General features: G+C 44.2%; 34 protein-coding genes and 1 pseudogene (1 of these 35 running past the window's edge). 17 read left to right on the top strand and 18 right to left on the bottom strand.

Annotated elements, in window-relative coordinates; translation table 11 throughout:
• Positions 1-224 precede the first annotated feature (224 nt).
• The 5 genes from LZG73_RS21920 to LZG73_RS21900 form a co-directional block, all read right to left on the bottom strand.
• Positions 225-581 (bottom strand): T9SS type A sorting domain-containing protein, encoded by a 357-nt coding sequence (locus LZG73_RS21920; RefSeq protein ID WP_233854542.1) that lies wholly within the window; start codon positions 579-581, stop codon positions 225-227.
• Positions 578-5,140, bottom strand: coding sequence for a M4 family metallopeptidase (locus LZG73_RS21915; protein ID WP_233854541.1), 4,563 nt, complete (start codon positions 5,138-5,140; stop codon positions 578-580). Before LZG73_RS21915 ends, LZG73_RS21920 begins: the two co-directional genes overlap by 4 nt.
• Before the next feature lie 151 nt (positions 5,141-5,291).
• Positions 5,292-6,158 carry a mechanosensitive ion channel family protein gene (locus LZG73_RS21910; protein ID WP_233854540.1) on the bottom strand — a complete coding sequence of 289 codons (867 nt, stop codon included), beginning with the start codon at positions 6,156-6,158 and terminating at the stop codon, positions 5,292-5,294.
• 108 nt (positions 6,159-6,266) lie between these two features.
• Positions 6,267-7,145: an SHOCT domain-containing protein gene (locus LZG73_RS21905; RefSeq protein WP_233854539.1), complete on the bottom strand. Its 879-nt coding sequence runs from the start codon at positions 7,143-7,145 to the stop codon at positions 6,267-6,269.
• Positions 7,146-7,211: 66 nt separating this feature from the next.
• Positions 7,212-7,376 (bottom strand): hypothetical protein, encoded by a 165-nt coding sequence (locus LZG73_RS21900; RefSeq protein ID WP_233854537.1) that lies wholly within the window; start codon positions 7,374-7,376, stop codon positions 7,212-7,214.
• A 32-nt stretch (positions 7,377-7,408) separates the two neighbouring features.
• On the opposite strand from LZG73_RS21900, the gene LZG73_RS21895 reads away from it, so the two are divergent.
• Both LZG73_RS21895 and LZG73_RS21890 read left to right on the top strand, forming a co-directional pair.
• Positions 7,409-8,326 carry a hypothetical protein gene (locus LZG73_RS21895; RefSeq protein ID WP_233854535.1) on the top strand — a complete coding sequence of 306 codons (918 nt, stop codon included), beginning with the start codon at positions 7,409-7,411 and terminating at the stop codon, positions 8,324-8,326.
• A 170-nt stretch (positions 8,327-8,496) separates the two neighbouring features.
• Positions 8,497-9,351 carry a hypothetical protein gene (locus tag LZG73_RS21890; RefSeq protein ID WP_233854533.1) on the top strand — a complete coding sequence of 285 codons (855 nt, stop codon included), beginning with the start codon at positions 8,497-8,499 and terminating at the stop codon, positions 9,349-9,351.
• Positions 9,352-9,462: 111 nt separating this feature from the next.
• Here the strand turns inward: LZG73_RS21890 and LZG73_RS21885 are convergent, their stop codons facing one another.
• The 6 genes and pseudogenes from LZG73_RS21885 to LZG73_RS21860 all read right to left on the bottom strand — a co-directional run bounded on the left by LZG73_RS21885 (position 9,463) and on the right by LZG73_RS21860 (position 16,349).
• On the bottom strand, positions 9,463-10,827 hold the full coding sequence (locus LZG73_RS21885) for a TolC family protein (RefSeq protein ID WP_233854531.1): 1,365 nt from the start codon (positions 10,825-10,827) through the stop codon (positions 9,463-9,465).
• A gap of 32 nt (positions 10,828-10,859) precedes the next feature.
• Complete coding sequence (locus tag LZG73_RS21880) at positions 10,860-13,985, bottom strand: efflux RND transporter permease subunit (RefSeq protein ID WP_233854529.1); 3,126 nt, start codon at positions 13,983-13,985, stop codon at positions 10,860-10,862.
• An 11-nt stretch (positions 13,986-13,996) separates the two neighbouring features.
• Entirely contained in the window at positions 13,997-15,079 is a 1,083-nt protein-coding gene (locus LZG73_RS21875) for an efflux RND transporter periplasmic adaptor subunit (protein ID WP_233854527.1), read from the bottom strand.
• Between the two features lie 174 nt (positions 15,080-15,253).
• A complete protein-coding gene (locus LZG73_RS21870) occupies positions 15,254-15,529 on the bottom strand; it encodes a helix-turn-helix transcriptional regulator (RefSeq protein ID WP_233854525.1) in 276 nt (91 codons plus the stop codon).
• 130 nt (positions 15,530-15,659) lie between these two features.
• Complete coding sequence (locus tag LZG73_RS21865; protein ID WP_233854523.1) at positions 15,660-16,046, bottom strand: helix-turn-helix domain-containing protein; 387 nt, start codon at positions 16,044-16,046, stop codon at positions 15,660-15,662.
• A gap of 9 nt (positions 16,047-16,055) precedes the next feature.
• Positions 16,056-16,349 (bottom strand): annotated as a pseudogene (locus LZG73_RS21860) (type II toxin-antitoxin system HigB family toxin).
• A 181-nt stretch (positions 16,350-16,530) separates the two neighbouring features.
• On the opposite strand from LZG73_RS21860, the gene LZG73_RS21855 reads away from it, so the two are divergent.
• From LZG73_RS21855 to LZG73_RS21845, 3 genes are all read left to right on the top strand, one after another.
• Positions 16,531-16,797: a filamentous hemagglutinin gene (locus tag LZG73_RS21855; RefSeq protein ID WP_233854521.1), complete on the top strand. Its 267-nt coding sequence runs from the start codon at positions 16,531-16,533 to the stop codon at positions 16,795-16,797.
• A gap of 188 nt (positions 16,798-16,985) precedes the next feature.
• On the top strand, positions 16,986-18,719 hold the full coding sequence (locus LZG73_RS21850; RefSeq protein ID WP_233854519.1) for an alpha-amylase family glycosyl hydrolase: 1,734 nt from the start codon (positions 16,986-16,988) through the stop codon (positions 18,717-18,719).
• A gap of 176 nt (positions 18,720-18,895) precedes the next feature.
• Positions 18,896-23,056 carry a carbohydrate-binding protein gene (locus LZG73_RS21845; RefSeq protein WP_233854517.1) on the top strand — a complete coding sequence of 1,387 codons (4,161 nt, stop codon included), beginning with the start codon at positions 18,896-18,898 and terminating at the stop codon, positions 23,054-23,056.
• Positions 23,057-23,116: 60 nt separating this feature from the next.
• Here the strand turns inward: LZG73_RS21845 and LZG73_RS21840 are convergent, their stop codons facing one another.
• Positions 23,117-24,130 carry a GlxA family transcriptional regulator gene (locus tag LZG73_RS21840; RefSeq protein ID WP_233854515.1) on the bottom strand — a complete coding sequence of 338 codons (1,014 nt, stop codon included), beginning with the start codon at positions 24,128-24,130 and terminating at the stop codon, positions 23,117-23,119.
• A 215-nt stretch (positions 24,131-24,345) separates the two neighbouring features.
• Here LZG73_RS21840 and LZG73_RS21835 point away from each other — a divergent pair, with 215 nt between their 5' ends.
• Positions 24,346-24,843, top strand: coding sequence for a DUF1579 domain-containing protein (locus tag LZG73_RS21835; protein WP_233854512.1), 498 nt, complete (start codon positions 24,346-24,348; stop codon positions 24,841-24,843).
• 277 nt (positions 24,844-25,120) lie between these two features.
• Positions 25,121-26,290 carry a M23 family metallopeptidase gene (locus tag LZG73_RS21830; protein WP_233854510.1) on the top strand — a complete coding sequence of 390 codons (1,170 nt, stop codon included), beginning with the start codon at positions 25,121-25,123 and terminating at the stop codon, positions 26,288-26,290.
• A 98-nt stretch (positions 26,291-26,388) separates the two neighbouring features.
• Here the strand turns inward: LZG73_RS21830 and LZG73_RS21825 are convergent, their stop codons facing one another.
• On the bottom strand, positions 26,389-27,294 hold the full coding sequence (locus LZG73_RS21825; RefSeq protein ID WP_233854508.1) for a hypothetical protein: 906 nt from the start codon (positions 27,292-27,294) through the stop codon (positions 26,389-26,391).
• Positions 27,295-27,314: 20 nt separating this feature from the next.
• Complete coding sequence (locus LZG73_RS21820; RefSeq protein ID WP_233854507.1) at positions 27,315-27,719, bottom strand: hypothetical protein; 405 nt, start codon at positions 27,717-27,719, stop codon at positions 27,315-27,317.
• Positions 27,720-27,915: 196 nt separating this feature from the next.
• Between LZG73_RS21820 and LZG73_RS21815 the strand changes: the two genes are divergently transcribed.
• Positions 27,916-29,844, top strand: coding sequence for a sensor histidine kinase (locus tag LZG73_RS21815; RefSeq protein ID WP_233854506.1), 1,929 nt, complete (start codon positions 27,916-27,918; stop codon positions 29,842-29,844).
• Between the two features lie 22 nt (positions 29,845-29,866).
• On the top strand, positions 29,867-30,484 hold the full coding sequence (locus tag LZG73_RS21810) for a response regulator transcription factor (RefSeq protein WP_233854505.1): 618 nt from the start codon (positions 29,867-29,869) through the stop codon (positions 30,482-30,484).
• A 13-nt stretch (positions 30,485-30,497) separates the two neighbouring features.
• On the opposite strand, the gene LZG73_RS21805 is transcribed toward LZG73_RS21810, so the two are convergent.
• Genes LZG73_RS21805 through LZG73_RS21795 form a run of 3 tightly spaced genes read right to left on the bottom strand, consistent with a single transcriptional unit; the run spans position 30,498 to position 32,466 of the window.
• Positions 30,498-30,761, bottom strand: a complete 264-nt coding sequence (locus LZG73_RS21805) for a Txe/YoeB family addiction module toxin (protein WP_233854504.1) — start codon at positions 30,759-30,761, stop codon at positions 30,498-30,500.
• Entirely contained in the window at positions 30,752-30,967 is a 216-nt protein-coding gene (locus tag LZG73_RS21800; protein WP_233854503.1) for a hypothetical protein, read from the bottom strand. The genes LZG73_RS21805 and LZG73_RS21800 overlap by 10 nt, the downstream gene beginning before the upstream one ends.
• A 50-nt stretch (positions 30,968-31,017) precedes the next feature.
• Positions 31,018-32,466 (bottom strand): arylsulfatase, encoded by a 1,449-nt coding sequence (locus LZG73_RS21795; RefSeq protein WP_233854502.1) that lies wholly within the window; start codon positions 32,464-32,466, stop codon positions 31,018-31,020.
• A gap of 401 nt (positions 32,467-32,867) precedes the next feature.
• Between LZG73_RS21795 and LZG73_RS21790 the strand changes: the two genes are divergently transcribed.
• From LZG73_RS21790 to LZG73_RS21755, 8 genes are all read left to right on the top strand, one after another.
• The gene (locus tag LZG73_RS21790) at positions 32,868-33,926 is read left to right on the top strand and encodes a substrate-binding domain-containing protein (RefSeq protein ID WP_233854501.1); all 1,059 of its coding nucleotides are present in this window, start codon (positions 32,868-32,870) and stop codon (positions 33,924-33,926) included.
• 167 nt (positions 33,927-34,093) lie between these two features.
• On the top strand, positions 34,094-35,101 hold the full coding sequence (locus LZG73_RS21785; RefSeq protein ID WP_233854499.1) for a Gfo/Idh/MocA family protein: 1,008 nt from the start codon (positions 34,094-34,096) through the stop codon (positions 35,099-35,101).
• A gap of 45 nt (positions 35,102-35,146) precedes the next feature.
• Positions 35,147-36,499, top strand: a complete 1,353-nt coding sequence (locus LZG73_RS21780; RefSeq protein ID WP_233854497.1) for a Gfo/Idh/MocA family protein — start codon at positions 35,147-35,149, stop codon at positions 36,497-36,499.
• A 235-nt stretch (positions 36,500-36,734) separates the two neighbouring features.
• A complete protein-coding gene (locus LZG73_RS21775; protein WP_233854495.1) occupies positions 36,735-38,057 on the top strand; it encodes a sugar MFS transporter in 1,323 nt (440 codons plus the stop codon).
• Between the two features lie 26 nt (positions 38,058-38,083).
• Positions 38,084-39,265, top strand: a complete 1,182-nt coding sequence (nagA, locus tag LZG73_RS21770; RefSeq protein ID WP_233854493.1) for an N-acetylglucosamine-6-phosphate deacetylase — start codon at positions 38,084-38,086, stop codon at positions 39,263-39,265.
• Positions 39,266-39,277: 12 nt separating this feature from the next.
• Positions 39,278-40,054, top strand: coding sequence for a glucosamine-6-phosphate deaminase (locus LZG73_RS21765; protein ID WP_233854491.1), 777 nt, complete (start codon positions 39,278-39,280; stop codon positions 40,052-40,054).
• Between the two features lie 45 nt (positions 40,055-40,099).
• Entirely contained in the window at positions 40,100-41,479 is a 1,380-nt protein-coding gene (locus LZG73_RS21760) for a putative oxidoreductase C-terminal domain-containing protein (RefSeq protein ID WP_233854489.1), read from the top strand.
• Between the two features lie 133 nt (positions 41,480-41,612).
• Positions 41,613-41,903, top strand: a complete 291-nt coding sequence (locus LZG73_RS21755; protein WP_233854488.1) for a HigA family addiction module antitoxin — start codon at positions 41,613-41,615, stop codon at positions 41,901-41,903.
• 7 nt (positions 41,904-41,910) lie between these two features.
• On the opposite strand, the gene LZG73_RS21750 is transcribed toward LZG73_RS21755, so the two are convergent.
• Positions 41,911-42,208: the end of a 2'-5' RNA ligase family protein gene (locus LZG73_RS21750; protein WP_233854487.1), read on the bottom strand. 302 nt of this gene lie beyond the right edge of the window; the window shows 298 of its 600 coding nt (coding positions 303-600); its start codon lies beyond the right edge, outside the window; the stop codon is at positions 41,911-41,913.

Here is a 42,208-nt window from a genome sequence, read left to right as displayed (position 1 = left end):
AAAAAAGAAAACCGCTACAAGAATAACCTTGCAACGGCTTTGTGAGTATTAATTAAACTAATCTAAAATCTGTATCGCTATCTTAGGACTAGTCACTTACTCAGGATAGACTTTCCAAGTTTTGGAAACTTGGGAAGTCTTTTTTATGACTGCAATGGGAGTGAACCAATGTTGGCAAGGAGCCGAGCATTTATCGGCTCCCTCTATCACTAGTAATCAAACTGCTACCGTTGCACGATCAGCTTCTGGGAATAAGATTCTTTTCCCTTCGTAAACCGAACGATATATATTCCATTTGGGAGTTTGGAAATATCCAGTGTTTCATCCGTCCGGTGTTGCAGCTTCAAACAACTTAATCCTGTTTGATCCACCACCTCTAAATTGAAGCCAACCAATGGTTTTGTTGATTTAAATCTTACCGTTGAAGCCGCAGGATTAGGATAAATGGTGACTGCGTTAGTCGTTGTCTTCACTGGATAAATGGTTAATCCATATTTACTTTTGATGATTTTATCCTGAGCCTCTGCTTGAAATGCAAAAAGACTAAATAATAGGATTGCGCCTGATATGATCTTCTTCATGGTTTCGGCTTTTTGGTTGAAAAGATGTATTCAAAATCAAAATCAATGCTGCATCCCACCCATCTGCCGCCGAACACGCCTGATTGTGGTATCAAATCTAAAAGTGGCATCTTCTTGCCCTGAACGGCTGGCAAAGCATCATATAAAAGCAGAGCAAAATCACACGTTGGGCTTGCGGCATAACTGTCGTCTTTCCCATTGAGGTCTGTAATTTCAAGATGAAAGTGGTACAGAGCTGTGTCCTCTGGCAAATCTCCATTAACTTTCGTCTGTAAAATATCTTCTGGAATAAATACTACCCCCAGTCCATTCACGGCGCAATTCCACTCTCTGGAATAGCCTTTGTCACTTGTCACAGTAACTTTGTAGGAATAAGAATACGTATCCGCAAATTCCCCGTCCTTGACATCGACTGTGAAGCCCAATTGAGGATAAAAAACATCCCCTGAGCCTTGGTCCGGGTCATTCGGATCGTTTGGATCCCCAGGCTCCGCTTCATCTTCATCAGGATCATACTCTTTAATTTCTTTCCCATTCTTCTTTTCATCCGGCGCATTACCCGTCCGGAAATGGGCGAAAGTATAGGTTTCCGGAAAGTGTGTTGCTGTCGGCGTTTTGGTCATCGCTGGAGCATCCCAGGTGTAATCTGTGTTTACTTCCAAATTGGTGATTGTTATGCTGTTACCAAAAACTTCTTTTTCGAACACAATCACATTATCCTTCCATAATCTAAAAAGGTGTCCAGCCGGAGCCCACTGTTCGTACCAGGAGAATTCTGCCTTATGGTTATCCACAGTTTGCGCACCGTCAGAAGGGTATTTAAGATTTGTCTTAGCTGGTCGTATCCAGTAAAATGACAAGGGAGAATATGGACCAACAATCCACTCCCCTTTTTCGTCTTTCGCTTTTGCTCTTACCTTCCACCGAAAACCTCCCTTTATTTTTGAAGGAACATTACCAACATCTCTTAGAACACTTAATTCGGAAGTAGAGCCATTAGGATCGTCTTTAATAGGATCTTCTACAAAGTCAACAGAATAGTCGTATTCTTCTGCCCCTGCAATTGGCGACCATGCAAAAACTTCCTTGGGTGTCGATACTCCATAATTGAAGACGGCATCATTAATGGGCGAAAGCAATGCAGGAGCAGGAATTAAGGAATAGTCAACCACGAAAGTGGAAAAGTATTTTTTTCCAAACTCTTTTTCAGTAATGAATGGTGGTGTGGCCTCCTTGTATGGCTCGAACGCCCATGTATATACTTTGCCATCCGAGATGTCGGGTAGTTTTAAATTTTCATGGTCGTACAGCACTTGCGGCAGTTCCCTGTCGTTTTTCTTATCCTGGATGTGGTAGCGGTAACCACTTGCGCCGGGCGCTTCGTCAGCAGAAAGTAAAATGTCTTGACCAAACGGAGGGACATGTTCACCATTAGCGGGAGCAGGTGGAACCAGCAATGGCGATTCAGGCAGGTCAGTCTGGAATGACATTAGATCAGTCCATGTGCCGAAAATGTCAGTTTCAGTCAGTCCGGTTTGCACAAATTTCTTCAGCCCCTTGTCCCAGGTAACGCCCTCTTCTGATCCAAGCTTATGAGTTGCAGTGATTTGCCAGCTATAATCGCGTTCCTTAGCCAGTGCAAGCTCTTTGGCTTCTGCCTCATCACTGGTCGCTTCAACAGGAACATCCTGCACAGGCACTTTGCCTGTTAAATCCGTTACCCTCAGAACATAACCGGCCGCGCCAGGTGTCGCCTCCCACTCAAAGACGCTTTTCCAGGCGGTGAGCTTATCATGTTCCAGCGGAGCGATTGGTTTAGTAGTAATTGGAGCAACTGTTACTTGTAAGATGGGGCTCCAATTGTTTACCATCATTTCAAGGGCACGACATTCCAGATTCCCGCCCAATGAGCTCGCACAACCCGGCCCGCCAGCGGCATAAAGCCTGCTTCGAACATAAAAGGTCCCTTCTTCTAAAAAGAATTTGGCTGTGTTTGTGCGCTTACCCGGGTCTTTTTCATCGATGTAAGGAAGCAGAACCTCGGTTGTATGCTGAAAGGCGCGGTAAACCGGTGACACCAGATCATTGAATGCTACATCTTTGGAAACTTCGAACAGGCGATATGCAATTTTGTCGGGGAAGTATTCTTCGGAACGGAATTGTGCATTAAATGGATCCACAATTTTAACTTCGTTACCATCAGCATCAACGGCCCATAATTTAGGTTGGGGAAGAAATTCTTTGCCAATCACACAGGTAAGTGCGTCATTACATTTCTTCCATGTTCCTGATGTTTCTTTATAACCGTGAAATAAAATTGAAGATTGAATGGCGGCTACCACATCGTCGAAAGTTGGGTTTGAGGGAAGGAAATATTGGAAAGCAGCAAACATGATCTTTTCCGGAACACCATCTTCAAGACCGGTAAAAAAGCGAGTTTGCCCATTTTCATTAGTAAAGCCAGTAAGCGGGGTTCCCTTGGAGATCAAATAATAAAATTGTGTCCAGACTCCTGCCATTTCATCTGGATTCGCAACGTCCCAACCCTTTCCATTATAAAAATTTAATTGCCCTTTTGATTTTGGGTTAAAGAAACTGCGTAAGTAATTGCCGTCTCCGAAAAGATCTGACCCGATAGTCCATAGTGCTTCATCACCTTTGGATAATCGATATTCATTGCTGATCTCTAAGCCGAAAATATCCATTAAAGCTTTGCGAATAGCTATTGATTCTTTTGATTCGGGCAGTTGAACACTTTTCACCGTGTTATAAATCCCGGCGAAGTAATTTCCTGCAATCTGATCCAAGGTCATTTTAGCGGGATCTGAATCAGATTTGATTTGAGCAAGATATGCTCCTGGGATAAAATTAGGACTCGGAGAGCCTATAAGGTGTTCAATAAATTTACTGGTGCCCTTAAGCCCTATAAAATTAAACTTTTTAGCAAAATGGTCCACGCTTGCTCTAATACCATGATTGAGACTGACAATTGATTTAGACAGCGATACATTATTATCAATAGTATAAATACCATCGTTATCTAGATCAATTGCATAATAGGGAGCATCGGGACTTATTGGGTTAAAAACTTCCGTAAGTATTAAAACATCAACATCCTGACAATCCGCAATCCAATGAACTTGTTTACCCTGGGGGTCATTGTCAAGACTTGCAACTTGTACGCTAATTGGAACCAGGCCATTCCAACCTTGCGCAAGCGTATTTGGCCCTACAACGCAATCTGCATTATCGAAACCCCATCCGTCACCAATCCCGGCTGCCTTAAAGGCATTTTGAATTTGTTGGTAAACGTGCGAACCATCCGCATATCCCATTTCCTCTGCCATCTCAAGCATTGCGACGCGAACATCAGGGAATGTTGACGACCATGAAAGTTTTTCTGTAAAAGTCCGGAAAAAGAGTTTTAGCGACAGTTCATAAGTTGCCGCTGGATTATTAGGAATAAGTGGTAATACGATGAAAGTCCCTTTCGCCGGGTTTTGATCAATGTAACCTGTTTCACCAACATTCATGCGAAAAAATATCTTATTAAGAACCATCCCATTAGCGTGGGGGTCATAACCAACGTCACCTGGTTTTTTCCAAAACAGGCCCTTATAGCATTCAGGCATTGACCAAAGATGCGGTGAGTTTGTAAAATTCCTCTCGCTGTCCAGTCCTTGCTCTTGTATAATAAAGCTCCAATCCGGATTTGCAAAACCTGCACTCGGGTCATTCAGTACTGCAGAATAATTCTTTAAGGCGCCCCCAATAACGTCTGCAAATCCTTCCCCCAAAGAATAACTTTCTTCATTACCCTGACCGTTGCCCCATGCCCAAAGCCAAATAAGGTGCGTGGATTCATGTCCTATTACGTCCCTGCTTAACTGCGGATTAGTAAGCCCTTGTCCAACATTGTATGCTACAATTGGTGGGCTAACCTGCACCACCGCCGAGGGATAAGAAGTGGAAACTATGTTTGTAACAGTCTGTAGGCCGTCTTTGTCAGCCCCTTTCCATCCAAACAAATTATATGTCATTCGGTGGAACTCCTGCGTATGCGCTAGCACACTAATTCCGAACAGACTCGGATGAGGATGTGTAAAATTGCCGGATAGTGTATTTAAATGCGGCATTGTGTTAAATGGCCCGTTTTGACCTGGTGCACTCACTGGCGACGCGAACGGATAAAGTACCTTATCAATGCCATTGTCGGGATTTATTCCTTCGCCAACAACCTCCACATTGCCATACAATCCCAGTGCCTCGTTTTTGAAAGAACACAATGCTACTGAGGTAGAGGCCGGATCGTTTGGATCTCTGAGATATTTGGTTGCATACAGCGGGACAGATTTGTGATAATTCGTCTTCCCGGCAGGTATCAGATAATGTGAGGGTGCGTACATCGTTCCTATCGGCCCCAGCTTTTCATTTGGAAGATAGTAAGGCTGTGCGTAGCCGATGGAATGAAGTAAAACCATGACCAGCATTGAAAGAAACTTATGCAGCAAGGCGGGACGACCGCATTTTTTGCGAACGATAATGTAGAAATGGGGCATAGAAACGGGCTAAATGATTGAAAAACTGACTTACGCTATTGCTTTGCGTTCAAAAACAAAGGATAGAATAAGCCAGTTAGTATGACGAATCAATTGAGCCTGCGGTCTACATGAGCTATTCTAAGGAAAGACACATGTCTTACAGTTATCGCTAATCTTTTGATAGCGGCGGCAACAGCTCCAACGGCCTAGCCGGCGTTGGAAAAGCGATATTATGTTCATCAAAAACCTTCTTGATCGCCTTCATTGCCACACTTTTGGCTGGGCCTGGGGCGATTTTGGTTTGATCGATCCAAAATAACACTTCGAAATCGATGCTTTTTTCGCTGAACCGGATGAAGTTTAGTTCAAACTGTTTCTTTTGGTCTAAAAAAGGAAGGGATTTTATGACGGAAAGCACGAGGTCTTCCACGAGGAAGAGATCGTCTTTATAACCAATGCTGCATTCGAGCTGCACTCTCCTATCCCCTGAATGCGTGAAGTTTACGATTGGTTTTTGAAATATATCTTTGCTCGGCAGCTCTACCAGCTGACCCGCAAAATTGTCCAGCTTCACCGACCGTAATCCTATCGAAAGCACTTTGCCCGTAAAACCATTGGTTTCAATGACATCACCTACTTTGATAGGCCTTTGAATGGCAATGAAAGCGCCTGATATAAAGTTGGTTGTAAGATCCTGGAAAGCGAAACCAAGCGCCAATGCAAGCACGCCGGCTCCGGCTAGCAATGATGTAACCGTTTTATCCAATCCTAAAACACCTAGTGCGAAAAACAAGCCAGTTGTAACAATCGCAATGCGCGTTAATGCAGAAATTAGACTTACCAACGCGATATTTTGCGATGCCCTGCCAAGGACTTTTTCCATAAACCGACTTCCGTAACGCGCCAAAAAACGGAAAACAACAAGAATTAGAATGGCAATGATCAGATTTGGAACAAAGCGAATGCTTTCATCAAACCACTTATCGAGTTTGACGGCAATAGGACTTGCTATCTTTGAAATTTGTGCGAATATCATGTCGGGCATTTTGACGCAAATAAAGTTAAATATGCCCTAATTCATACGCAAAAGGCCGGAGAATTCCATTTCTCCGGCCTTTTTTGCCTAACTAAAAACCAATAAAAATTACAATCTGGATAATAATTCCTGCTTTTTAGCTTTAAATTCCTCCTCAGTAATTTGTCCTTTTTCAAACAATACATTGACTTTTTCAATGGTTGCGATAATGATGTCTTGCGGGCTGCGATCAGTCGGGCTGCGGTCAGTCGGGCTGTAATGAGTTCCGGTGTGATCATTACTGCTGTCGTCCTCTGCCAAGCCATGATCGGAAGAGCTTTTATAAGATGCGCCATGACCCAAATCCGCATTGGAAGTCACGTCATAGGCAATTTCCGGTGTTGGCTGCGTTTGTGCACTCGGCTCGGATACTAATTCGAGGCTTCCCAAATCAACGGGGCCATCCTGGCTTGTGAACTTATATGAACTTCCAGAACCCTGCTGCTGCGACACGCCCGTTATTTTATGGTGCTTAGTGTCATAAATTGCCCTTTTGCCGTTTTCGTCAATGATTAGTCGGCTTACGCGGCCAAAATAAGCGTAACGAAAATTGTTCTGCGAACCACTCGACGTTGGGTTTCCAAAAGCCGATGGCCACGAGCTGCTCACATTGCCATTGCTGGTTGAGAGTTTGCTTTCCGAATGCCGCTCAGACGACTCATCGCCCAATTCTTCATACAAAACCTGGCGGGTGACAAGCTCGGACAATTCATTGCAAAGGTTATTAACCTTGGTTTTAAGTGAATTATTAAACATATCGCCAACCATTGTCATTCCACCTTTCATCCACTGCCCTGAACCGCCAAGCTCGGCGATATCGAATTGCGCCATTGTGCCACGGCCATTTAAAACAGCCTTCAAAAGTGATTCAACCGTTTCTGTTCTAACATTATATTTTGCAGCAATGTCTTGAACATGTTGTCTGCCTTTGCTTGTCAATGCTTTCATATTTCTTGTCTTTTTTCGTCTGTGCCACAAAAATGGTGCCATTATGCCGACAATGGTGGGCACAGATTACATCTCGCTAGCAATGGTGCTGTTTACAATTGAAAAACATTCCATTTCAACTGACCAATAAGTGATCCGCAATGTGTACGTCCACGCCGAAGGATCATTGAGATTTACCACTTGCACATTAGATTCCTGCTGTTTGCTTACGTGAGGATAAGTTTGATCCACTTAAATTTTTTTTTAACAAAAACACAAACAGCATGAAATTACTTCACAATGCCCCTGCAATTACAAAGGCAATTGTCCTTGCCGCAATGATGAGCGCTTGTCAAAATGAAAAAGACGCAATTGTATCTCCTGACCATTCTTTAGAACAGGTAACAGATTCAAATGCTAAAACAGCTGTTAAATATCTCATTAAAGACGGTGGAACGAAACTCACCTATTCCGGAGTTAGAAATCAATTGGTAAAGGAATTAGACGGCTTCGGATATCTCAAAGAGTACACTTACAGCGGTAACCAAATTATTTGTGACCTGAAAAAGAATGGGGTTACGATAAACAAAAATTTCATTACCTATACGCTAAATGCAAAAGGGCAATGTGTACAAAGTGTGCATACCGCTACAGATAAAGTTATCGCTGGAACATATATTTATGTATACAATGAATTGAACCAGCTTACCTTAGTTTACCACAAAACGCTTCCTAAGCTTCGCCAAGTACTCGAATACGAACAAGATGGCGACAACAGCCTTCAAGGTAAGTCACTAAGCAAGATCACATTCTACGATCAATACGATGAAAAGGAAAAAGAGATCATTTTTAAACATGCAAATGGCAAGTTCGTAGTCCAAAGCAATGCTAATGGCAATGTTTACGAAACTGCACTGGAAAGCAATCCTCTGAACCCCGTAGGGATTGCAGAGGCAAATAGCAAATATTTGCCAATATTCGGCAAATTCAGTAGATATGTCCTAAGACAAACCATTCATAAAAACTTTACAGGTCAAATTATCTATCCTTACCCAGTTTTCAATTATAGCTTAACCGCAAAAACTTTGGGGGAAGAAATATCGACATATGATTTTATAACGAAAGATGATTTTGGCCAAGTAGTATCCAAGGTTGAAAGGAAATATTCCACCACTCCGCAAGTGGTTATGGTAGGCTTGTAATATTAATTGCTCCAAATAAAATCAGCCTGGCAGTATTAATTGCAAGGCTGATTTTGTTTTCGCCGGAGACTCAATGAAGCCCACCGCTTAACCATTACATTTTATTCAAAAGCCATTCAGCTATAAGTTTGAATCAGTTAAAATCAATTTAATTACAAAACATGAACAGTATGAAATTTTTTAAGAATGCACTCGCTATTACAAAAGTGATCCTTGCGGCTGGATTGCTTGCATCTTGCCAAAATGAGAAAGATGCGGATATAAGTCCGGTTACAGAGCAAGCTGAGAAACCTAATAATCAAAAAGCAAATGTTGCCTTTTTTTACAAAAGATTGGTAAATGATGGCACGGTCAAGCTGGAATATTCAGGGCCAAATAAGATAATTAGCAAAGAATATCATCCGAGTAAAAGCAAATTTATTGGGTACAACTATACTGTCACTAACCAAATCACAGCCGTAAAGTACAATACTGCTAGTCAAAAGTTGATTGAAACATCAGTTTATAGTTTAAATGCGGAAGGGAAGTGTTCCGAAAGCAAACACTATGATCCCTATATGCCAGACATTGCTGTGGTATTTCGGTACCAATATAACTCAAATGGGCAACTGGAAAAGGTGTATCGCAAAGACAGTCCTAATTTGCGACAGGAGTTTACTTATATCGGAAACAATCTCGAAAAAGTTAAATTCTTCGACAATAAAAACACATTGGTTAAGCAACTAACCTATTACTATTATTACAGCCTGAAAGATAATTCAAAACTCAACCCTACATTTTTAGCTAACGGGCAGGGCAAGTATCTTCCCATTTTTGGGAGTTTCAGCATTAATTTGGTTCAAAAGGTTAACGAAACCACTTTTAAATATGAGCCTTTTAATACTTCAACTATTTATCACGTGTTCAAATACAAGCACTATAAAGATGGAGACTTCAACGATGGAGAAATAAAAACAGTCGAAGAAATAATAGGTGGAACTACAATATTGACAGAAAGAAAATACACAGCACTTGGTATATTATAATTAGCGGCAATTACATTTAAAACAAAGAAGAACCCCAGACAGCATCCGGGGTTCTTCTGCATCACAACCTAAATAAATAATTGGCTGATCTTTATAACGCTGAGTAGAATATTAAAGCTGTTCCTTTACATTTCCTGTGATGCGGTCCAATTCAATTTTTGAGGATAAATAGTCAAAAACGGCTTCCAGATAATTGGACTTGGCGGAGGTTAGCGCAAATTCGGAATCGATTAATTCCAGTCTCGACGCGACCCCTTTTTCGTATCTGTATTTTGTGATGGAATAACTTAGCTCTGCCGTTTCAGAGACGTTTTGCTGGGTTTTGATTCTTTCAGAAGTTTCGACCAAACTCGCTAAAACTTGCTTAACTTCTGTTTTTAATTGTTCTTGGGCGTTGTTGTAAATTACATCGGCTTGTTGTCTTTCGATTTTGCCTAATGCAATGCGGTTTACGTTTTGGTTTCCACTAAAAATTGGGATAGAGAACTGAACGCCTGCAAAGAAAACGGGCGGGTAAGCAGCATTACCGAAACGGAATTGATTGGTTTGCGTCTGAATTTGATATTGACTAATGAAACTCACAACCGGCAAGCGCGAGGATCTGTACAAATCGATTTCCTTGTCGTTGATTTCTTTGTTCAATGTCAAAATTTGTAAATCCGGGCGCTGCTGAACGGACAATTTGTAAGTTCCCTCCTCTCCCGGAATAGCATCGCCAGGGCTCAATTCCAGCGAATCGGAGAGCACGAAGTCTGTGCTGGAAATGTCGCCGAGCAAGTTGCGGAGCTGTTGTTGACTGATTTGCAAAGCATATGTAAGTCTCAAAACATCCGGTTCGAGGTTTTTGACAGATGTGTATGCGCGTAATGTGTCCACACGCAAAGCACGGCCTTGCGCCAACAGCGACCGCGAATCATTCAATGCTTTTTGATTTCTGACAATGCTTTCCTTTTGCAATTTTAACCGCTCATTCAGAACAAGCAGTTGAACGTAATTTTGTTTAACCTGCGCTACAACATCCACTTCACGCTGACGAAATGAAAGCTGGCTTTGTTTTTCGAGTAGTTTCCTCCGCTCAATTTCATGCCTGGCTCCGGAATTATAAATAGGCTGAACCAATGAAATTTGCACAGCACCAATGTCTTCGCCACCAAAACGAGCATAGCCAATTTTCTCAGAATTGCTCGTATTTCCATTCAGTCCGAAGAAGACTGGTTTTTGAAAATAATGCTGAAACTGGCCTGTCAGACTAATGTTGGGCATCAACAAACCGCGTGTAATGGCGGTCTGTTGTTTGGCTTTGTAAATGTTGATCGAATCAATCCGCAAATCGCGGTTATGGCTCTGTGCCAGCTCAATGGCTTTTTGCAGAGACAGCGTTTGTGTCTGCGCAAAGGTTAGCAACGGACTCAGCAGCAATGCAATAGCAAACCGGCTAGTCAACCTTTTATATGGATTAATAATTAAGTTTTTCATGATTGAAATGTGGTGTTAATGTTCCCGATGGATCAATGTGTTTGCAGCAAAGCTTCTTGCTCAATCGCTGTATGGCCATCTTCTTTGCGCTTTTTATGCGGTCTCGACAGATAAGAATAAATCGATGGGATCACATAAAGGGTCAAAACCCCAGCGAAGATCAAGCCCCCCACAACCACGATCCCCAATGACTGCCGACTTCCGGATGCCGTTCCGAGCGATAATGCAATAGGCAATGTTCCGAAGATCATGGCCAATGTTGTCATCAGAATTGGTCGGAACCTGGATACAGCTGCTATTTTCGCCGCCTCGAATGTGGATACACCCGATTCTTTGCTTTGATTGGCAAACTCGACGATCAAGATCCCGTTTTTAGTGATCAAACCGATGAGCATAATGATGCCTATCTGACTGAAAATGTTGACCGTTTGGGCTGTGAACCACAAGCTTAGCAATGCACCGGTCAGTGCCATTGGAACAGTTAACAGGATAATGAACGGATCAACAAGACTTTCAAATTGCGCCGCCAGCACGAGATAAATCAGGATAATGGCGAAGATGAATGCGAAGATCAAGCTTGAACTACTTTCTGAATAATCGCGGCTTTGCCCTGCCAATGCTGTGCTGAATCCTTTTGGAAGTGCTTTTGCCGTAATTTGATCCAGTTCAGAAATGGCTTCTCCCAAACTGACGCCTGCCGCCGGAGTTGCAGAAATGGTTGCACTGTAATTCTGGTTGTAACGATAGATTGCCGGTGGACTAATGCCTTCATTTTGCTTGGTCAGGTTGTCCAACGAAACCATTTCGCCACTTCCCGACTTCAAATACAATGATTTAAGATCATAAGGCGCCGACCTATCTTCCCGGTCCAACTGACCAATCACTTCATATTGGCGGTCATTGTGGATGAAATAGCCGTATCTTCTGCTGCTCAATGCAAGTTGCAATGTCTGCCCAATGGCCTGTGTTGAAATGCCCAATTGTGCTGCCCGCTGGCGGTCAATGCTGATGCTGATTTCGGGGCGATTGATCTTGAAATCGGCGTCCGCAAAAACCAGTTTTTTGTTCGCACTAACATCGCCCATCAACTTCGGCATTACATCGATCAGTTCTTTCAAACCCGGTGCTTGCACCACATACTGAACAGGTTGCGTATTTCCATAACCACCGATTGTAGGCAGCTGAATCGGAATAATAAGCACATTCCGGAACCGCTGCGAAGCCCCAACGAGTTTCATGAAAATCTGCGCTTGCGTCAATCCACTTTTGCGGTCTTTTGGCTCTTTTAGGAAAATCCATTGAAAACCGCCATTGACCGGTTGGGTTAATGTTCCGCCTGCTGCCGCTATGGCCGTATAAGTCCTTTCCATATTCAAATCCGGGATCGAATCACTTACGAAATTCCCTATCTCCTTCATACTCTGCTCCATACTTTCAAACGAAGTGCCCTCGGGAGCCATTACAGCAAGCCCAACCATCGACCTGTCTTCCAGCGGCGCAAGTTCGGATGGCAGTTTCGGTGCAAGCCAAAAAGCAACACCAAATGAAACCAAAAGCAGCACAATGCCCAACCAACGCACTTTCATAAACGCCGATAATGATCGGGCATAAGCATCGTTCATGGCCACAAACCAGGGCTCTGTTTTCTTGTAAAGCCAGTTATGCGACGTGCTTGGTTTAAGCAAGTAAGCACTCATCATGGGTGTCAGCGTAAGCGCGACAAAGGCAGAAACCGTCACGGAACCAGCCACGACAATGGCAAATTCTTTAAATAACCGGCCTGTCAAACCGCCCAAAAACAGGATTGGCAGAAATACGGCGACTAGCGTAATGGTTGTAGAAATTACCGCAAAATAAATCTCATTGGACCCTTCTCTTGCCGCCTGAATGGGCGACATCCCCTCTTCGACTTTACTATATATGTTTTCCAAAACAATAATCGCGTCATCGACGACAAGCCCGATTGCTAAAACCAGCCCCAACAGCGTCAGAACGTTGATTGAGAAGTCAGCAATGTACATGATGAAGAAGGCCGAGACGATGGACACGGGGATCGCCAAAAGTGGGATCAATGTACTTCGCCAGTCCCGCAAGAACACAAATATGATCAGCGAAACCAATGCGAAGGCGAGCAACAATGTCTCTTCAACTTCTGATAATGAGTTTCTTACGGGAACTGTAAAGTCTTTACCAAGGGCGATTTCGTATTCTTTCGGAGCTGTTTTTTTAATTTCTTCAAAACGTTTTTTAAACTCATCCACAATCGCCAGCGAGTTAGCGCCTCGTTGCGGACTTACACCCGTCCCTACGCCATATTCAGCTGTTTTTCCATTGTAAATGATCATTGCCGTCCGCTCGTTCTGCGATGACATTACAGCCTCTCCAATGTCCTTGAAGCGAACAATTGCGCCATTGCTTTCGCGCAGGATCATGTTGTTAAAATCGTCTTCCGTAACCAGCCTTCCCTGGGTTCTGAGCGTAACTTCGGTGTTTTCACCCTCAATCCGCCCGCTTGGTAAATCTACATTTTCGCGTTGCAATGCGGTCTGGATATCGGTTGGCGTCAGGCCATAAGAAGCGAGTTTTACCGGATCCATTCTCAAACGCATTGCGCGTTTTCTTCCTGCATAAGAATCCACCAGCCGCACGCCAGGGATGGATTGAAGGCGTTCTTTAATGTTGATATTGACAAAATCCGTTACATCTTCCAATGTTTTCGTCTTGCTCTGAACGGTTAGGAACACCAGAAAATCGGCGGGACCGGCTTTCTCAACAATGGTTGGTTCAATGTCCGTAGGCAACTGCTGACGCGATTTTGAAACTTTATCCCGAACATCATTCGCAGCTGCTTCCAGATCTGCATTCAATTCAAATTCAACGGTGATAATACTCACCTGCTCACGCGAAGTGGATGATACTGAACGAATTCCGTTTGCTTCGGCAATGGCTTCCTCCAATGGTTTTGTAACCTGAGAGGCAATGATGTCGGCGCTTGCTCCGGGATAAACCGTGGTTACCATGACGATGGGCGAATCTGTAACGGGATATTCCCGCGTTCCCAAAAATGTGTAACCGACGATCCCGAAAAGTATAAGCAGTACGGACATTACCCCGGCCAAAACAGGCCGGGAAATACTTACTTGTGAAATAGCACTCATGACTAATAGATTTATTTAATAGAAACCAATTGAATGGCTGAACCGGGAGTCAACCGCAGCATATTGCTGGTAATCACCGTGTCGCCGGGAGCCAGCCCTTTTGTAACATGCACTGAAAATGCATTGCGCTCACCCACCTCAATGGCTTTAAAACCAGCCTTCCCTGCATTGGCAACATACACGCTGTAACCTTTGGACGATGGGATCAATGCCTGATTCGGGACCAGAATGGCGTTACCGGTGTTGCTTAAACGCAATGTCAACCGCGCACTTTGACCTGGCAATAATTCGCTGCCTTTATTATCTGTCACCGCACGCATTAGAAGCGTTTTTGTTTTTTGGTCTAAACCTGCTTCATGCGCGACAATCCTGCCTTTGTAAACTTTGTCGTTTGACTCCACATTGTAGTCCACCTGATCGCCGGTTTTCAATGTGTTGGCGTGTTTCTCAGGAATGGCGAAGTCGATTTTAAGACGGCTGTTGTCGGTAAGCAATGCAAGCGGGCTGCCGGGCGTAACGAAAGCGCCGGTGTAAACATTCACAATCCCCAGGTTTCCGCTAAATGGCGCGCGGATGCTTGTTTTGGAAATAGTCACTTTCAACTGCTCAATTTTCGCTTGCAGAACTTTGAGATTGGTAAATGCCTGATCATAATCTTGTTGAATGGCTGCTTCTCTGTCAATCAGGTCTTTAAGTCTTCTTTCATTTAAAAGAACCAGTTTTTCCTGTTGTTTCAATTGTTCCAATTCAGCCAGCAGGTCTGCGTCGTCTAACTTGAAAAGCAATGTTCCTGCTGTCACGAATTTCCCTTCTTTCGCATGCACCGCCACGACTTTGCGGCTAAGCTCACTTGTAATGCTCACTTCCTGAAATGCCATCAGCGTTCCGGAAACGATCATTTCTTCGTTTAACGATTCCGAGCGAAGCACCTGACCATCAACCGGAACGCCCGTTGGTTGTGCTGCTGCGGCGGCGGCTGGTTTTTTCGGCTCAGCCTTTTCGGATGTGTATCCTTTGAGATAAACGGATAACAATATCACCCCCGTTATAATGAGGCCTGATATGATTTTTGCAGAATGGATTGTCTTTTCCATATATAGATTGATTTAAATATTTGAATTATTCGATTGACTGGTTTGTAGTTTTCTGTTTTTCGTGGCTGGTCCAGACTTCCCAAGTCTCCAAGACTTGGGAAGTCTCGACGATAGATGTAAACGCGGGTTACTTATTAATATATTGAAATGTATCGATATATTAGGGCAAAAAATTTAAATTTTTAATGTGTTAAGGAATTGAACGTATTCATTAAGAATCCCTTTATTCAATTTGTATTTGACGTTCCTTCCTTCTTTTTCAACAACAATTAGATCCGCGTCGGCAAGTTGTTTGACATGATGCGAAATGGAAGGTTGCGTCAGATCGATAAAATCCGAAATTTCGTGACAATACAAACAATCCTCTTTTTGACGCAACTGCTGCAATATGAGAATACGGCTGGGGTCGCTCAACGCCTTTGAAATCCGCTCCACTTTCCTGACCTCCATGACTTATGATATATAGATAGATTTGAATATATTAATTTAACTGCACAGTGCGTAGACTACAAAGCAAATGAATAAATAATTCCAGGAGCAGTAAATTTTTTTTGGATAGAATCGGACAATGCCCGAAGAACTAAACCCTATCAAGAATAAAGTTGCCGTCGATGCCAAGTTTTTCGTGAATGGCTTTTAGAAAAGGCACGTCAGGTTCTCTTTTCCCATTTAATATCTGTGAGATTTTTGCTGACCCCATCCCAAACATTTCTGCAAGCTTTCCCTGTGTAATATTCATTTCAGTGATCCGCTGCTGCACGACCGACCTTATCGTAACTGTCAATGGCATGATATTGAGCACATTGTCTTCATAAGATTCAGCGAGCAGGGTAAGCTTATGCAACTCCTCAGACTCTATTTCATTCAAAGCATGAAAACCGCCTGCCTCCGTCGCCTTCTGAATAAATCCCTCTATCAGTTTGATAACCTGCTTGTATTGCGTCTCATTTCTTATTTTGTCGATCATGGCATTATTTCAAATAGTGGAACAATTGATTTTATCATAACTAGTGTGTGTGCCGATAAATCGTATGTAAACCGTCCTCTTATCAAAATGGATCATTGCAACCTACCGATAAGAATTCCCTTTTATGTTGAATACAAAGCGATCATTTCCAACTGAGTCGACGCTATTAAAAGTCTTTTTTACATCTGCAAAATTCGCCCAATCACCTCGCCGAGTCTTTTCATACCAATAATTAAGCGGCTCGGCCGCAGCATAGTTCGATTTTATGAATTCTTGCAAGGCTGTTTTTGCAATTATGACCATACTGTAAATTTACGGATTTTTCATAAACTGAAAAATTTTTCAAATATTGAAAAATTCCTCAGGTGTCTTAGGTTACGTTAGCTTCAATATGCAAGGAGCCGAAACCCACTCACACCAACCCGGCACAGTTATTGTAACTCACACATCCACATTGCAGTTACACAACAAACATTTGAATATCATGGATATTTACCAAATTGCCTCCGAATATTGGGAATCGTCGTTTACAGATAATGACCCGTCTGACCCGAGAGAAACGCCTCCTTTTGATCCTCGCCCGGAAGTGCCGTCGCCCGATGTTCCGGAAGAAACGCCTCCATTTGAAAGAGATCCTGAAACTTCGCCGACTTATCCGCAACCTGAACTTCCGCCGGTAGAACCATCTACGCCGGAAATCGATCCTTCGATTCTTCCTGGACAAGAGCCCGGAATTCCTGCATTTATTTAATTTCTGCTGAGCATCGTAAGTGTCATTAGGGCGCCGCAAGTCTGAAAATATTTTTCTTTTTTCTTGGTTAAACAATATTACATTTGAGCACATTAAAGGAATGTGACTCAAAAAGTGTTAGGTTTTGGCATGCTGCTGGCGCAGCAAGTTGACGACAGCTTGCAGGAAACGGCTTAAATTTTTAGATTATGAATAACAATCAGATCGTTACAGCCCTTTTTGACGCCGTACAAAACAATAACTTAGACATTGCAGGCGCCGATAAAAAGTTCTATACCAAACTCGTTTTACACGCTTCTGAAATCCGGGACCTTTACACGCAGCTTTATGCAAATCACCCGGATTATAACGATAATTTCACGAGACTGATCGAAGTCCTGATTGCTTCCCATCAAAACCGGTTACAGGAGCTGCGGGATCGAGATTATCATAAAGACGAAAACTGGTATTTGAGCAATCAGCTTGCTGGAATGAGCCTGTATATTGATCGCTTCTGCGGGAACATTGAGGCTTTGCCAGGAAAATTTCCTTACCTGCGGGACTTGGGCGTGAATGTCTTGCACCTCATGCCAAGCCTGGAAAGTTCCGACGGGAAGATTAACAGTGATGCAACCTCTGATCTCAAAAGCGTTGACTTGCGATTTGAGAACTTGCGGGATCTGGAAGCAGTTCGTGTGGAAATGCACGCAAATGGCATGAATCTCATGCTGGGGCTTGATCTCAACCATGACTTCAATTCAACTAATCCGCAAATTTTTGTAGAAATGCTGGCCAATGCGCTGGTCTATGCCAATCTGGGAGTGGATATTTTGCGCATAAACGCGTCTGCAACACATATCGCAGGACTGGAAAGAAACAGCCAGAATGCCTCCCAAACGCATACGATTTTTCAATTGTTGAAACAATGTGTGCAAGTGACTGCACCAGGAATGGCATTGTTGGGAGAATCCATCACTGAGCCCGGTGAAATTATGAAGTGTTTTGGCGAAGGACGTTATCTGGCAAAAGAGTTCGACTTTGCCTATAACACCACTCAAATGGCGCTTCAATGGGATGCATTGGCATCGGGGCAAGTTTCGGCGATGATGGCTGCACAACCTGTGCTTTCTGAAAAACCATTTGGCACAACCTGGATCACTTACACGCGCAACCACAATGATATCGCTCTGGATTACGACGACCACATGATCCTTGATGCTGGGTTTACGCCCAATGAGCACCGAAAATATCTAAGCGAATATTTTTCTGACTCTTTTTCTATTTCAACGTCCTCAGCAACATCGTTTGCTCCTGATATAGAAACTCCAAATACACACATCAGCGGCACATTGGCATCGCTATGTGGCTTGGAAAAGGCTGTTAATGCTAAAAACGAGCATCAGATTAACATTTCCATTCAGAAAATGCTGTTAATGCAGGCGAACAGCTTCTTTGTTGGTGGACTTCCCGTGTTATTTTATGGAGATGAGGCGGGTTATTTTAATGATTATTCGTTTCAGGATGTGCAGGATAACGGCAATGATGATCGATGGATGAACGGGCCTTTAATTGATTGGGAGAAAAATCGGCTGGTAAATGTGGAAGGCACAGTGGAAAACAGGATTTACGCCGGAACCAAGAAACTGCTGGAAATTCGTGCAAAACTGCCTGTCGTTGCCGACGTTAATAACACGCGCTGGCTACCAAGGCACAACATCCATGTCGCCGGATTTGTCCGTAATGGAAAAGAAAAGGCACTATTTTGCATTTTCAATTACAGCAATGAAAGTGCTTATCTTACCTGGCATTCATTCCGATACAATGGCCTGACTCCGGTAAAACTATACGACCACTGGCGCGAAACTTACTTTGAGACTGGAAACGATGCTGATTTCTTGATATTGGAATCCTACGCATTTTACCTGCTTGAAGTCGTAGATTAAAGCCGATTATGGGCAATGTTACACAGCGGTTTTCACTTAAAACTTTGAGCCGCTGCAAGCATTGCATTCTGTTACAATGAGCGATTTGTCTACATTAGTTACATAGAAATATTTCTACAAATCAATTTGATAACCTTAAACAAATTGTATATTTCCGAAAAATTAAATCCTCGGAAATGAAAAAACTTTTACTCTCCATTTTTTTATTCTCCTCCTTATTAGTTCAGGCACAGTCATATAAGGCGCTGCCTGGAAGAATAGAAGCTGAGGAGTATGCTACAATGAACTCAGTCGCCACAGAACCAACCGGCGACACCGGCGGCGGCTCAAATGTGGGCTGGATCGTAGACGGAAGTTGGATGGATTACAGTGTTAATGTATCCGCTTTGGGGTATTACACATTGCATTTTCGGGTTTCCAATGGATACAGTCCCGAAGCAACACTTTCACTCAGGTCACCCAATGGCAATATTCTTGGGCAACGCATTGTGCCACAGACTGGCGGCTGGCAAAACTACACCACCATTAGCTTCGTAGCGCTGCTTCCGCAAGGCAATCAAACAATCCGGATCTTTGCTGAAAAAGGCGGTTTTAATTTCAATTGGTTTGAAGCGATAGCATCTCGCAATGTTATCGGAAGAGTTGAAGCGGAAGATTTTGACGCCGTGAGCGATGTCCGGACGGAAACCACTTCCGACGTTGATGGAAATTTGAATGTAGGCTATATTGATGATGGTGACTTTCTCGACTATAACATTAAACTGGCTGCTGCCGGCACTTACTCGGCAAATTTCCGGATTGCCAACAGTTATGGCGCTGGCATAATTCAGATAAAAAATGGCAGCGGAGCTTTACTTGGACAGATCAATGTGCCTCAAACCGGAGGCTGGCAAAGTTGGGAAACCATTGGCATACCATTAACATTGCCTGCCGGAAGCCAGCTTATCCGTCTTTCAATCGTGTCCGGTGCGTTCAATCTCAACTGGTTTGAATTCGCTCCGCTAGCCGCTCCAACTATTGGCGTTGCGTTGCCTGCAAAAATCGAAGCTGAAAGCTTTGACGCTTCTCATAGCATTGGAACCGAGGCGACGCCCGATGAAGGCGGAGGCGAAAATATTGGCTGGATCCAGGACGATAGTTGGATGGAATATAAGGTCAATTCGGCCGAGGCAAGCATTTATACTTTTAGTTTTCGCGTCGCAAACGGTTATAGCCCGGAAGCTTCATTTGCTTTGAAAAGAGGGAATGGGACGGAACTGGGACGCATTACAGTTCCACAAACGGGCGGCATGCAGGCTTATAAAACTGTTAACATGCTCGCCGCAGTGCCCGCCGGAAATGAAACATTGAAAATACAATCCTTGAAAACTGGCTGGAATTTCAATTGGTTTGAGGCCAAAGCATCGCGTCCACTTACGGGCAGAATGGAGGCCGAAACATTCGACGTCGCAAGCGATGTAAGAACCGAAGAGACAACTGATGCAAACGGCGGCGCATCGGTCACATACATTGACGACGCCGACTGGCTCGATTACAATGTTAAGCTTGCGACCGCGGGCGTTTACACCATTGGATTCCGTGTTTCTAACAGTTACGGAAATGGAGATATTGAGATAAAAAGTGGCGCTGGCGTTGTGTTGGGGCATGTAAATGTGCCACAAACTGGCGGCTGGAATGATTACAGTACGATTCGCACAACGATAAATCTTCCGGCTGGCAGCCAGATTCTCCGCATTTATGCAAATCGCGGCGCATTTAATCTGAACTGGTTTGAGATTACAACGGGCGTTGTTCAGGATCCATCGACGATTACATTTGCCGAAATCGGTGATAAGGGTTTGCAAGAGGGAACATTTAACCTTGTGGCGAGCAGCAATAATAATGAGTCGCCAATTACTTATTCGTCATCTAACCCTTCCGTAGCAACCGTTTCCAATGCAACCGGCATTTGGAAAGCAACGCTGGTTGGCGCTGGACAAACGACAATAACCGCTTCACAATCAGCAAGTGAGCATTATTTGCAAGCTGAGAATGTAGCCAGAACCTTGACGGTCACAGCCCAATCCAATCCGACAAACCCAATTGCAGGAACCAAAATTGTCCTCGATCCAAAGCGCTGGTATCAACTGACCAATGCTGCCAATGGACTTGACGGACTATTTGATGGCAACCTGGAAACAGACGTGCTTACAGGCTGGGGAAAGGCGATCGACTATTATGACGCCTATTATCCGCTCAGAGATGGTGAACAGATAACCCTGCAAAGCATCAGATTTTTTGATTACACGGGCTCGACCGAGAATCAGCCGCTGCTATTATCTGTTATCGACGACCAATGGAACCGCATTCCGGTTGGGAAATTTACTGGTTCCGTATATAATGGATGGGTAGGACCCTATCCCGACAGAGCCTCCAATAGCAGCTTCGCACTGGACGCTCCGATTTCGAACATTCGTTATCTGGTTTTGACCATTCCCAATTTGCTTCCTACCGAGATTGAATTCTACGGAAGTTACACGCCAGCGCCACCTGCAAACGGGACGGGACGCATAAAGAACATTCGCTTAAATGACATGCTGGGTGTCAATGGTTACGAATGGAACTTCCAGGATGGCGCCCACACAGAGTCGCTCGTCGAAGCGAAAGTTACCGCTGCCAAAAGCTTTTCCGGATTCCGCCATTATATGGATTGGGAAAAACTGGAATCCAGAGAGGGTGTCTTTTCCTATAATCCAACATTAAGCGGCAGCTGGAATTATGATTTGATCTACCAAAGACTCAAACAAGAAAACATTGAAGTGCTGGCCTGTCTGAAAACGTTACCAGGCTGGATGTTAGCATCTTACCCTGAAGGTGAAAGAGATTCCGAGAATGTGCCCGTCCGCTTTGGAAAAGATTTTAAAGATCCGCTTTCCTACATTGAGCAGGCCAAAGTTGCTTTTCAATATGTTGCGCGTTATGGGAGCAATGTGAATGTCAACCCGTCTTTATTGAAAGTGGATACAATTCCAAGATGGTTTGGCGATTATCCAAACACTGTCAAAATTGGCCTGGATTTGGTCAAATACATTGAATGCGATAACGAGCGCGATAAATGGTGGAAAGGCCGTAAAGGTTATCAGACTGCGCGTGAATATGCTGCTAACATTTCCGCTTTTTATGATGGCCACAAAAACACAATGGGACCGGGAGTTGGCGTAAAAAATGCTGATCCAAATATGAAAGTCGTGATTGCGGGAATGGTAACAGGCCCGGATTATCTCAAAGGAATGGTGGACTGGTGCAAGGAATTTAGAGGTTACAGACCCGACGGAAGCGTGAATCTATGCTGGGATGTGGTCAATTTTCACCTTTATACAGACGATGCTTCTTCAAACCAAAGCGGCACATCAACGCGCGGCGTGGCTCCGGAGGTTGGAAATGCATATGTAACGCTTGATAATTTTGTGAAGACCTCAAAGGAAATGTCTCAGGAAATGCCCGTTTGGATCACAGAAGCCGGTTATGACTTAACCCAGACAAGCCCGCTGAAAGCGATTCCTATTGGCAGTAAGTCTCCTATGCAGACACAAGCGGATTGGATCCTGCGCACTTCGTTGTTCTCGGCACGCCACGGAATCGAAAAGATTTTTTATTATCAAATGTATGATGATAACCCTGCATGGGGATGGATGTTCGGTTCGTCGGGCTTACTGAATGATGACTTTTCGCGCAGACCTGTGGCTGACTATTTTGTGCAGACGAAAAAGCTTTTCGGTGATTATGTTTACAAAGAAACCATCAATGCAGACCCTGTTGTAGACCGCTACGAGCTGAATGGCAAGTCGGTTTTCATTCTAACGGTGCCTGATGAAGTGGGCAGAACCGCTGAATATACGGTCAATCTGGGCGGCTCTGGCGTCGCCAACATTTACACGCCAACTGCGGGAAGCAATAATATGGCTTTGCAAGAAAAAAGCATCGTGGATGGAAAAGTAACGGTTACGGTTACAGAAACACCAATTTTCGTCACTGCGGGCAATGCTAATGCCCGAACTGCCGCCGCTGCACCTGCATTAACGCCTAAGGAATTTCCTTTGCACGAGGATGTCAATGTTTTCCCAAATCCTGCAACGGATTTTATCAACATTGAACTGGCCAATGAAAATAGCGCCGACGTGGAATTTAAAGTGTTTGACGCAAGAACGGGCCGACTTTACAAAGACAATCGCGTTCAAAAACCGGGCAACAAAATGTCACACAAGCTTAATCTAGCGAATCTGCCTGTTGGATCTTACATTATTGAAGTGAAGCAGGGAAATGAAAGCACTTTCCGCAAGCTAGCCAAAGTGCATTAATCCAGTTATTATATTAAAAAGTGGCTTAATGTTCCTGATCGGATCGTTAAGCCACTTTTTTTAATTAAGATAATGCGCTGTCCCGCGGTTTGCCATGCGACTTCCATCAAGCCTGGCAATGTTAAATTTGTCTCTATATTCCTTCGGCGTAACACCGGTGCTCTTCTTAAATAACTGCCGAAACGACTTCAAGTCGTTATAACCCGAATTCAGCATCACTTCCAGCACACTTTGATCGGTTTGCGCTAAAAGCTTTTTTGCAGCTTCGATCCGCGTCCGTTGCAAATATTCGATAGGCGTCACGCCAACCGCTTGTTTGAACCTCCGAACCACATTGCGCCTGCTCGCCGGAATGTCCTGAATCAACGTTTCAATGGTGCTTCCTTCCTGATATTCCTTCTCAATTTTCTTTTGCGCCATATTTACCAAACCATCACCATGGTCCAGCGAAGGCGAAAATGTACCAAAATAAGTCTGCTGCTCGCGGTCCATATCAATTGCAAACATCTTCGCCGTTTGAAGCGTCAGCTCTTTTCCGCAATGACGCTGAATCAAATAAAGCATTAAATGAAAACTGCTTGTGGCTCCACCGCTTGTATAAATTCCCCTGTCGTCTGTAACGACGGCGTCACTTTTCAGGATGATTTCCGGGAAATTTGTAGCTAGTGACATGGCGGCATCAATGTGCGTTGTCGCCTCTTTCCCGTTCAACAAGCCAGCAGCCGCAAGGAGAAAAGCACCCGTGCAAAAACTCGCTATTTCCGCACCCCGATCATATTGCTCGATGAGCCATGGAATGCACGGATAATTTTTCGCAATTGATGCTTTGAGATCACCTGCGCCAAAAGCAGGAACAAGGATTAATTGCTGTTGTGAGGCTGTATTTATCGAACCAATTTCGTATGTTCCGTAAAGTTCGGCAGGATTGCTTTCGGGAGAAAAAAGGTTGATATTGAAGAACGGTGCACCATGCTCGCGCTCATAAAACATATTTGCTGATTCAAACACATCCAGAATAGCCGCTACACTTAGCAACCGATGTTTGTTTGTAATTAGAATTCCTAATTGTATCATATATTGGACGATTAATGAGCAAACTGCCTGACAATATAATGTTTTTTTGTCTCAAACGCCCCGGTTATTGCTTTTTAAAACGCATTACCAACTCTTATTTTTGTCTTAAACATAAATAGTATAGTCCTAAATCATCTAAAAATTAACCAGGAGCACAGGAATGGCAGGAACTTGCAATTCGTGTAAATTCGTGCATCCGTGGCAAGCCAACAATCATGAGCAAATCAAAATTTGAAATCTCGCTGGAATCCGGCGTTCACAATCAGCTTAGTGCATTAACAGGAAGCTGGAAAGGAATCACAAAAACATGGTTTGAGCCAGACGTCGTCGCCGATGAATCTCCAATGGAAGGCACCATCCGCCCAATCCTGGGAGGACGGTTCATCATTCACGAATACAAGGGTTCGCTTACTGAAGAACCGTTCGAGGGGATTGCCATTTACGGGTTCGATATCCCAAACAACAACTTTCAAGCCGCCTGGATCGACAGTTTTCACATGGGAACCGGCGTAATGCTGTCCAATGGCACGCCATCTGAAAAAGGTTTTTCGGTGCTCGGCAGTTACGGCGGCCCGGACATTCCCGAACCATGGGGCTGGCGAACGGTCGTCGAGCTGATTGACAACGACAATCTCATCATCACAGCCTACAACATTTCGCCAGAAGGCCAGGAAGACAAAGCAACTGAAACAGTTTACAAGCGGATTGGGTGAGTTATAGTTGAGACAACTCTTTCTTAATAAATGTTTCGAGCTCTTCCTTAGTGAGAAGTTCAACGAGATATTTACTAACAAAAAGAGGCATATCACTGTCCGCAACTGCATATTCAATCAATGCTTTGTTCTGATCGGTAATTGTTCCACGCTTGAAAGATTTTTAGTGAATGAATATTGCCCGATAATGTAGAGATTCGATCCTGTATCCACCCAATCCACTTTCCCAATGGCATGAATTTGTTAACCATCGGAAAAAGGATCAATTTTTAGCGACATGAAATACGGGAGGCGGTTGTGGTTTGTGATGCTTGTTGTGGGAATTATGACCTCTTGTAAGCCCGTGCCGGTTTCACATTGGTTTCCGGTTACGCCGCAGGAACATTACGAACGTGAGCTCTACAAGGCCAAGATGGAGAAAACTGCGGCTGGACAAACGTGGTTTAGAGTTGGTGAAGCTGTTTTGAACGATTCGATATTTTCCATGGCGCCTTACCAGGAGCGCTTTTTTTTGGGTGACTCATTTCCCGCACAGGCCATTCGGCTGCAAGTTCCTGAGGGAAGGAAATTGGTCATTACGCCTTTGCGCGATCCCGAGGACACTGCCGCACATTTTTTCATGGAACTCTATAAAATCAAGGCAAACGGAAAGCCGCAGCGACTGGATTATCTCAGCAGCGAAGGGCAAACGTTGACTTACACCAATGAAAATTCCGACACATTGCTGCTTCGCCTGCAAACCGGCGTGAACGAAAAAACAGCTGTTTCGCTATCCTTAACAACATTACCCGCATTGGGTTTCCCGGTTTCGGGACATGGCATATCTTCCGTAATGAGCTTTTGGGGTGCCGACCGCGACGGCGGAATCCGGTCTCATGAAGGAGTTGATATCCGGGCTAAGCGTGGAACACCGGTCGTTGCAGCACAAAACGGATTTATAACCCAAACCGGCACCAATAACCTGGGTGGGAAAGTTGTCTTTCTGTCCTCTCTCAGCAGTCCATACTCGCTTTATTACGCGCATTTGGACAGTCAGCTGGTCTCAGTTGGTGAGCGTGTTGTGGTTGGCGATACGCTCGGCTTGGTTGGAAACACCGGCAATGCGATAACCACAGCGCCGCATTTGCATTTTGGAATTTACGCGCGCGGTTCAGGCGCGGTAAATCCCTTGCCATTCATTGACGATCGAAAAGAGAAAATTGCAGGTCTGCCGGAAAAATCCCGCTGGCTCGGTGACACAGTCCGCATCAAGCGGAAAGCAAATTTATATAACTCACCACAACTTGATAATGAAGGAAAAATCGCCTCATTATCCGCTAATACATTGGTAAGGATAATTGGAGAAATGTCCAAGGGCTTTCGCGTAGCGCTTGAAAATGGCGAGAAAGGATACATTCCAACTGTGCCATTGGAAGCATATAACAGGCAGATCTCGTCTGCAAAGTAATTAAATACGAAACTCCGGGAGCAGATAACTGGCGAATCTGTCCCGGAGTTTCAATACAGCTCAGGAGCAAATGACCCTGTCTGTAAACGATACAAAACCTATTTTAACTCTGCTAACCATTGCTGGGCAAATCCGCGGGCAGCATTTGTAGGACCTGGTCCAATGCGATAACAAAATTTCCAGACGTCGTTTTTCGCTTCATAAGCGGGATTTACAAACTTGTCGCGGTTATCGACAACCTTCGTTTTTGCTGCAAAATCCACTCCTTTGCTTTTTTCCAAAAACTCGCTTAGCCTGGCAGCAAGCACTTTCCCCGAATCCTTCCACTTTTCGTATTCCGAAGCATTCTTTTTGTTATTCCTTTCAAGTGTTTGCTCCGACTGCGCAATTTCATCTTTGGCAAGAAACTCCGCATATTGCTTTTTGAACTCTTCAAAATCCGTTTTCAAAAGCGGCTTAATCTTCTTGAAAAAAGCAGCAGTTTGCTTTCCGTTTTCGATTGTTTTTTTGAAATCTGCACGCTGGTCGGCGGGCAAACTTGTTAACATGCCTTCCATGCCCTGATACGTTTCGGCCGATTGGATCTGCATATCAACGATTGGCGCAATATCGTCCGCTTTCATTCCCTGAACCCCTTTCAGCCGGCTGGCACGAATTTCCGCTTGTCTCTGCTCGCTTACTTTGGTTTCCCCTGGCTGATAACTTTTGTTCAGCCAGGTGTTGTAACGCGTTCTAAATTCGTCGGAACCGTAATAAGCTTTTATAAAAGTGCCTGCTTTTGTAATGGCGGCCGCTTGATTTTCAGTTGAAATGGCCCGGCAAGCTGCTTTTACGGAACTGCTGACGTAAGGCATATGAACTGCATTGTTTTGCAAAATGCTCCATAATCTTTCCTGGAAATCCTTTCGGGTAACACCCATCTCAGAGAAATCGTCGGAAAAAGTGAAATTCAAAAAGGAGAGGCACAATGCATAGAGAAGGAGGACGCTTATTTTATTTTTCATGGCTATAAATAAATGGAGCATTATTGCTTGTCTCCGATCATCTCAATTTCCTGGCCTTCATAAACCACGAAAATGTTCAGCTTACCAGACTTAATGCTGCCGATCTTCTCCGTTCCTTCGTACAGATCAATGCCCGTGCTTCCGGCATTTTTCAGTGCAATTGAGCCTAAATCCTCGTCCGGTTCGGAGACACCATCCAGTTTCAATTTCATTTTACCGGTTACAACTTCCGAAGAAAACTTGTCCAGTTGAACCGTGATTACTGCTCCTTCAAGCGGTTGCTTGGTGCCGTCAATTTTGAGCTCGGTAATTTTGTAAGTGCCGACAACCTGCGCGCTCAGCTCCGGAGCCGGATCTTTGTCTTTGTCTTTTTCACAAGCGAAGAATAATGTACTCAGGAATAAAATCAGAAAAATCTTTTTCATGGCTGTTTTAAATAAATGATAAATAGATGAGATAAGTTGTCTTTTGACTCGACAAAGGTAGATCGTCAAGCGGCCGGCAATCAATCCTTTAAAAGTAGGATTTTTGAAAAATCATGCTTTTAAAGGATATTATTCAATGGTTTTATTTAGGAATTTTACACCCGTATTTTTCCAGCCAAAACTCCTCCGTGTAACCATGAAACTAGTTTACAAAACTGTCTTCCTACTTCTTCTTTATGTGCACGCAGCAGCCCAGAACGGTGATGCCAATGCTATTTTGAAAAAGATCAGGGAGAGTAAGGAAGACACCAACCGGGTGCTGGCGTATATCGAATACGGTCAGCTGTTAGAAAATCAAAATCTGGACAGTGCCGGCAAATATTATTTAAAAGCAGAGGCCCTTAGTCAGAAGCTTAATTATGATTTGGGAAAATTCAAATTTCGCTCCAATTACACTTACATTCTGAATTTGCAGGGCAAATTTGACCAGGGACTGAAATTGAACAAACAGAGCCTGGACATAGCAACGAGAACGAAACATGAGGTGAACATTGGTAAAAGCCAGGCGAATATTGCCACCAGTTATGTCTATATGGGCAATTTCACTGAGGCGATTAAATATTACCAGCGCTCGGTGGACCAGTTTGAGAAGTTAGGAATGAAAGAATTCCTGCCCAGACTTTACATCAGCATAGGCTCAGCATTTGAACATGCCAATCTTTTTAACAAATCATTGGTATACAAACAGAAGGCCCTGCAACTAGCCAGACCAATGAAAGACAGCCTGACATTGGCCGACATTCTGACCAACTTGGGTGGATGCTATTTCAATTTAAAAAGATACGAGGAAGGACGCGCGGCATATACGGAAGGGCTTGTAATTGCACAAAAGATTAAATCAGACATCTTCGTTGTGCAGGCTTATGGAGGACTCTGTCGCGTTAACCGCGGGCTGAAAAAGCTGGATATCGCTCAGGAATATGGTGAAAAAGGATTAGACCTGGCCAGGAAAACAGGCAATGTTTTTCTGGAAATGGAATGTTTGCGGGCCCTGATGTTTGTGGCCGAAGACCGCAACGAGCCTGCACTTTCTGCAAAATACACGCGTGAAGCGCTCAAAATCGCCGAGGCCAATGAAATGACAGACCATTTGGTTGAGCTTTATGAAGATTACGCAACGGATTTGGCGCGTGAAAACAATTACAAAGGCGCTTACGACTATTTAATGAAATACTCGATCCTGAACGATTCGATTCAAGGAGTGGATGTTCAGAAGCAATTGCAGGAACTGGATACGCGCTATTTGACTGCTCAAAAGGAAAAGCAGATTGTCAGCCTAGAAAAAGAAAAACAAACCCGTAACACCCTTATTTATAGCCTAATTGCAGGATTAGTCGTCCTCACACTCATTTCAATTTTGGTTTACCGAAACATTACAATACGAAAACGAATCGCTGAAAAAGAAGTGCTCCAATTGCAACAAGAAAAACAACTCGTGGCCACAAACTCCATTTTGAAAGGCCAGGAAGAAGAACGCACCCGCGTCGCCAGAGACTTGCATGACGGTCTCGGTGGATTATTATCTGGTATTAAATTAACTTTAAATTCCGTGAAAGGAAATGTAATTCTGCCCGAGGAAAGCGCTATGACCTTTACCCGGGCACTCACACAACTGGACGGCGCCATCAGCGAAATGCGCCGCGTAGCCCACAGCATGATGCCCGAAACGCTCGTCAGGTTCGGACTAATCGACGCGCTCAAAGACTTTTGTGATGGAATCAGTGCATCGGGTCAATTGAAGGTGGTTATGCAGGATTTCGGATTCGAAAACCGGCTCGACTCATCCATTGAGATTGTGCTTTATCGCGTCGTGCAAGAGCTTTTAAACAATGTGCTGAAATACGCCGATGCAACCGAGGCGCAAGTCCAGCTTACCCGCATTGGCAGCAATGTAAGCCTTACCGTGGAAGACAATGGTAAAGGTTTCGACGTGAGCAGCCTGGAAACAAGCAAAGGAGCGGGTTTCAGGAATGTGCAGGCACGTGTGGATTATCTTAACGGAAAGCTTGATATTCAATCGAAACCAGAGGAAGGCACATCCGTGTTGGTGGAAATTGTTGTGTAATTAACCTAAATAAATTGAACTTATGAATGTCAGAATTCTTATTGTGGACGACCATCCACTGGTGTTGGAAGGGTTGAAATCTCTGTTGTCAGAAAGCGAGGGAATTTCGGTCGTGGGCACCGCAACCAATGCCATCGATGCCATTTCGTTTCTTAAAAACAATGAGGTCGACATTGCGTTTCTGGACATTAACCTGCCCGATATCAGCGGAATAGAGCTTTGCAAAAAGGTTAAGGATCAATTTCCAGAAGTCAAAACGCTTGCATTAAGCACATTCAGCGAGCGGGCTTATGTCTCGCGCATGATTCAGAATGGAGCTTCCGGTTATTTGATTAAAAGTTCTAGTAAGGAGGAAATTTTGGAAGCGATTCAGCAAGTGCAGGCAGGAGGTTATTTTATGAATGTAAATTTCGATCAGGCTGCGGCAACTTCCGCGCCAAAAACGATTCCATTCCTTACCCGCCGTGAAAAGGAAGTCCTGATCCTCATTGCCGAAGGAATGACCAACCCGCAAATCGCCGACAAACTTTTCATCAGCGTAACAACAGTCAACAGCCACCGCCAAAACCTCCTCATGAAATTCGAGGTCTCAAACACAGCATCGTTGATTAAGCTAGCGGCTGGGTTGGGGTTGATTTGATCGAACGCGTTATCTATTTACTGTAATGGAAGCGGCATTGAATGATTACAACCTTATCATTTGTAATTTCATAAACTAGCCGATGTTCATCAGTAATCCTTCTTGACCAGTAGCCTGAAAGCTCGTATTTGAGAGGTTCTGGTTTGCCAATTCCATGAAATGGAGTTTCCAGAATGGAAGCAATTAGGTTTCTGATTTTTTTTAGAACCGCGTCATTTCCTGTAATTTTCCAATAAGTAAGTTGCGCTTCTGCTTTTGACGTAAACTCTATTTCCATATATCATCGAGGCCAAGTTTTCGGGTTTTTCCGTCCTTGGCTTCTTGAATAGAGTCTAAGAGTTGAGTCTTATTGGTTGAGTTACTTAAAAGGTAATCAGTTGTATCTTCTTCTTGAACAGTTTTATAACTGATTCCAACAGTTGCTAAGAATGCTTTCAGCGTGCTAATCTGCTCACCTTCTCCTTGAATAATTAACGTTTCCATGTTTGCTGAATTTGGTAAGATAAATATACCAAATATTTTTAACTCTAGGTTTACTCCGTAGTCACCAAACTCCCAAACGGGAACAGCGCTGATGAGACGTGGGCCTTGTTCATGATCTGGCCGAGTTCTTTGGCTTTTTCGGGGAATTGGGGGGTGAGGTTGGTGGTTTCGCTCGGGTCCTTTGACAAGTCATAAAGTTCAACCAATGCGTCCGGATTGCCAGCAGCTTTCAAACGAACGGCTTTCCAGTTTCCCTGCCGAACTGCCTGTCTGCCACCTTGTTCGTGAAACTCCCAATAAAGATAATCGTGCTTCTTCTGTGTCGTTTTACCCTTTAATGCATCAGTAAAGGAAATCCCGTCAATGTTATGAGGAGCTTGAACCTGAGCTAACTCCGAAAACGTTGGCAAAATGTCCCAAAACGCTCCAATATAATCGCTTTTCGATCCCGGCTTAATGACGGCTGGCCAGCGCGCTGCGAATGGTTCGCGAACACCGCCTTCGTACAAATCGCGTTTTACGCCGCGTAATCCGCCACTGCTGTTAAAAAACTTGGGATCGGCCCCGCCTTCTATGTGCGGACCATTGTCGCTCGTGAAGATGATCAGCGTATTTTTGTCCAGTCCTTTTTCTTTCAATTTATCCAAAACCTGACCCACATACATGTCCAAACGTGTAACCATGGCTGCGAAAGTGGCCCGGGGAATTTCCTGCGAAGCGTAACCGCCGTCCTTGGCATTAGCCCCGTAATCGTCGCCCTTATGCGGTTTTTCTTCAAACTTGCCTTTGTAAAATTGCAAAATGCTGTCTTCCGGAACAATCAGTTCAGCATGCGGAAGAATGTAGGGCAGGAACAGGAAAAACGGCTTTTTACCATCCTGAGCATCAACGAAATGCAATGCTTTTTGCTGAATGAGATCCGGCGCGTATTCTTTATTATAACGCAGATTTTTGTTGCCTTCCAGAACAATCTTTTTATTGTTTTCCCACAAATGATTGGGATAATAACGGTGCGCCAGACTTTGGCAATTATAGCCGTAAAACTGATTGAAACCCTGCTTATTAGGATCTCCTTCCGAGCCGACCGGCCCAAGTCCCCATTTGCCAAAAGCCCCGGTGACGTAACCGGATTTTTGTAAAATCTCAGCAACCGTCAGCACCGAATCTGCAATGGGCTGCTGCCCTTCGGGTGAAACACTTTTGTTCCCGCGAATGTATGTATGACCCGTATGCTTGCCCGTAAGCAATGAAGCTCTTGACGGCGCACAAACGGATGTCCCTGCGTAGAACTGATTGAAAATCATCCCTTCCCGCGCAAGCTTGTCAATATTTGGTGTTTTGATTAATTTCTGACCATTAAATCCCACGTCTCCATAACCCAGGTCGTCAGCTAAAATGAAGATAATGTTGGGTCTCCCCGGCTTTGCAGTTTGTGCCCATAAATCGCATCCAATGATGCCAATTATAAAGCAGCAAAACAGCGTAAAAACGTTTTTCATTATTTACTACTATATTTGATATACTTCAAAAAGACATTGAAACCGCCGGATTACTTGAAAAACCGCGGCTATCTTTGCCCCCGATACCCTACGACAGCCAGACGACTGGCATGAATTGACAACCACCGAAAATTCCGGCAAGTCGGACTGCGCTGTCAAATAGGGTATCGGGGTTCAAAATATATCTCCCTGCTATGCCTCAGCAGTTTTTAATCTACTTAATTGATAGACAAAATAAGAATATTAAAATCAAACAAACAATAGCCGCATGGGCTGATTGGCTAAAATAGTTGCGCTGTTTACCACTAACTTTTACCGCACCAAATGCAATCAGAGCCGATTAACAGGTAGATTTTATAAAAATATTCTTCTTTGAACATCTACAATTATTACCTTCCCGAATGGAGAAAGACAACACCTATTTTGGCGTGAAGGAGATCGCGCGGCGTGCAAATGTTTCGATTGCAACGGTTGACAGGGTTATTCACAATCGCACCGGCGTTTCCGAAAAGACAAAAAAAAAGATCAATGAAATTATAAAAGAACTTGATTATCAGCCAAATATACTCGCTAGTCGCCTGGCTTCGAGGAAGATCATATCGCTTGCCGTTTTGCTTCCCAAAGTTTCCGAGGAAACTGATTTTTGGGAAGCTCCTTTAAAAGGAATCTTGCGCGCGCAGCATGAAATCAAGAAATATGGGGTGCAGGTCAGCACGTTTTTGTTTGACCTCAATGATCACCATTCATTCACGGAACAAACGAAACTGATCCTGGATGGCACTTTTCAGGGCGTTTTGTTGGCGCCCTCTTTCGTAGAAGAAGCACGGGAGTTTGTTAAAACTTGCCACAAACTTAAAATCCCTTTCGCATTCATCGATTCTGACATTCCGGATCAGGATAACCTGGCTTACATTGGTCCTCATTTATTCCAAAGCGGTTATGTGGGCGGGAAATTGCTGACTTATCGGCTCAAAGAAAAGCATAAAGTGCTGGTTGTCAATATTTCCAAGGATACAGACACCTATAATTACCATCAGATCGAGGAAGGCTTCCGAAGCTATTTCAAGGACCACAATATTCCGGGTGAAATCATTCGCATTGACATTAAAGACACGGATAACCTGTCCGTTACGCGAGATCTCAAACGTGTTTTGCTCACGCATGAAGACATTGAAGCCATTTTTGTCACCAATTCCCGGGTGTCCTCAGTCGCATCTTTTCTCGAAAAAAATAACAGAACCGACATTTCGCTGATCGGTTACGACTTCCTGAAAGAGAACATTCGCTATCTGAAAGAAGGGCTAATCGATTTTTTAATTTGTCACAAACCGGAAGAACAAGGTTACCGCGGATTAATGGCCTTGTATGAAACCCTGGTGCTTGGTACAACCGTCGCCAAGGTTCATTTTATGCCTATCGACATCGTCACAAGGGAAAATCAGGCATTTTATCAAAATTGAATGTTAAGTAATTAAAATGCCATAGAAATGATCTTGATATCGTGTTGTACCAAAATAATTTATAACCAAGTAGGTCAATAACATATCGTTAAAAATATGTTAGTATATTTACGGGTACGTCCCCGAAATCGCTTTCGAGGCTATTCCTAAACACTTTATTAAACATTATGCATTCGCTTAACCGACGAAATTTCATCATCAAATCTGTTGTAACTGGCGCCGGATTGGGGTTGCTGGACTTTTTCCCAGCCATTGCCCGCGTCGCTGACGGAAAACGCGTCGGCATCATCGGACTGGACACTTCTCACAGCGTTGCATTTGCAAAAGCATTGAATGCAGAGGCGCCAGATCCGGTTTATGACAGTTACAAAGTGACGGCTGCATATCCGCAGGGGAGCAAGGACATAGAATCCAGCACGAAACGCATTCCGGGATACATTGAAGAAGTCAAAAAGTTAGGTGTAAAAATAACCGGCTCAATCCAGGAATTGCTAGCCGAAACGGATGTAATTCTTTTGGAAACCAATGATGGGAGACTGCATTTGGAACAAGCACTGGAAGTGTTTAAAGCTGGCAAAAGAATGTTTATAGACAAACCCGTAGCTGCCTCATTATCAGACACGATTGCGATTTATAATGCTGCCGAAAAATACAAAATCCCCGTTTTCTCTGCCTCATCTTTGCGCTATATCAAAGGACTTGAAAATATCGACAAAGCCAAAGTCCTGGGCGCAGACACTTATAGTCCTGCCGTTTTGGAAAAAACCCATCCAGACTTCTTCTGGTATGGCGTCCATGGCGTTGAAACTTTATATACTGTCATGGGAACTGGTTGCAAAAGCGTCACGCGCGTGAGCACGCCAAACACAGACATTGTTGTAGGCATTTGGGGTGATGGCAGAACAGGCACATTCCGAGGCACGCGCACAGGCAAGCACGATTATGGCGGGACAGTTTTTACGGAAGACGGCAACAAAGTTTTGGGGCCTTATGCAGGCTATGAGCCGCTTTTGGTAGACATTATCAAATATTTCAAAACAGGCGAAATGCCCGTAACGCCTCAGGAAACGATCGAAATTTTCACATTCATGGAAGCCGCCGATGAAAGCAAACGTCAAGGCGGAAAAAGTGTAACATTGGAGAGTGTTTTAACCAAAGCCAAAAAGAGCCGATGAACATTGCTCAGACTTGGTGACCAAATCCTTTAACCATCATTTGACATGAAAAATATTCCTAACGAAAGAAGAGAATTTTTGAAAAAAACGCTTGCCGGAAGCGCATTGCTTACTTTGGGCGGCGTGCTGCCAGGTTTTAGTCCAAAAAGTTATGCAAAAATCATTGGGGCAAATGAGAAAGTGAGAGTCGGCGTGATGGGCGTCAATAGTCGCGGTCTGGCGCTTTCTTCTAACTATGCATTGCAGCCAAACTGTGAGGTTGTTTCGATCTCCGATGTGGATTCACGAGCCGCAGAAAAATGCATTAGCACTGTTAATGACATTCAAAAATCCAAACCTGCCAACACGCCTGATTTTCGGAAGGCACTGGAAAACAAGGATATGGATGCATTGGTTATCGCAGCGCCCGATCATTGGCACGCGCCTGCTGCCATTCTGGCTTCGAAAGCTGGAAAGCATGTTTATCTGGAAAAACCTTGCAGCCACAACCCAAACGAAGGCGAAATGCTGATCACTGTGGCCAAAAAATATAAGAATGTGATTCAAATGGGCAACCAGCGCCGTTCGTGGCCGAATGTGATGGCTGCAATTAAGGAAGTTCATAGCGGTGCTATTGGCCGTCCGTATTTTGTAAAAGGTTGGTATACCAATAATAGGGCGTCCATCGGCGTGGGAAAAGAGACTGCTGTTCCAACCTGGCTGGACTATGAGTTATGGCAAGGTCCCGCACCGCGTCGTGCTTATAAGGATAATTTAATCCATTACAACTGGCACTGGCTTTGGAACTGGGGAACGGGCGAAGCGCTTAATAATGGCACACACATGCTGGATTTAATGCGCTGGGGCTTACAAGTTGAATATCCCAACCGGGTTACCTCTTCGGGTGGACGATTCCGGTATAAAGACGACTGGGAAGCGCCTGATACACAAGTTATTAATTTAGAATTTGACAATAACACCGCCATGTCATGGGAAGGCAGAAGCTGCAACGGCCGGACGAATGAAGGCAGCAGCGTTGGGGTGATTTTCTATGGAGAAACAGGCTCGCTGCAAATTGGCGAGGGCAACACTTACACCATTTACGGACTTGATAACAAGGTGATTAAGGAAGTAAAAAATGACTTTGTGATTGATCCAAGAAATAAGATGAACCCGTCGCAGGGACTCGATGCATTGCACATTCAGAATTTCTTTGATGCCATTAAAAAAGGAACGCCGCTGGCTTCCGAGATCGTCGGCGGACACCAGAGCACATTGCTGGCGCAGCTTGGCAACATTGCTTATCGCACAGGAGCAACATTGAATGTTGATTCTTCAAATGGGCACATTAAAGGCAACAAAGAAGCTGAGAAACTTTGGAAAAGAGAATATCAAAAAGGCTGGGAACCGACTGTTTAGCTCGGTTTAAAAAGTTTAGTTTAATCTCAGCTCAGTTTCAAGTCAGATTAGCCTAGTTCAAGATTAGCTCAGTCTGAATCCAAGGCTTATTCCAAAACCCTGGATTGAAATCCAGGGCAATGAGATTGTAATCCCCTGACGGGGATTATGCGCCTAGCCAGTAAAAATTATCCCCGTCAGGGGATTTACATATCCTATCCCCGGAATTCATTCCGGGGGTTTATCGCCAAAAACCATGAACAACGCCTCCATAGCAATCAAAGTTGAAGATCTTTCGAAGCGGGAAACGATGATCTCGATCTTCCTGATTGGGCTGATGTTTTTCATCTTTGGCTTTGTTTCGTGGGTGAACTCTATTCTCATTCCATATTTCAAAATTGCTTGTGAGCTTACCAGTTTTCAGGCTTACCTGGTCGCATTTGCATTTTATATTGCCTATTTCGTGATGTCTGTGCCTTCCTCCTACTTGCTAAGAGCGGTGGGTTTTAAGAAGGGAATGATGTTTGGATTTTGGGCGATGGCCTTGGGTGCATTCATTTTTGTGCCCGCCGCCATGTCTCGAACCTATGAGATTTTCCTGCTTGGGTTGTTCACCATTGGCATTGGATTAGCGATTTTACAAACTGCTGCTAACCCATACATTACAATCCTCGGCGCAAAAGAACGTGCAGCCCAGCGCATTAGCATAATGGGGATTTGCAATAAAGCGGCAGGCATTTTGTCTCCCATTGTCTTCGCAGCCGTCATCCTCCGCCCTACCGACACAGCCATGTTTCAGCAACTGAGCTCGATGACAGACATAGAACGCAGCACAGCATTGGACGAGTTAATCCGCAGGGTTATTAATCCTTACATCGGACTGGGAAGCTTTCTTTTCATCCTCGGTTTTTTGGTTTACAAATCACCTTTGCCGGAGATTGACACGGAGCATGAAAGCGAACAAATTGCAAGTGCTAACGCAGGCAAGACCAGCATTTTTCAGTTCCCTCATCTCATTTTGGGCGCATTAGCGATCTTTTTGCACGTGGGAACGCAAGTGATTGCCATCGACACCATCATTGGTTATGCCAATTCCATGGGCATTGATTTGCTGGAAGCGAAGGTTTTTCCTTCCTACACACTTTTCTGCACCATTTGCGGGTATTTGATTGGAATCACCGTCATTCCGAAGTATATCAGTCAGGTTACGGCGCTTAGGATCTGCACATTGCTGGGGACGATTTTTACATTACTGATTGTTTTTGCAAAAGGAGAAATTCACTTCCTGGGTCACACGACAGATATTTCGATTTGGTTTGTGGTGTTACTTGGATTGGCCAATTCATTGGTTTGGGCGGGAATATGGCCGCTCGCGCTGGATGATCTGGGCCGGTTTACCAAACTCGGTGCTTCGATCATGATCATGGGACTTTGCGGGAATGCCATTATGCCCCTTTTCTACGGCTATTTCGCAGATACGCTGGATGTAAGGCAGGCTTACTGGGTGTTGTTGCCGTGCTATTTATATCTCGTTTTTTATGCGGTCAAAGGTCATAAATTAAGAAAGTGGGGATTTTGAAATTTCTTAGAATTAACACATTGCTTATGAAATTGAAATTAACCAACGGTCACATCATCACCCCTTTTCGCTACATCCGGAACGGAACATTGCTGGTTGAAGATGGCGTGATCCTGGGCATACACGACGGGAATGTTGATTTTCCGGATGCCGAGGTCATTGATGCAGGCGGGAATTACATTGCACCGGGTTTCATTGACCTGCACATTCATGGCGGAGGCGGACATGATTTTATGGATGGAACAGTTGATGCATTTCTAAAAATAGCTGAGACGCATGCGCAATATGGAACCACCGCCATGGTTCCCACAACATTGACCAGCGAAAAAGAGGATTTGTTACAAACGCTTGACAATTACGAACAGGCGAATGCAACTAATGTGAAAGGGGCGCAATTCCTGGGAATGCACCTGGAAGGCCCATATTTCGCACTAAGCCAGCGTGGTGCGCAGGACCCGCGTTACATTCGAAATCCTGATCCAAATGAATATGAAGAAGTGCTGGCTTATTCCTCGTCCATTACACGATGGAGCGCTGCGCCCGAGCTTCCGGGAGCCATTGATTTCGGCAAAAGATTGAAACAAAAAGGCATTCTAGCAGCTGTGGCCCATACAGATGCCATTTATGAAGAAGTGCTGGAAGCTTACGAGAATGGTTACACGCTCGCAACGCATCTGTATTCAGCCATGTCAGGTGTGACGCGCAAGAATGCATTTCGCTATGCAGGAACCATTGAAAGCGCTTTTTTACTTGATATGGACGTGGAAATTATCGCCGACGGCGTGCATTTGCCCGCTCCGCTTTTGAAATTGATATACAAAATAAAAGGCCCCGACCGCATTGCACTCATCACCGACGCCATGCGCGCCGCCGGAATGCCCGGAGGCGAAAGCACATTGGGATCGCTGAAAAACGGCCTGAAAGTGATCGTAGAGGACGGCGTCGCCAAGTTACCAGACCGCACATCCTTCGCCGGAAGCGTTTCCACGACCGACCGATTGGTAAGAAATATGGTTCAAATGGCTGATGTTTCCCTGCTCGATTCGGTGCGGATGATGACTGCTACTCCGGCGCGCATTATGGGCGTGGATCACAAAAAAGGCACATTAGTCGCTGGAAAAGATGCTGATATCGTCATTTTCGACAGCGACATTAACATACAAAAGACAATAGTAAGAGGCAGAATAATTTATGACAAGCAATTTTAAAAAACACAAATTATGAAGGTTGACGATTTGGAAATAAAAATTTTCGACACCAGACAAGAAATGGGGATCAATGCAGCCCAAATGGTTGCTGATAAAATCCGCGAGTTACAACAAATCCAGGATTCGGTTAATATCATTTTCGCTTCGGCACCGTCTCAGAATGAGTTTTTGGCAGCATTAAAAGGAGAAAAAGGAATTGAATGGGAGAAAATCAATGCTTTCCACATGGACGAATATGTGGGCTTGCCCAATGACGCGCCACAGAATTTCGGCAATTTTCTTAAAGTTAAATTATTCGATTTTGTGCCGTTGAAGTCGGTTTCGTATCTCAATGGCAATGCTGAAAATATTCAGGAAGAATGCAATCATTATGCTAAACTTTTAGAAGAAAATCCGGTTGATATCGTTTGTTTGGGCATCGGAGAAAATGGACATTTGGCCTTTAATGATCCACATGTGGCGTTTTTTGATGATCCTTTGATCGTAAAACAAGTTGATCTGGATCATGCTTGCCGCCAGCAACAAGTGAATGATGCTTGTTTTGACACATTTGACGAAGTGCCGCAAACGGCGTTAACGCTCACAATCCCCACATTAATGAAGGCGAAATATGCTTTTGCGATGGTGCCGGGCGAGAAAAAAGCGCAGGCTATTTACCACACCGTGGCCGAAGAAATTCAGGAAGAATATCCGTCCACGATCCTTCGGAAACATCCAAACGCGATTTTGTTTATTGATAAAGCCAGTTCAGGGAAGCTGAAAGAAATTTCGTCTTACAGTCAGGCGTAACATCATTTTTGAGCCTATCTTGCATTATTACCTCAATCCACCAACATGAGAAATACACTTTTGACAATCGCTTTCATGAGCGCTATGGCATTAAATCAGGGATGTGATACGAAGAAAGAAGAAGCCAAAGACGAGATACAAAAAAAACCTTTAAGCCTGATCGTGGTCGAGCCCGGGCACTTTCACGCAGCTCTTGTTCAAAAATCCATGTATCCTGACGTCGATTCGGTCGTACATGTATATGCGTCCGAGGGCCCGGATGTGAAGGCGTATCTGGATAAAGTCGAAAAATACAATGCAAGTCCCAAAGACCCGACGCGCTGGAAAGAAGAAGTTTACACTGGTCCCGATTTTCTTGAAAAAATGCTTTCGGAAAAGAAGGGAAATGTGGTTATCCTGGCTGGAAACAATCAAAAAAAGACTGATTATATTAAACAATCCGTGGACGCAGGCCTTAATGTGCTTGCGGATAAGCCCATGGCCATTGATGCGGCAGGTTTTGATAAATTAAAAGAAGCATTTACAAGCGCCGAGAAAAACAAAGTGCTGCTTTACGACATCATGACCGAGCGTTATGAGATCACCAACGCATTGCAGCGCGAGCTGGCAGCTTCGCCTGAGATTTTCGGTGAATTACAAAAAGGAACGGCTGAGAATCCGGCCGTTGCGAAGGAAAGTGTGCACCATTTTTTCAAATACATTTCCGGCGAAGCATTAGTGCGGCCAACCTGGTTTTTTGACGTAAAACAACAAGGCGAAGGCATGGTGGACGTTACCACCCACTTGGTTGATCTCGTACAATGGAGCTGTTTCCCAAACACTGAATTGGATTACAAAAAGGACGTTAAACTGCTTTCAGCAAAACGCACGGCGACTAAGCTTACCAAGTCACAATTCAAGCTCGTAACCAAAAGCGATAACTTTCCCGACTTCCTGAGCAAAGACGTAAAAGACACAACATTAAGCGTTTATTCCAATGGCGCCATGAATTACATCCTAAAAGGTGTTCATGCCAAAGTCTCCGTTTTATGGAATTTCCAGGCCCCCGAAGGCACCGGCGACACGCATTACTCCATCATGAAAGGCTCCAAAGCCAACCTGATCGTACGCCAGGGCAAAGAGCAGAAATACAAGCCAGTGCTTTACATTGAGACCATTGACAAATCAAAAGCTTACGAAGACGCCGTGGCTAACAGCTTCAAAATGGTGCAAGGGAAATACCCAGGCATTGAGCTAAAAAAGAACGCAGCCGGCTGGGAAGTGAGTATTCCAGCGAAATATGACAACGGCCACGAAGCGCACTTCGCGCAGGTTGCTAACAAGTATATGGAGTATTTGAAGGCTGGACAGCTTCCGAGATGGGAAGTGCCGAATATGATTGCTAAGTATTATTTGACGACGTTGGCTTTGAAGGAGGCTAAGTGAGGTTGTTATGAATGTTTTCCGTTGCTTGAAAGCAACGGGCATGTAGAGGGAAGGCAGTTTGCTTTCCCTTTTTATTTTTGCTTATTGATGCTACGATGTTGATTAACTGGACTATTCTTAATTATAAGAATTTATGAAACGAGGAATGAGACCAGCCCAACCCGGGGCGTTAATTAAGGAAACGATTGAGGGTTTGAAAGAAGAAACCGGGCACAACTACACCCAAGCTAACATTGCCAAAGGCCTGGGTGTTACGCGCAAAACACTTTCAAATATTTTGAATGAGCATCAAGGAATTAGCTCTGAAATGTGTGTGCGTTTGTCAGAGGCATCTAGAACAAGTGCGGAGTTTTGGCTTGATATTCAGCGTAATTATGATCTTTGTCAAGCGGAATACGATTCAGCATTTCTGGCCTTACAGTAAATGCCCTTCAAAACAAATTGAGTTGTTTGTCAGAGACTAATCCCTTCCCTAACATGGGCAGCTCCTCGATAACATCGAATTGCCTCCTTTCTTCGTTGAACTTCCGTATTGTTATTATATTACACTGAAAATCAGCCTTAAATTCTGTAAAAAGCGAATAGGCCACACTTATCCATTCGGGTAGAAGCTTGCGGCCAATTGACATATGCGGTTTACCAAAAAGTTCAGTCCATCCCTCAGCACGATCTTTCAAGAGCTTAGAGCTAATTTCTCGTTTAAAATCTTGGCACCGCTCAATGATAGCT

It is taken from the genome of Dyadobacter sp. CY326, assembly GCF_021390515.1.
In the GTDB taxonomy this organism is placed as follows: Bacteria; Bacteroidota; Bacteroidia; order Cytophagales; family Spirosomataceae; genus Dyadobacter.
The sequence above is the reverse complement of the archived record's forward strand: the minus strand, read 5'-3'. Positions and strand labels throughout refer to the sequence as shown.

What these genes read in the sequence shown, in the direction of transcription:
- LZG73_RS21920 (WP_233854542.1), bottom strand. Translation starts at nt 581, where the DNA reads ATGAAGAAGATCATATCAGGCGCAATCCTATTATTTAGTCTTTTTGCA.
- LZG73_RS21915 (WP_233854541.1), bottom strand. Translation starts at nt 5,140, where the DNA reads ATGCCCCATTTCTACATTATCGTTCGCAAAAAATGCGGTCGTCCCGCC.
- LZG73_RS21910 (WP_233854540.1), bottom strand. Translation starts at nt 6,158, where the DNA reads ATGATATTCGCACAAATTTCAAAGATAGCAAGTCCTATTGCCGTCAAA.
- LZG73_RS21905 (WP_233854539.1), bottom strand. Translation starts at nt 7,145, where the DNA reads ATGAAAGCATTGACAAGCAAAGGCAGACAACATGTTCAAGACATTGCT.
- LZG73_RS21895 (WP_233854535.1), top strand. Translation starts at nt 7,409, where the DNA reads ATGAAATTACTTCACAATGCCCCTGCAATTACAAAGGCAATTGTCCTT.
- LZG73_RS21890 (WP_233854533.1), top strand. Translation starts at nt 8,497, where the DNA reads ATGAAATTTTTTAAGAATGCACTCGCTATTACAAAAGTGATCCTTGCG.
- LZG73_RS21885 (WP_233854531.1), bottom strand. Translation starts at nt 10,827, where the DNA reads ATGAAAAACTTAATTATTAATCCATATAAAAGGTTGACTAGCCGGTTT.
- LZG73_RS21880 (WP_233854529.1), bottom strand. Translation starts at nt 13,985, where the DNA reads ATGAGTGCTATTTCACAAGTAAGTATTTCCCGGCCTGTTTTGGCCGGG.
- LZG73_RS21875 (WP_233854527.1), bottom strand. Translation starts at nt 15,079, where the DNA reads ATGGAAAAGACAATCCATTCTGCAAAAATCATATCAGGCCTCATTATA.
- LZG73_RS21870 (WP_233854525.1), bottom strand. Translation starts at nt 15,529, where the DNA reads ATGGAGGTCAGGAAAGTGGAGCGGATTTCAAAGGCGTTGAGCGACCCC.
- LZG73_RS21865 (WP_233854523.1), bottom strand. Translation starts at nt 16,046, where the DNA reads ATGATCGACAAAATAAGAAATGAGACGCAATACAAGCAGGTTATCAAA.
- LZG73_RS21855 (WP_233854521.1), top strand. Translation starts at nt 16,531, where the DNA reads ATGGATATTTACCAAATTGCCTCCGAATATTGGGAATCGTCGTTTACA.
- LZG73_RS21850 (WP_233854519.1), top strand. Translation starts at nt 16,986, where the DNA reads ATGAATAACAATCAGATCGTTACAGCCCTTTTTGACGCCGTACAAAAC.
- LZG73_RS21845 (WP_233854517.1), top strand. Translation starts at nt 18,896, where the DNA reads ATGAAAAAACTTTTACTCTCCATTTTTTTATTCTCCTCCTTATTAGTT.
- LZG73_RS21840 (WP_233854515.1), bottom strand. Translation starts at nt 24,130, where the DNA reads ATGATACAATTAGGAATTCTAATTACAAACAAACATCGGTTGCTAAGT.
- LZG73_RS21835 (WP_233854512.1), top strand. Translation starts at nt 24,346, where the DNA reads ATGAGCAAATCAAAATTTGAAATCTCGCTGGAATCCGGCGTTCACAAT.
- LZG73_RS21830 (WP_233854510.1), top strand. Translation starts at nt 25,121, where the DNA reads ATGAAATACGGGAGGCGGTTGTGGTTTGTGATGCTTGTTGTGGGAATT.
- LZG73_RS21825 (WP_233854508.1), bottom strand. Translation starts at nt 27,294, where the DNA reads ATGAAAAATAAAATAAGCGTCCTCCTTCTCTATGCATTGTGCCTCTCC.
- LZG73_RS21820 (WP_233854507.1), bottom strand. Translation starts at nt 27,719, where the DNA reads ATGAAAAAGATTTTTCTGATTTTATTCCTGAGTACATTATTCTTCGCT.
- LZG73_RS21815 (WP_233854506.1), top strand. Translation starts at nt 27,916, where the DNA reads ATGAAACTAGTTTACAAAACTGTCTTCCTACTTCTTCTTTATGTGCAC.
- LZG73_RS21810 (WP_233854505.1), top strand. Translation starts at nt 29,867, where the DNA reads ATGAATGTCAGAATTCTTATTGTGGACGACCATCCACTGGTGTTGGAA.
- LZG73_RS21805 (WP_233854504.1), bottom strand. Translation starts at nt 30,761, where the DNA reads ATGGAAATAGAGTTTACGTCAAAAGCAGAAGCGCAACTTACTTATTGG.
- LZG73_RS21800 (WP_233854503.1), bottom strand. Translation starts at nt 30,967, where the DNA reads ATGGAAACGTTAATTATTCAAGGAGAAGGTGAGCAGATTAGCACGCTG.
- LZG73_RS21795 (WP_233854502.1), bottom strand. Translation starts at nt 32,466, where the DNA reads ATGAAAAACGTTTTTACGCTGTTTTGCTGCTTTATAATTGGCATCATT.
- LZG73_RS21790 (WP_233854501.1), top strand. Translation starts at nt 32,868, where the DNA reads ATGGAGAAAGACAACACCTATTTTGGCGTGAAGGAGATCGCGCGGCGT.
- LZG73_RS21785 (WP_233854499.1), top strand. Translation starts at nt 34,094, where the DNA reads ATGCATTCGCTTAACCGACGAAATTTCATCATCAAATCTGTTGTAACT.
- LZG73_RS21780 (WP_233854497.1), top strand. Translation starts at nt 35,147, where the DNA reads ATGAAAAATATTCCTAACGAAAGAAGAGAATTTTTGAAAAAAACGCTT.
- LZG73_RS21775 (WP_233854495.1), top strand. Translation starts at nt 36,735, where the DNA reads ATGAACAACGCCTCCATAGCAATCAAAGTTGAAGATCTTTCGAAGCGG.
- nagA (WP_233854493.1), top strand. Translation starts at nt 38,084, where the DNA reads ATGAAATTGAAATTAACCAACGGTCACATCATCACCCCTTTTCGCTAC.
- LZG73_RS21765 (WP_233854491.1), top strand. Translation starts at nt 39,278, where the DNA reads ATGAAGGTTGACGATTTGGAAATAAAAATTTTCGACACCAGACAAGAA.
- LZG73_RS21760 (WP_233854489.1), top strand. Translation starts at nt 40,100, where the DNA reads ATGAGAAATACACTTTTGACAATCGCTTTCATGAGCGCTATGGCATTA.
- LZG73_RS21755 (WP_233854488.1), top strand. Translation starts at nt 41,613, where the DNA reads ATGAAACGAGGAATGAGACCAGCCCAACCCGGGGCGTTAATTAAGGAA.